Origin of the sequence: Arthrobacter sp. YAF16, assembly GCF_052113385.1 — a bacterium.
Classification (GTDB): domain Bacteria; phylum Actinomycetota; class Actinomycetes; order Actinomycetales; family Micrococcaceae; genus Arthrobacter.
In genome coordinates this window covers 56179-113849 of sequence record NZ_JBFRDC010000007.1, presented here as the reverse complement: position 1 = coordinate 113849, position 57671 = coordinate 56179, and the positions used below count along the sequence as shown (strand labels likewise).

General features: G+C 68.9%; 46 protein-coding genes, 3 tRNA genes, 1 pseudogene and 1 riboswitch (2 of these 51 only partly in view). Of the genes and pseudogenes, 29 read left to right on the top strand and 21 right to left on the bottom strand.

The genetic code is table 11. The features are described from left to right. A protein-coding gene (locus tag AB4Y91_RS13850; RefSeq protein ID WP_441419019.1) for an ExeM/NucH family extracellular endonuclease crosses the window boundary here: on the top strand, window positions 1-4077 show its 3' portion. 459 nt of this gene lie to the left of the window's left edge; 4077 of the gene's 4536 nt are visible here — the last part of the coding sequence; the start codon falls outside the window, past its left edge; the stop codon is at window positions 4075-4077. A gap of 245 nt (window positions 4078-4322) precedes the next feature. Here the strand turns inward: AB4Y91_RS13850 and AB4Y91_RS13845 are convergent, their stop codons facing one another. Beyond that, window positions 4323-6287 (bottom strand): FAD/NAD(P)-binding protein, encoded by a 1965-nt coding sequence (locus AB4Y91_RS13845; protein ID WP_441419018.1) that lies wholly within the window; start codon window positions 6285-6287, stop codon window positions 4323-4325. A 74-nt stretch (window positions 6288-6361) separates the two neighbouring features. Here AB4Y91_RS13845 and AB4Y91_RS13840 point away from each other — a divergent pair, with 74 nt between their 5' ends. The 3 genes from AB4Y91_RS13840 (at window position 6362) to AB4Y91_RS13830 (ending at window position 10603) form a co-directional block, all read left to right on the top strand. Beyond that, on the top strand, window positions 6362-8602 hold the full coding sequence (locus AB4Y91_RS13840) for a prolyl oligopeptidase family serine peptidase (protein ID WP_441419017.1): 2241 nt from the start codon (window positions 6362-6364) through the stop codon (window positions 8600-8602). A 141-nt stretch (window positions 8603-8743) separates the two neighbouring features. Then, a tRNA-Ser gene (locus tag AB4Y91_RS13835) sits at window positions 8744-8831 on the top strand. Window positions 8832-8950: 119 nt separating this feature from the next. After that, window positions 8951-10603, top strand: a complete 1653-nt coding sequence (locus AB4Y91_RS13830; RefSeq protein WP_441419016.1) for a phytoene desaturase family protein — start codon at window positions 8951-8953, stop codon at window positions 10601-10603. Between the two features lie 77 nt (window positions 10604-10680). Here the strand turns inward: AB4Y91_RS13830 and AB4Y91_RS13825 are convergent, their stop codons facing one another. Next, complete coding sequence (locus AB4Y91_RS13825; RefSeq protein WP_441419015.1) at window positions 10681-12870, bottom strand: RecQ family ATP-dependent DNA helicase; 2190 nt, start codon at window positions 12868-12870, stop codon at window positions 10681-10683. A 123-nt stretch (window positions 12871-12993) separates the two neighbouring features. Here AB4Y91_RS13825 and AB4Y91_RS13820 point away from each other — a divergent pair, with 123 nt between their 5' ends. The 4 genes from AB4Y91_RS13820 to AB4Y91_RS13805 all read left to right on the top strand — a co-directional run bounded on the left by AB4Y91_RS13820 (window position 12994) and on the right by AB4Y91_RS13805 (window position 16747). Next, window positions 12994-14412: a phosphomannomutase/phosphoglucomutase gene (locus tag AB4Y91_RS13820; protein ID WP_441419014.1), complete on the top strand. Its 1419-nt coding sequence runs from the start codon at window positions 12994-12996 to the stop codon at window positions 14410-14412. A gap of 5 nt (window positions 14413-14417) precedes the next feature. Next, window positions 14418-14927, top strand: coding sequence for a hypothetical protein (locus AB4Y91_RS13815; protein WP_441419013.1), 510 nt, complete (start codon window positions 14418-14420; stop codon window positions 14925-14927). Between the two features lie 14 nt (window positions 14928-14941). Next, window positions 14942-15391 carry an RrF2 family transcriptional regulator gene (locus AB4Y91_RS13810; protein WP_441419012.1) on the top strand — a complete coding sequence of 150 codons (450 nt, stop codon included), beginning with the start codon at window positions 14942-14944 and terminating at the stop codon, window positions 15389-15391. A 195-nt stretch (window positions 15392-15586) separates the two neighbouring features. Next, window positions 15587-16747 (top strand): globin domain-containing protein, encoded by a 1161-nt coding sequence (locus AB4Y91_RS13805; RefSeq protein ID WP_441419011.1) that lies wholly within the window; start codon window positions 15587-15589, stop codon window positions 16745-16747. Here the strand turns inward: AB4Y91_RS13805 and AB4Y91_RS13800 are convergent. Further along, window positions 16708-18147: an FAD-binding oxidoreductase gene (locus AB4Y91_RS13800; protein WP_441419010.1), complete on the bottom strand. Its 1440-nt coding sequence runs from the start codon at window positions 18145-18147 to the stop codon at window positions 16708-16710. The two genes, AB4Y91_RS13805 and AB4Y91_RS13800, sit on opposite strands and share 40 nt — an antisense overlap. A gap of 368 nt (window positions 18148-18515) precedes the next feature. Next, window positions 18516-20348, bottom strand: coding sequence for a phosphoenolpyruvate carboxykinase (GTP) (locus AB4Y91_RS13795; protein WP_441419009.1), 1833 nt, complete (start codon window positions 20346-20348; stop codon window positions 18516-18518). Between the two features lie 278 nt (window positions 20349-20626). On the opposite strand from AB4Y91_RS13795, the gene AB4Y91_RS13790 reads away from it, so the two are divergent. Continuing rightward, window positions 20627-20700: transfer RNA gene (locus AB4Y91_RS13790), tRNA-Arg, on the top strand. 152 nt (window positions 20701-20852) lie between these two features. Here AB4Y91_RS13790 and AB4Y91_RS13785 read toward each other — a convergent pair. Next, complete coding sequence (locus AB4Y91_RS13785) at window positions 20853-21659, bottom strand: FadR/GntR family transcriptional regulator (protein ID WP_441419008.1); 807 nt, start codon at window positions 21657-21659, stop codon at window positions 20853-20855. A gap of 100 nt (window positions 21660-21759) precedes the next feature. Here AB4Y91_RS13785 and AB4Y91_RS13780 point away from each other — a divergent pair, with 100 nt between their 5' ends. The 4 genes from AB4Y91_RS13780 to AB4Y91_RS13765 all read left to right on the top strand — a co-directional run bounded on the left by AB4Y91_RS13780 (window position 21760) and on the right by AB4Y91_RS13765 (window position 26706). Beyond that, entirely contained in the window at window positions 21760-23217 is a 1458-nt protein-coding gene (locus AB4Y91_RS13780; RefSeq protein WP_441419007.1) for a dihydrolipoyl dehydrogenase family protein, read from the top strand. Between the two features lie 131 nt (window positions 23218-23348). Next, the gene (locus AB4Y91_RS13775; RefSeq protein WP_441419006.1) at window positions 23349-24026 is read left to right on the top strand and encodes an ABC transporter ATP-binding protein; all 678 of its coding nucleotides are present in this window, start codon (window positions 23349-23351) and stop codon (window positions 24024-24026) included. Next, window positions 24023-26068: a YhgE/Pip family protein gene (locus AB4Y91_RS13770; RefSeq protein WP_441419005.1), complete on the top strand. Its 2046-nt coding sequence runs from the start codon at window positions 24023-24025 to the stop codon at window positions 26066-26068. The genes AB4Y91_RS13775 and AB4Y91_RS13770 overlap by 4 nt, the downstream gene beginning before the upstream one ends. Further along, a complete protein-coding gene (locus AB4Y91_RS13765; RefSeq protein ID WP_441419004.1) occupies window positions 26065-26706 on the top strand; it encodes a TetR/AcrR family transcriptional regulator in 642 nt (213 codons plus the stop codon). Before AB4Y91_RS13770 ends, AB4Y91_RS13765 begins: the two co-directional genes overlap by 4 nt. A 623-nt stretch (window positions 26707-27329) precedes the next feature. On the opposite strand, the pseudogene AB4Y91_RS13760 reads toward AB4Y91_RS13765, so the two are convergent. The 6 genes and pseudogenes from AB4Y91_RS13760 to AB4Y91_RS13735 all read right to left on the bottom strand — a co-directional run. Continuing rightward, window positions 27330-28301: pseudogene (locus AB4Y91_RS13760) on the bottom strand (EamA family transporter); the annotation flags it as partial. Window positions 28302-28331: 30 nt separating this feature from the next. Next, entirely contained in the window at window positions 28332-28874 is a 543-nt protein-coding gene (locus AB4Y91_RS13755) for a hypothetical protein (RefSeq protein WP_441419003.1), read from the bottom strand. 115 nt (window positions 28875-28989) lie between these two features. Further along, window positions 28990-29517: a SixA phosphatase family protein gene (locus tag AB4Y91_RS13750; RefSeq protein WP_441419002.1), complete on the bottom strand. Its 528-nt coding sequence runs from the start codon at window positions 29515-29517 to the stop codon at window positions 28990-28992. Window positions 29518-29574: 57 nt separating this feature from the next. Further along, a complete protein-coding gene (locus tag AB4Y91_RS13745) occupies window positions 29575-29778 on the bottom strand; it encodes a dodecin family protein (protein ID WP_146335814.1) in 204 nt (67 codons plus the stop codon). A 321-nt stretch (window positions 29779-30099) separates the two neighbouring features. Next, window positions 30100-30966, bottom strand: a complete 867-nt coding sequence (locus tag AB4Y91_RS13740; RefSeq protein WP_441419001.1) for a winged helix-turn-helix domain-containing protein — start codon at window positions 30964-30966, stop codon at window positions 30100-30102. Window positions 30967-31516: 550 nt separating this feature from the next. Then, window positions 31517-32380, bottom strand: a complete 864-nt coding sequence (locus AB4Y91_RS13735) for a hypothetical protein (protein WP_441419000.1) — start codon at window positions 32378-32380, stop codon at window positions 31517-31519. A 244-nt stretch (window positions 32381-32624) separates the two neighbouring features. On the opposite strand from AB4Y91_RS13735, the gene AB4Y91_RS13730 reads away from it, so the two are divergent. The 5 genes from AB4Y91_RS13730 (at window position 32625) to AB4Y91_RS13710 (ending at window position 39645) form a co-directional block, all read left to right on the top strand. Further along, window positions 32625-33365: a response regulator transcription factor gene (locus AB4Y91_RS13730; RefSeq protein ID WP_441418999.1), complete on the top strand. Its 741-nt coding sequence runs from the start codon at window positions 32625-32627 to the stop codon at window positions 33363-33365. Window positions 33366-33461: 96 nt separating this feature from the next. Continuing rightward, window positions 33462-34931: a HAMP domain-containing sensor histidine kinase gene (locus AB4Y91_RS13725; RefSeq protein WP_441419061.1), complete on the top strand. Its 1470-nt coding sequence runs from the start codon at window positions 33462-33464 to the stop codon at window positions 34929-34931. A 112-nt stretch (window positions 34932-35043) separates the two neighbouring features. After that, window positions 35044-36471, top strand: coding sequence for a glycosyltransferase (locus AB4Y91_RS13720; RefSeq protein WP_441418998.1), 1428 nt, complete (start codon window positions 35044-35046; stop codon window positions 36469-36471). Next, window positions 36472-38508, top strand: coding sequence for a glycosyltransferase family 39 protein (locus AB4Y91_RS13715; protein ID WP_441418997.1), 2037 nt, complete (start codon window positions 36472-36474; stop codon window positions 38506-38508). Between the two features lie 235 nt (window positions 38509-38743). Beyond that, a riboswitch (cyclic di-AMP (ydaO/yuaA leader) is annotated at window positions 38744-38924 on the top strand. After that, window positions 38923-39645, top strand: coding sequence for a hypothetical protein (locus tag AB4Y91_RS13710; protein ID WP_441418996.1), 723 nt, complete (start codon window positions 38923-38925; stop codon window positions 39643-39645). It overlaps the preceding riboswitch by 2 nt. 120 nt (window positions 39646-39765) lie before the next feature. Here AB4Y91_RS13710 and AB4Y91_RS13705 read toward each other — a convergent pair whose 3' ends face one another. The 3 genes from AB4Y91_RS13705 to AB4Y91_RS13695 form a co-directional block, all read right to left on the bottom strand. Then, complete coding sequence (locus tag AB4Y91_RS13705) at window positions 39766-40143, bottom strand: VOC family protein (protein ID WP_441418995.1); 378 nt, start codon at window positions 40141-40143, stop codon at window positions 39766-39768. 96 nt (window positions 40144-40239) lie between these two features. Then, window positions 40240-40875 (bottom strand): uracil phosphoribosyltransferase, encoded by a 636-nt coding sequence (gene upp / locus AB4Y91_RS13700; protein WP_441418994.1) that lies wholly within the window; start codon window positions 40873-40875, stop codon window positions 40240-40242. Window positions 40876-40899: 24 nt separating this feature from the next. Further along, window positions 40900-41715 (bottom strand): phosphatase PAP2 family protein, encoded by an 816-nt coding sequence (locus tag AB4Y91_RS13695; RefSeq protein ID WP_441419060.1) that lies wholly within the window; start codon window positions 41713-41715, stop codon window positions 40900-40902. Window positions 41716-41814: 99 nt separating this feature from the next. Between AB4Y91_RS13695 and AB4Y91_RS13690 the strand changes: the two genes are divergently transcribed. Next, window positions 41815-42318, top strand: coding sequence for a nucleoside deaminase (locus AB4Y91_RS13690; RefSeq protein ID WP_441418993.1), 504 nt, complete (start codon window positions 41815-41817; stop codon window positions 42316-42318). Window positions 42319-42359: 41 nt separating this feature from the next. Here the strand turns inward: AB4Y91_RS13690 and AB4Y91_RS13685 are convergent, their stop codons facing one another. The 4 genes from AB4Y91_RS13685 to AB4Y91_RS13670 form a co-directional block, all read right to left on the bottom strand. Continuing rightward, window positions 42360-43601 carry a DNA glycosylase AlkZ-like family protein gene (locus AB4Y91_RS13685; RefSeq protein WP_441418992.1) on the bottom strand — a complete coding sequence of 414 codons (1242 nt, stop codon included), beginning with the start codon at window positions 43599-43601 and terminating at the stop codon, window positions 42360-42362. 80 nt (window positions 43602-43681) lie between these two features. Further along, window positions 43682-44767 (bottom strand): glycosyltransferase, encoded by a 1086-nt coding sequence (locus AB4Y91_RS13680; protein ID WP_441418991.1) that lies wholly within the window; start codon window positions 44765-44767, stop codon window positions 43682-43684. Between the two features lie 7 nt (window positions 44768-44774). Next, on the bottom strand, window positions 44775-45173 hold the full coding sequence (locus AB4Y91_RS13675; protein ID WP_441418990.1) for a 6-pyruvoyl trahydropterin synthase family protein: 399 nt from the start codon (window positions 45171-45173) through the stop codon (window positions 44775-44777). Window positions 45174-45176: 3 nt separating this feature from the next. After that, a complete protein-coding gene (locus AB4Y91_RS13670; protein ID WP_441418989.1) occupies window positions 45177-46202 on the bottom strand; it encodes a zinc-dependent alcohol dehydrogenase in 1026 nt (341 codons plus the stop codon). Between the two features lie 137 nt (window positions 46203-46339). Here AB4Y91_RS13670 and AB4Y91_RS13665 point away from each other — a divergent pair. Beyond that, window positions 46340-46429, top strand: a tRNA-Ser gene (locus tag AB4Y91_RS13665). Between the two features lie 322 nt (window positions 46430-46751). After that, the gene (locus tag AB4Y91_RS13660; RefSeq protein WP_441418988.1) at window positions 46752-47501 is read left to right on the top strand and encodes a polysaccharide deacetylase family protein; all 750 of its coding nucleotides are present in this window, start codon (window positions 46752-46754) and stop codon (window positions 47499-47501) included. A 201-nt stretch (window positions 47502-47702) separates the two neighbouring features. Here AB4Y91_RS13660 and AB4Y91_RS13655 read toward each other — a convergent pair whose 3' ends face one another. After that, the gene (locus AB4Y91_RS13655; protein WP_441418987.1) at window positions 47703-47849 is read right to left on the bottom strand and encodes a lmo0937 family membrane protein; all 147 of its coding nucleotides are present in this window, start codon (window positions 47847-47849) and stop codon (window positions 47703-47705) included. A 434-nt stretch (window positions 47850-48283) separates the two neighbouring features. Here AB4Y91_RS13655 and AB4Y91_RS13650 point away from each other — a divergent pair, with 434 nt between their 5' ends. Further along, window positions 48284-48904, top strand: coding sequence for a hypothetical protein (locus AB4Y91_RS13650; protein WP_441418986.1), 621 nt, complete (start codon window positions 48284-48286; stop codon window positions 48902-48904). A gap of 57 nt (window positions 48905-48961) precedes the next feature. Here the strand turns inward: AB4Y91_RS13650 and AB4Y91_RS13645 are convergent, their stop codons facing one another. Continuing rightward, on the bottom strand, window positions 48962-49816 hold the full coding sequence (locus tag AB4Y91_RS13645) for a carbohydrate kinase family protein (RefSeq protein ID WP_441418985.1): 855 nt from the start codon (window positions 49814-49816) through the stop codon (window positions 48962-48964). 156 nt (window positions 49817-49972) lie between these two features. Here AB4Y91_RS13645 and AB4Y91_RS13640 point away from each other — a divergent pair, with 156 nt between their 5' ends. Continuing rightward, window positions 49973-50440, top strand: coding sequence for a universal stress protein (locus AB4Y91_RS13640; protein WP_441418984.1), 468 nt, complete (start codon window positions 49973-49975; stop codon window positions 50438-50440). A 19-nt stretch (window positions 50441-50459) separates the two neighbouring features. Here the strand turns inward: AB4Y91_RS13640 and AB4Y91_RS13635 are convergent, their stop codons facing one another. Beyond that, a complete protein-coding gene (locus AB4Y91_RS13635) occupies window positions 50460-50663 on the bottom strand; it encodes a hypothetical protein (RefSeq protein WP_069950597.1) in 204 nt (67 codons plus the stop codon). Between the two features lie 117 nt (window positions 50664-50780). Here AB4Y91_RS13635 and AB4Y91_RS13630 point away from each other — a divergent pair, with 117 nt between their 5' ends. The 6 genes from AB4Y91_RS13630 to AB4Y91_RS13605 form a co-directional block, all read left to right on the top strand. Further along, a complete protein-coding gene (locus AB4Y91_RS13630; protein ID WP_441418983.1) occupies window positions 50781-51599 on the top strand; it encodes a pyruvate, water dikinase regulatory protein in 819 nt (272 codons plus the stop codon). A 144-nt stretch (window positions 51600-51743) separates the two neighbouring features. After that, window positions 51744-54146 (top strand): phosphoenolpyruvate synthase, encoded by a 2403-nt coding sequence (gene ppsA, locus AB4Y91_RS13625; RefSeq protein WP_441418982.1) that lies wholly within the window; start codon window positions 51744-51746, stop codon window positions 54144-54146. 186 nt (window positions 54147-54332) lie between these two features. Next, window positions 54333-54983: a hypothetical protein gene (locus AB4Y91_RS13620; protein WP_441418981.1), complete on the top strand. Its 651-nt coding sequence runs from the start codon at window positions 54333-54335 to the stop codon at window positions 54981-54983. A 222-nt stretch (window positions 54984-55205) separates the two neighbouring features. Then, the gene (locus AB4Y91_RS13615; RefSeq protein WP_441419059.1) at window positions 55206-55883 is read left to right on the top strand and encodes a YcnI family copper-binding membrane protein; all 678 of its coding nucleotides are present in this window, start codon (window positions 55206-55208) and stop codon (window positions 55881-55883) included. A gap of 103 nt (window positions 55884-55986) precedes the next feature. Beyond that, the gene (locus AB4Y91_RS13610) at window positions 55987-56649 is read left to right on the top strand and encodes a DUF4232 domain-containing protein (protein WP_441418980.1); all 663 of its coding nucleotides are present in this window, start codon (window positions 55987-55989) and stop codon (window positions 56647-56649) included. A gap of 94 nt (window positions 56650-56743) precedes the next feature. After that, window positions 56744-57671, top strand: partial view of an Lhr family ATP-dependent helicase gene (locus tag AB4Y91_RS13605; protein ID WP_441418979.1) — the beginning only. 4133 nt of this gene lie beyond the right edge of the window; the window shows 928 of its 5061 coding nt (coding positions 1-928); it begins with the start codon at window positions 56744-56746; its stop codon lies beyond the right edge, outside the window.

Below are 57671 nucleotides of genomic sequence, written 5' to 3'. Positions count from 1 at the left end.
GCCACCGGCTCCGTCGTCGAACCCACGAACGTCGCCGACCTGCTCGGCTACGGCAGCTCCAACACCTTCGAAACCCAGGCGGCAACGGCGCCGTCGGGCAACACCGATGTCAAGAGCATGAACCGCAGCGGCGGTGCGGACAGCAACAACAACGCCGCTGACTTCACGCTTAACGGCGCCATCACGCCTAAGGCGGCCAACGGTGAAACCGCCCCGGTTGATCCGGGACCGGTCACTCCCCCGACGGCCAAGAGCATCGCGGAGATCCAGGGCACCGGCGCGGCCAGCCCGCTCGCCGGCACCTCCGTCACCACCCGCGGAAAGGTCACGGCGACCTTCCCGACAGGCGGCTTCGCAGGCTTCTACATCCAGACGCCCGGAACCGGCGGCGATCTGACCCCGGCCAACCACACGGCGTCGGACGCCATCTTCGTCTACGCGCCGTCCGCCGTCGCCGGAGTGCAGATCGGCGATTACGTCGAGGTCACCGGCGACGTTGCCGAGTACTACGGCATGACCCAGCTCAACGTCGCCGGCGCCGCCGGAGTCACTAAGCTGACGGACGCCGCCCCCGAGGTCAAGGCCACCGGCTTCGCCCTTCCGGCCGACGAGGCGTTCCGCGAATCCCTCGAGGCCATGCTGCTGACGCCGCAGGGGCCGGTCACTGTTGCGGACAACTACTCGCTGAACCAGTACGGCGAAATCGGCCTGGCCGGCGGCACCACCCCGCTGGAGCAGCCCACCGCCGTCGCCCCCTACGGCTCCGCCGAATACACCGCCACCGTCGCGGCCAACGCCGCCCGCGGCATCAAGCTCGACGACGGCGCCAGCACCAACTTCCTCAAGGACGCCACCAACAAGGCACTGACGCTGCCGTACCTGACCACCGCGGATCACGTCCGGGTGGGCGCGCCGGTGACGTTCAAGACCAACGTGGTGCTCAGCTACGCCAACAGCGCCTGGAAGTTCCAGCCGCTGACCCAGCTGACCGCCGCCAACGCGGACACGGTCCAGCCGGCCGGCTTCGGCGCCACCCGCGCCGAGGCCCCGACGGCGGTGGGCGGCAACCTCAAGCTTGCCTCGTTCAACGTGCTCAACTACTTCCCCACCACCGGCGACCAGGTCGCCGGCTGCAAGTTCTACACGGACCGGGCGGGCAACCCCATCACCGTCAGCGGCGGCTGCAACGTCCGCGGCGCCTCGAACGCCGAAAACCTCAAGCGCCAGCAGGACAAGATTGTTGCCGCCATCTCCAAGTCCGGCGCCGACGTCGTCACCCTGATGGAGGTCGAGAACTCGGCCCAGTTCGGCAAGAACCGGGACGACGCCCTGGCGAAGCTGGTCGACGCCCTGAACGTCGCAACCCCCGGCATCTGGGACTACGTCCGCACCCCCGCCAACGCACCCCCGCTGGCCGATGAGGACATGATCCGCACCGCCTTCATTTACAAGAAGGCCGCGGCGGAGCCGCTGGGCGAATCCATCATCCACAACGACACAGCTGCCTTCGCCAGTGCCCGCAAGCCGCTGGCCCAGGTCTTCAAGCCGGTCGGCGCGGCCGATGACAAGAAGTTCATCGCGATCGCCAACCACTTCAAGTCCAAGGGCTCGGCTGCAACGCCGGACGACACCGACAAGGGCCAGGGCGCCTCGAACCTCGCCCGCACCGCCCAGGCGCAGTCCCTGCTGGCCTTCTCCGACGAGCTGCAGAAGTCCAAGGGCACCAACAAGGTCTTCCTAATCGGCGACTTCAACTCCTACGCCAAGGAGGACCCGATCAACGTCCTCACGGCGGCCGGGTACGTCAACCAGGACGAAAAGGCCAAGAACGCCGACGGCAGCGCCAAGCACTCCTACCTCTTCGGCGGCCTGGTGGGCTCACTGGACCACATCCTCGCCTCGCCGGCGGCCAACGCCGTCGTCACCGGCGCGGACATCTGGAACATCAACTCGGTGGAGTCCGTGGCGCTGGAATACAGCCGCCACAACAACAACGTCACCGACTACTACGCTCCGAACCAGTTCCGCGCCAGCGACCACGATCCGGTCGTCGTCGGACTGGACCTGCCCACCACCCCGGCCAGCGTTGACCTGAACTTCCTGGGCATCAACGATTTCCACGGCCGCATCGATTCCAACACGGTGCTGTTCGCCGGAACGATCGAGAAGCTCCGGGCCGCCGCGGCCCCCGGCGCCACCGCGTTCCTCTCCGCCGGCGACAACATCGGCGCCTCGCTGTTCGCCTCGGCCGTCGCCAAGGACCAGCCGACCATCGATGTCCTTAACGCCCTGGACCTCCGCACCTCGGCCGTGGGCAACCACGAGTTCGACGGCGGCTGGGCCGACCTGCGCGACCGGGTCATCGCCGGCGGCGGCAACGCAAAGTTCCCGTACCTCGGCGCCAACGTCTACCAGAAGGGCACCACCGAGCCGGCGCTGCCCGAATACACCGTTCTGGACATGAACGGGATCAAGGTCGCCGTGATCGGCACCGTCACGCAGGAAGTGCCGTCCCTGGTCACCCCTGCCGGGATCGCGGACCTTGAGTTCGGCGATCCCGTCGATGCCATCAACCGGGTCGCCGCCAAGATCAAGGCGGGCAAGCTCGCCGACGTGATCATCGTGGAGAACCACGACGGCGCCGGTTCCGGCACTCCCGAGGGCGCCACCCTGGAGCAGGAGGTCGCCGCGGGCGGCCCCTTCGCCAAGATGGTCAAGGAAGTCACCCCGGATGTCGCCGCGATCTTCAACGGCCACACCCACAAGCAGTACGCCTGGGACGCACCCGTGCTGGATTCTGCCGGGCAGCCCACGGGCAAGACCCGTCCGATCGTCCAGACCGGCAACTACGGCGAGTTCATCGGACAGATCCAGCTCACCATCGACACCAAGACCATGTCCGTCACCGGCTACAAGGCGGCCAACGTCAAGCGCACCACGGACCCGGCGGCCGACCTGGTCGCCGCGTACCCGCGGGTGGCTGCGGTCAAGACCATCGTGGACAAGGCCGTCGCCGACGCCGCCGTGATCGGCAACCAGCCCGTCGGCACGGTCACCGCGGACATCACGACGGCGTTCGGCGGAACCCCCGCCGTGCGTGACGACCGCGCGAGCGAATCCACGCTGGGCAACCTCGTGGCGGACTCGCTCGTGGACGCGCTCAAGGCGCCGGAGCTCGGCGCCGCAGAAATCGGCGTCGTCAACCCGGGCGGCCTGCGCAACGAGCTCTACTACGCACCGGACGGCACCATCACCTACGCCGAGGCCAACGCGGTCCTGCCGTTCGTGAACAACCTTTGGACCACCACGCTCACGGGCGCGCAGTTCAAGACGTTGCTGGAGCAGCAGTGGCAGACCAACCCGGACGGCACGGTCCCCAGCCGCGCCTACCAGCAGCTGGGCCTGTCCAAGAACGTCAACTACACCTACGACGCAGCCCGCGCCGCGGGTGACCGGATCACCGCGATCCGGGTCAACGGTGCGCTGATCGATCCGGCGAAGTCCTACCGGATCGGCACGTTCAGCTTCCTGGCCACCGGCGGCGACAACTTCCGCATCTTCAAGTCCGGCACCGGCACCAAGGACTCAGGGCTGGTAGACCGCGACGCGTGGATCAAGTACCTGCAGACGCACACGCCCGTCTCGCCGGACTTCGCGCGCCGTTCCGTGGCCGTGGTGAACACCACCGCGGCCGAGGTCAAGAGCGGGGAGCCGATCACCCTGGCGGTCTCCAAGCTGGACCTCACCTCGCTCGGCAGCCCGGCCAACACCTCGCTGCGGGCCGAGTTCGCCGACGCCGCGGGCACCGTGACCGCGCTCGGGACGGTGCCGGTTTCCGCCGGCGCGGCCACCGTGAGCGTGCTGGTGCCGGCCGGCGCTGTTGCGGGCACGGGCACCCTGGTGCTCACCGCCGTCGAGTCCGGCACTGTGGTGAAGGCGGACGTGCTGGTCGCGGCCAGCGTGCCGGTCCCGCCGCAGTGCACCGCGCCGGTCAAGCCGAAGCGGCCCGCGGACCTCGTGGGTCAGGCCAACTACGGCACGGCAATGGCCGCGTACCGGAAATGCCTGAAGGGCTAGTTCCGTAGCCCAGCCTCAGTGAGCATGCCCCTCCCCCGGCCGGAGCGGTGGACATATTGTGCAAGTGTCCACTGCCCGGCCCGGGGAGGGGACATGCTCATTTTTCGTTGGCCCTGGGGTCGGCCACTCCACTAACCCGGGCGGGGCTGCTGTGGCGGATGAGGCACCATCCCTCGGACTGGATCCGGACCCGGACGAACGCTCCGAAACCCGCGGCATCCACCCCGGCGCCGAGAACCAGGGCGCTACCGGGCGAGGATGTCCCGGGCAATCTCGTCAGCGTCGCGCAGCGTGCGCTGTCCGCTGCGGTAGACCGGCCCCTGCTGCTGCCGCGCCTCCGCGGCGATGGCGGTGCCCCATTGCGCGGCGGAGAGCTGCAGGCCCAGCACGTAGATCCCCTCCGTGACCGATCCGTTCGCACCGACGGGCCGGTAGGGATGCGGGAGCACCTCCAGCCCGGAACTCTGCACGGGCGTGCCTTCCACGCTCATCATGAGGCGCGGGCGCACCAGGCCGTCCGCGAGCAACTGCTCCAGCAGCGGCGACGCGTTGATCGCCACCCGGTTGGCAGGGGCCAGCGCCTCAATCAGCGCCGCGGCCTGTACTGCCTCACCGCCGCCGCCGTCCCGCCCGGCCACCCATGGGGAGGCGGCCGTGAACGCCCTGGCCTTGCGGTCGACGCCGAACTTGGGGTCCGGTCCCACGAAGCTGACCACGCCGGCGCGGGCCAGGGCCGCAAGCTGCTCGGCACGGAGGGCCGGCGGGCCGCTCGCGAGCCCTTCCACGAAGGACTCAAACCAGCCGCGCAGGCCGGCGACCCAGGACTGTTCGGTGATGCCGCCGTCGGCCACGGCCGTCTTCAGCACTGCCCGGCCGTGATGCAGGGCGCCGATCGCCATCTTCACCGGATCGTCCTCACCGAGCGCGGAGCGCCTCGCGTCGTCGAGCAGATAGTCGACGACGGCGGCATCCAGTTCCGCCCGGGACGCGAAGCTGCGGCCCGCCAGCGGCGCGGCAAGTCCCAGCAGGTCCAGCCGGTAGGCAGGGCGGACGTGGGCGTCGATCACCGCGCCGGCGGCCTCTTCCCACTTCACGGTGGAGTGGGCATGCGGCTGCAGCGCCTCCTCCAGTCCGGCCAGGAAGCCGGCCGGGTCCGCGCCCACGGCGTCCGGGTGCGTGCGTGCCAGGGTGGAGTAGTAGGCCCACACGACATCCCGGTGCAGCAGCGGCCACAGGTCGTGGTCGAAAGCGGGCAGGATCCCGGCGGCGGCAAACTTGGCGAGCGCATCCTCGGTGCAGTACCTCAGCGACACCGCTGCAGGGTAGTAGCCGGCCAGGGTCGCCTTCGCCCGGTACGGGGTTCCGCGGCGCGAGGCGGCGATGATGGACGGTTCCCGGCCGGACGGCAGGTACGTCAGCCCCGCCCCGTCCGGTGCGGGCAGGAATTTGCCGCCGCGACCCTCGGTCAGCTGGCCCATCACGTCGAAGAAGTTCAGGCCCATGCCCCGCACCAGCACCGGCTGGACAGCGGGAATTCCGGACCAGTCAACGTCGGCCGGGGCGGCCGGCGGCAGGTACTTCAGCCCGAGTTCGTCCGCCGCTGCCTGGAGCTCACGCTGCTCCGGGTTGAGACGGGAGTCCAGGTGGCCGAGCGCCAGCACCACGGACCCGACGGTGAGCTCGGTACCGTCGGCGAGTGCGACGTCGAACCCCGCGTTCCCGGGGCCCGCGGCCGGCCGGACCGAGGTCGCGGTGGTCTGATGGAAATCCACGGTGACCCCGGCGGGCAGCTTCTCCAGCAGCTCCTCGAGCGTGGACCTCAGGTAGCGGCCGTACAGCGCACGGCTGGGGAAGTCGGCGGAACCCAGGCCGGACAACTCGGTGCGTTCATCGGCCGACAGTGCCGGGTCCGGATCCTTCCGCTGCAGTTCCCGCCACTGGTCAAAGGTGCCCCCGGCCAGCGGCGCCGCGAGGTCCGGATCCTCGGGGACCACCGTGGGATAGAAGGACTGGGTGTTCATCAGGTAGAGACGGGACTGTCCGGGCTGCCAGACGTGGCCGGGGCCCGCGGGATAAGGGTCGATCACGTCGATGTGCAGGCAGGCTTCAGGGGTGGTCGGGGCCCAGTTGGCGAGCAACCGTTCCAGCGCGCTGGTACCCCGGGGACCGGCGCCAATCAGTGCCGTCCGGATGCTCTGCGATTTACCCACGGCATCCAGCGTATCCGCATCCGCGCTGCCGCCTTGACTTGCCTGCCCGGCACCGGTGTTGCTTGGATGGGCCCATGACCACCACTTCAGCTGAGTACCCCACCGCGCCCGGCGAGCCCTCCGGCGCGCTTTCAGGGACCGCCCCCGAACCCGTCGATGAGAACATCTGGCTGGAGGAAATCTACGGCGAGGAACAACTGGCCTGGGTCCGGGAACAAAATGCCCGCACCGAGGAACTGCTGGAGGATGCCGAGTACGGCGAACTCGAAGACCGGATCCTGGAGGTGCTGGACTCCACCGACCGGATCGCCATGGTGGGCAAGCACGGCCAGTGGTACTACAACTTCTGGAAGGACCGCGACAATCCCAAGGGCCTGTGGCGGCGCACGGACTGGGAGAGCTACCGGGCGGGTTCCCCCGCGTGGGAGACGCTGCTCGATGTCGACGCCCTGGCCGCAGCCGAAGGCGAGGAATGGGTCTTCCACGGCGCCAGCTTCCTCCGCCCCGCGGCCGGGCAGCCGCACCGGCTGGCCCTGCTGGCGCTCTCCCCCGATGGCGGCGACGCGAACCGCTACCGGGAGTTCGACGTCGAGACCCGCAGCTTTGTCGACCCGGCCGAGGGCGGCTTTGACCTCCCGACCGCGAAGGGCAACGTTTCGTGGCTGGACGCGGACACCCTGCTGGTCGCCAGCACGGCCGCGGGACTGCCGACAACCACCTCTTCCTACGCCCGGACCGGAGTGGTCCTGCGCCGCGGCGAGTCACTGGCCTCGGCCGAGCGGCTGTTCGAAATCCCGGAAGACCACATGATGGCGCTCCTGGCACACGACTCCACCCCCGGCTTCGAGCGGACTTTCGCGGTGGACTGGATCAGCTTCTTCGAAAAGCGCACCTCGGTACTGCGCGACGGCGTCTGGGTCGAGCTGGACGTGCCCGAGGACGTGAACCTTAGCTCGCACCGGGAATGGCTGCTATTCCGTCCGCAGGGCGAGTGGACCCTGGACGGAACGAGCTACCCGGCCGGGTCCCTGCTGGCGGCGCGCTTCGATGACTTCCTGGCCGGCAGCCGGGAACTGTCCGTGCTGTTCACCCCGGATGCGCACACCTCCCTGCAGTCCTGGAGCTGGACCCGGGACTTCCTGCTGTTGAACCTGCTCCGCGACGTCTCCTCCGAGATCCGGGTGCTCGATCCGCAACGGCCCGGCGCGGACGTCGCCTGGGCCTCCAGCGTGCTCGATGCCTGCCCGCCGCTGCATGACGTCAACGCCTACGCCGTGGACGATGAAGACGGCAGCGGCGACGACGGCGACGGGAGTGGCGGGGCCGGGAACGACTTTTGGCTGGTCGCCACCGGATTTACGACGCCGAGCACGCTGACCCGCGGCACGCTCACGCGCGCCGGTGCGGACGGCGTCGTCAGCACGCACGAGGTGGTCCGGACTGCGCCGTCGTTCTTCGACGAGGACGCCTACGAGGTCCAGCAGCACTTCGCCGTGTCCAAGGACGGCACGCGTGTGCCCTACTTCCAGATCGCCGCGAAGGACCTGGTGCTGGACGGGCAGAACCCTACGCAGCTCTCCGGCTACGGCGGATTCGAGATTTCCCGCACCCCTGCCTACAGCGGCGCCGTCGGTCGGGCCTGGCTGGAGCGGCGCACGGAGGAATCAGCGGGCGCCGTGGGCGACGTGCCGCACAGCCGGGGCGGCGTTTACGTGGTGGCGAACATCCGCGGCGGCGGCGAGTACGGGCCGTCGTGGCACCGCGCCGCGCTGCAGGACAAGCGGCACCGCGCCTACGAGGACTTCGCCGCCGTGGCGCAGGACCTGATCGCGCGTGGCGTGACGTCCCGCCAGCGGCTGGGCTGCGTGGGCGGCTCCAATGGCGGCCTGCTGGTGGGGAACATGCTCACCCAGTACCCGGACCTGTTCGGCGCCGTCTCCTGCGGGGTGCCGCTGCTGGACATGCGCCGGTACAGCAAGCTCTCCGCGGGGTACTCCTGGATTGCCGAATACGGCGACCCCGATGTGCCCGAGCAGTGGGAGTTCATCCGGACCTTCTCGCCCTACCACCTGCTCCGCGACGGGGTGGAGTACCCGGAGACCTTCATCTGGACCGCCACCTCGGATGACCGTGTGGGTCCCGTGCAGGCCCGCAAGATGGCCGCCCGGATGCAGGCCATGGGCATCCCCAATGTCTGGTTCCACGAAGCGCTCGAGGGCGGCCACGCCGGCGCCTCGGACAACCGCCAGGCCGCAGCCCTGCAGAGCCGCAGCCAGCATTTCCTCTGGCGCGCCCTGGCGGGCCGGGCGGCCTAGGTGTAATTCCCACGGACGGGCAACGCGGGGTCACTTACGACCCATCCCGGGCGCTTGGACCGGCCGTAAGTGACCCCGCGTCGACCGTTTTGCACTGCATGGCCCCTTCTGCGTATCCTTGGTTGGCTAGTAATAGCAATTGGAGACGTGCCAGAGCGGCCGAATGGGCTTCACTGCTAATGAAGTGTGGGGCACAACTCCACCGGGGGTTCAAATCCCCCCGTCTCCGCGTTTGGCCCCGGTCCTGGACCGGGGCCTTTTGCGTTCCCGGGGCCCTTGGTCCCGCTCTGCGCCTCCACCCGGGCGAGCTTCGTCCGTGACGGGCCGGCCGGATGGCAGGATGGGCGCATGTCGACCAACCACGCGTTTGACGCGATCATCGTAGGCGGCGGCCACAACGGCCTGGCCGCGGCGGCGTACCTGGCCAAGGCCGGCCGGAAGGTCCTGCTGCTCGAAAGGCTCGACCAGCCCGGCGGCGCCGCGGTGTCCGCGCAGGCGTTCGACGGCGTCGGGGCACGGCTCTCGCGTTATTCCTACCTCGTGAGCCTGCTGCCGCAGCAGATCATCGACGACCTTGGTCTGAGGATCACGCTGGCGCGGCGGCGGTACTCCTCGTACACCCCGGACCCGGCCAATCCCGGACGGGCGCTCCTGATCGACAATGAGGACGCCGAGTCCACGGCCGCCTCGTTCGGTGCGATCGGGGCGTCCGACGACGAGTTCCGCGCCTTCAACGAGTTTTACGCCAGCTGCGGGAAGCTCACCCGGGCGCTCTGGCCCACCATGACGGCCCCGCTGCCCACCCGGTCGGCAGCGAAGTCACTCGCCCGCCGGGCCGGCGCCGCGGAGGCGTGGGAGGCCATGGTTGAGCAGCCGGTCGGGCACGCCATCGCCGAGGCACTCCGGCACGACCTGGTCCGCGGCGTGGTCCTGACCGACGCCCTGATCGGCACCTTTGCCCGCGCCGACGACGCCGACCTCCAGCAGAACATCTGTTTCCTGTACCACCTGATCGGCGGCGGGACCGGTGACTGGGATGTGCCCGTGGGCGGGATGGGCGCGGTGTCCGGGGAGCTGGAACGTGCGGCCAGGGACGCGGGCGCGACCATCCTCACCTCTGCGGAGGCCACCTCCGTCCGCCCGGGCGGCGTCGTCAGCTACCGGCACGACGGCGCACACCACACCGTCTCCGCCCCGTGGGTCCTGTCCAATGTGGCCCCCGTGGTCCTGGACCGCTTGCGCAACGCTGCGTCGGGCGGTCCGATTGCGGCCGCGCAGGGCGGGACTGCACCCGCCAAGCACGCCACGCAGAACCCGAACCATCTCCGCGAGGGCGCCCAGGTCAAGGTGAACCTGCTGCTCAAGCGGCTGCCCCGGCTGCTGGACGACGCCGTCAGTCCGGAAGCGGCTTTCGGCGGCACGTTCCACATCAACGAGACGTGGTCCCAGCTGGATGCGGCGTACGTCTCCGCCGCGGGAGGGGCTGTTCCGGATCCCCTGCCGTGCGAGATCTACTGCCATTCGTTGACCGATCCAAGCATCCTGTCCGCGGAGCTTCAGGCGGCCGGCGCGCATACCCTCACAGTGTTCGGCCTGCACGTCCCGGACCGGCTGGTGACCGCGCAGAACAACGACGCCCGGCGGGCGGAGTTGCAGGCCGCGGTGCTGCGTTCGCTTAACAGGGTCCTCGCCGAGCCGGTCGAGGAGCTGCTGCTGACAGGTCCGGACGGCCGGCCGTGCATCGAAACCAAGACCACCCTGGATATCGAACGCGCCGTCGGCATGCCGCGCGGCAACATCTTCCACGGCGGCCTCGACTGGCCATTCGTGGACGACGACGCACCCCTGGACACCCCGGCGCAGCGCTGGGGCGTCGCTACGGACGACCCGCAGCTCCTGCTTTGCGGTTCCGGGGCCCGCCGCGGCGGGGCCGTCAGCGCCATCGGCGGCCACAACGCCGCCATGGCCGTGCTGGAGTCCGGGCGGCCGCGCAGCAGCTGAGCGCGTGCAACGAAGCGCGCGCTGCTAAGCACGCGGCTAAAAGCGCTGCTAAAGGCGCTGCCCGGGATGGCCTCGGCTCAGCCGGCCTGTCCGAGCACGAGCGGCAGCACTGCCCCGGCGCCTGCGAGCCGCAGGGCACGTCCGGCCACGGTGACGGTCCAGCGGCTGTCCACCAGATCGTCCACCAGCATGACGCTCTGGCCCTGGATGCCGTCCAGCGCCGCGGCCAGCTCGGGCCCCACCACGACCCGGTCCCAAACCCCGGCGAGACGGTAGGCGCTGTTTCCGCCGCGGCCGCCCGTGGGGCCGCCGTGGGCAAGCTGCAGCTGGCCCAGGTACGGGATGCGGCCGATCTCGGAGATACCGCGGGCCAGCGACTCCACCAATTCGGGCTTGCCCCGGGACGGGACGCTGACGATCGCGGCCGGACGGCCAGCGCCGCTCCAGCCGGGGTTGCGCGCGTCGCCGCCGCCCCATTCGCGGAGGACCTGCACGCAGGCCCGCAGCATGCCGGGGTCCACGGCCCGGTCGGGGGCACCCGCGGCGAAGGTCTCGCGCAGCGCGCCGCCCCAGCCCAGATCTGTCAGCCGCGCCAGCACCCGTCCATTGGCCAGGCTTTCCTCCGGCTTGATCTTGCCCTTTACGTTCACGCCGAGGCGCTCCATACCGCCGGGCCACTGCAGCCGCGGTTCCAGCACCATGCCGGCCCGGTTCAGTGTCGCGCCCGCCGTTTCGGTGGCGTCGGCGGCAATGTCGGCGGGGAACCACCGGCCGGCGCAGTTGTCGCAGCGGCCGCAGGCGGTGGCGGTCTCGTCGTCGAGCACCGAGGTGATGTACTCCATCCGGCAGCCGGCGGTGTCCTGGTAGATCACCATGGAGTCCTGCTCGTCAACGCGTGCCTCCGCAATCCGGCGGTACCGCTCGGCATCGTAGGTCCACGGCTGGCCGGTGGAACGCCATCCGCCGCCCACGCGCTCGACGGCCCCGTCCACGGCCAGCACCTTCAGCAAGAGCTCCAGCGGCGTCCGGCGCAGGTCCACCCGGGCCTCAAGCCCCACGGTGGACACCGCGGTGCCGGCCTCGGCCAGCGCGGTCAGGACCGCGGAGGCCTTTTCTTCCGAGGGCATCGACGCGGTGGCGAAATACTGCCAGATGTCCCGGTCCTCGGAGCCGGGCAGGAGCAGCACGTCGGCGTTTGCCGCGCCGCGGCCGGCACGGCCGACCTGCTGGTAGTAGGCCACCGGGGACGACGGCGCCCCGAGGTGCACCACGAAGCCAAGGTCCGGCTTGTCGAAGCCCATGCCGAGGGCGGAGGTGGCCACCAGCGCCTTCACCTGATTGTCCTTGAGCAGCTGCTCGGCGCGTTCCCGGTCGGCGGGGTCGGTCCGGCCGGTGTAGGCGAGCACTTCGTGGCCGGCCTCGGCCAGGAGCCGGGCGGTGTCCTCCGCGCCCGACACGGTGAGGGTGTAGATGATGCCGCTGCCGGGAAGGTCCTTCAGGTGGGTAAGCAGCCAGCCCAGCCGCTCCCGGGAGTCGGGCAGCCGCAGCACGCCCAGCCGCAGGGACTCACGGCCCAGGGCGCCGCGGATGGTCAGCACGCCCTCACCGAGCTGTTCCTCGATGTCGTGCACCACCCGCGAGTTGGCGGTGGCGGTGGTGGCCAGGACCGGGACGCTGTCCGGCAGCTGGGTGATCAGGTCGGCGATCCGCCGGTAGTCCGGCCGGAAGTCGTGGCCCCAGTCCGAGATGCAGTGCGCCTCATCGATCACCAGCAGCCCGGTCCGGCGGACCAGCTCAGGCAGCTGGTTCTCCCGGAACGACGGGTTGGTGAGCCGCTCCGGGGACACGAGGAGCACGTCCACCTCGTCGGCCGCGAGCTGTTCGCGGACGGTGTCCCAGTCGAGCTGGTTTGCCGAGTTGATGGCCACGGCCCGGACCCCGGCCCGCGCGGCGGCGGCGACCTGGTCCCGCATCAACGCCAGCAGCGGGGACACGATCAGCGTCGGGCCCGCTCCGCGGCGGCGCAGCAGCAAGGACGCGACGAAGTACACGGCCGACTTGCCCCAGCCGGTGCGCTGCACGACAAGGGCGCGCCGGCCGCCGTCCACGAGGGCCTCGATAGCCTCGAACTGGCCGTCGTGGAACTCAGCATCCGGGTGCCCCACAAGTTCGCGCAGCACCGCCTGGGCCTGCTCACGCGTCCCGGTACCCCCGGCGGAGGGTGATTCGGGGGCGGAAAGGAGTGCAGCGTTCTGGTTATTGGCCATTGCTTCAGTATCCCAGTCCCCTCCGACAGCCACGAAGCCGGCGGAGTCGTATGTGGACAATCCGTATCCACATACGCGGCCGGCGCGGACGGTCCCCGGCGGCTTCCACGTAAGATGGGAGCCGTGACTAGCGACCAGACAAAGACTTTTGACCTCTCGGCTTCCTTCAAGGCCTACGACGTGCGCGGAATTGTGGGCGAATCCATCACCGCGGAAATCGTCGAAGCCGTCGGGGCTGCCTTTGTGGACGTCCTGGACCTGGCCGGACAGACAGTACTGGTCGGCGGCGACATGCGCCCCTCCTCCCCCGAGTTCAGCCGGGCCTTCGCCAACGGCGCGGCAACCCGCGGCGCCAACGTCCAGCTGCTCGACCTGATCTCCACGGACGAGCTGTACTACGCTTGCGGCGCCCTGAACGCTGCCGGCGCCACGTTCACCGCAAGCCACAACCCGGCCGAGTACAACGGCATCAAGATGGCCAAGGCCGGCGCCGTGCCGATCTCCTCCGAAACCGGTCTGAAGGAGATCCAGGCCCTGGCCGAGGAATACCTCAACGCCGGCACCATCCCCGCGAACGGCCCCCGCGGCCTGATCAGCGTGCGGGACGTCCTCAAGGACTACTCCGAGTACCTGCGCAGCCTCGTTGACCTCAGCGGATCCCGTCCGCTCAAGGTCGTGGTGGACGCCGGCAACGGCATGGCCGGCATGACGACCCCCGCCGTGCTGGGTGACACGCTGCTGCCCAAGCTGCCGCTCGAGATCATCCCGCTCTACTTCGAGCTCGACGGATCTTTCCCGAACCACCCGGCCAACCCGCTGGAGCCGGAAAACCTGCGCGACCTGCAGGCCGCCGTCGTCGAGCACGGCGCGGACATCGGCCTGGCGTTCGACGGCGACGCCGACCGCTGCTTCGTGATCGACGAAAAGGGCGAGCCGGTCTCGCCGTCGGCCGTCACCGGCATGGTGGCGCGCCGCGAGATCGCCCGCGCCAAGGCCAACGGCGAGGAAACGCCGACGATTATCCACAACCTGCTGACCTCGCGGGCGGTGCCCGAACTGGTGGTCAACGACGGCGGCCGCGCGTTCCGCACCCGGGTGGGACACTCCTTCATCAAGGCCGTGATGGCGGCCGAAGGTGCGATCTTCGGGGGCGAGCACTCCGCCCACTTCTACTTCCGCGATTTCTGGAATGCGGACACCGGCATGCTGGCCGCCATGCACGTCCTGGCTGCCCTCGGCGAGCAGGACGGTCCGCTGTCGGAGCTCGGCCGCGAATACGAGCCCTACAAGTCCTCCGGCGAGATCAACTCGGAAATCGAGGACAAGGCCGCCGCCGTGGAGCGTGTCCGCGTGGACTTCTACGACGAAGACGTTGAGGTGGACTACCTCGACGGCAGCACTTTCATCGCCGCCGACGGAAGCTACTGGTTCAACCTGCGCCCGTCCAATACCGAGCCGTTCCTCCGCCTGAACGTCGAGGCCACGGACCAGGAAACCATGGAACGCGTCCGCGACCGGGTCCTGGCCCTGGTCCGGGGCTGATCGCCATGACCGATTCACCGGAGACCCAGGGGGCCGTCCTGCAGCCGGCGGATCCGGCTGAGGACTCCTGGCGCGGCTCGGTGCCGGATGCCATCGCCACCGACCTGGAGAACCTGCTCGGCACCGGAGTGGGGGCGGCCCAGGAGCAGCTCGAGCGCAACGGCGGCTTCCTGCCCTTCGCCCTGGTGGTGGAGAACGACGGCGAAGTCCGCCTGGTGGCTGTCACCCCGGCAGACGCAGCCGGGGACAGCGACGCCGATTTCGACGCCGACGCCATGATCAACGACCTCACCGAGCTGCTCCGGCAGCACCGGGACGAGTTCCGCGCCGCCGCGATCGTCTGTGACATCACCCTGCTGGAAGAGGACTCGGACGCGATCCACGTGGCCGCCGAGCACCAGGACGGCTCCGTCTTCGCAGCGGTACTGCCCTACGGCGCGAACCCGGCGACGCACGAGCTGGAGTTTGGCGAGCTTTCCGCCGACACCAACGAACCCGCCGTCTGGGTGGACTAGACCAAGCCGGTGCCATGAAGATCAACGCCTTCGCGGACGTGAGCCTGCGCGCGATGATGGTGCTCGCGGCCGCAGCCGACGGCGAACTGCTCACCACCCAGAGCATCGCGGACGCCGTCGGCACGCCCTACAACCACGTCAGCAAGGCAATGGCAAAGCTGCGCGAACTCGGCCTGATCGACGTCGAACGCGGCCGCAATGGCGGGTCCCGGCTCAGCGGCGCCGGCCGGGCCGCCACCGTCGGGCAGCTGCTGCGCGCACTGGACACCCGGACCGACCCGGCGGACTGCGTGGCTGCCGCGGGCGCCTGCCCGCTCATCAACGAGTGCCGGCTGCGCAGCGCCCTGGGCCGCGCGCGTGAGGCGTTCTACCGTGAGCTTGATGACATTGTCGTCGCTTCGCTGCCGACCTCCCGGCAAATGAATCCAGTCTTCCAGGCCATCGGCCTGCGCCCGGGCCTGTAGCCAGCCTCTAACCAGGCGCGGCCCCGGCATCCGAGGCCGCGATCCCCCTCCGGAGTCCGCCCCGCCCGGGCGTCACCCGATTTGCAACCGTTTTCTACGCCGTGTAGAACTGAGGCATAAATACTCGTATTTCAAATGCAGGTATTTCAGAAACGGTCCGGTTGAAGACCCCGGGCCACTATCTCAGGAGTCAGCATGCTCTCGGACAAGTCCTTCCCCGTCATCGAGGCCACCCTGCCGCTGGTCGGTTCCCGGATCGGCGATATCACCCCCAAGTTCTACGCCCGGCTCTTCGGCGCCCACCCCGAGCTGCTGGACGGGCTGTTCAGCCGCTCCAACCAGCGCTCCGGCAACCAGCAGCAGGCCCTGGCCGGGAGCATCGCCGCTTTCGCCAGCCACCTCGTCAGCAACCCGGGCACCCTGCCGGAGACCGTGCTGTCGCGCATCGCGCACCGCCACGCCTCGCTCGGCATCACCGAGCCGCAGTACCAGGTGGTCTACGAGCACCTCTTCGCCGCCATCGCCGAAGACCTGGCCGAGGTCATCACCCCGGAAATCGCCGAGGCCTGGACCGAGGTCTACTGGCTTATGGCCGACGCGCTGATCAAGCTCGAGAAGGGCCTCTACGCCGGCCAGGCCAACGGCAAGATGTGGTCCCCGTGGAAGGTCGCCGCGAAGACCCCCGCCGGCACCGGCTCCATGACGTTCACCCTGGAACCGGCCAACGACACCCCCATCACCCCGGCCCTCCCCGGCCAGTACGTCAGCGTCAAGGTCACCCTGCCGGAGGGCTTGCGCCAGGTCCGCCAGTACTCGCTCTCCGGCGACGCCGGCACCAGCCGTAGCTTCACCACCAAGCTCGACGACGGCGGCGAGGTCTCCCCCGTGCTGCACCACCACGTCGAGGTCGGGGACATCCTCGAGATCTCCAACCCCTACGGCGAAATCACCCTCAAGGAGAGCGAGGGCCCCGTGGTCCTGGCGTCGGCCGGCATCGGCTGCACGCCTTCGGCTTCGATCCTGCGCTCCCTTGCCGAGGCCGGTTCGGACCGACAGGTGCTGGTCCTGCACGCGGAAAGCACCCTGGACAGCTGGGCGCTGCGCTCCCAGATGACGGACGACGTCGAGCGCCTGGAAGCGGCCGAGTTGCAGCTCTGGCTCGAGCGGCCGGAGGCGGGGGCGAAGGAAGGCTTCATGTCGCTGCGCGACGTGGACCTGCCGGCCAACGCCTCGCTGTACCTGTGCGGTCCGCTGCCGTTCATGAAGAACATCCGCAACGAGGCCATCAATGCGGGCATCCCCGCCACCAAGATCCACTACGAGGTCTTCGGGCCGGACATCTGGCTCGCCAACTGACTCCCTAGCAATCGATGAAAGAACGACGGCACACCGGTGATCGCGTGGCCGAACCGCAGGAGATTGCCGGGGTCGTAGCTGGACTTCACGGCCCTCATCCGTTCATAGACGGCGGGCGACCATGCCCTGGAACGGTCAGCCTCATCGCCGGGTTCGCCGTGGAAGTTGACCAGGGTAAAACCCGTCGAGTGCGGAGCCATCGCGGCCAGGACCGTGCGGATGGCTGCCGAGACGGCCTCGGCGACCGGGGGCATCTTGAACCCGAGCAGGAAGAGCAGGAATGCCGCGTCCCGCCCCGACACGGCGTTCGGCAGCGCCCCGGCACGGGCCAAGGCGCCACCCAGCGGCCGGATTTCGACCAGGAGGAGCGGACAGTCCGAGCCTTCGCCGGTGTGGTTCAGCAACTCCGCCAGGGTACTGTCGCCGAGATCCTTCAGCAGCGCTCCGCCGGCTGTGAAAGGGAGCGGATCCGCCGGATCCATGTGGATCTGGTCAACGTCCAGGTAGCTCATGGGGCCGGCCGTATCCATCAACGGGCTCGAAACGGCGCGCATCGGGGCCAGCAGCGCATCGCCGGCCTCGCGGTTCCCCAGAAAGGCGAAGCGGAGGTGCACCACAAACTGGCCCCGCAGCGGCGCGGGGACGAACTCCATGTCGGGCAGCCGCAGCAGCGAAATCGAGGGCGAGGCGTCCTCCGGCAGCGTAGGCAACCACTCCCGGAACGCCGCCAGGATGAGGCCGGCATCGGCACCCGGATAGATGATGCCGCCGCCGTAGAACTCGCCCAGCGGAAAGAGGCTGAATTCGAGTTCGGTCACGATCCCGAAGTTGCCCTTGCCGCCGAGCATCATCGCGAACAGCTCGGCTTCGGCCTCGGCGTCAATCCGGCGCAACGCACCGTCCGCGGTGACCACTTCCATGCTCCGGACATGATCAGCGGCAAAGCCGTGGGCGCGGCCCAGCACTGGAAGCCCGCCGCCGACGGTGTATCCCACGACGCCGACGTCGGTACTCGAGCCGTGCAGTCCCACCAGCCCGAGCGGAACGCTCGCTTCCAGGACGCTGCGCCACTTCACTCCTGCCCCCACCCTCGCGGTGCGCTCCACCGGGTCGATGTGCAGCTCCTGCAACCGCCTGGTGTTAATCAGCAGGCCGCCCTCGACCACTGAGTCGGCGCCGTGCCCGGTGGACTGGACCGCCACCGGCAGCCGGCGTTCCGCCGCCCATTTGACCCCGGCCGCGACGTCCTGGGCGGTGCTGGCGCCCAGGACGACGTCGGGCCGGTGGACGGTAGCGGCGTTGAACGCGAACGTCTCGGCCGCGAATTCTGGGCTGTCCGGCAAAGCGACCGTTCCGCTGACAGCTTCGGACAGGGCCTGGATATCCTCGGTGACAAGCATGAGTGCTCCTGGGGTTTCGCCTGCCGGGGCAGGCGGAGGGCACGCCGCCGCGCGCCCGGGATGTTCCCCGCATCCCTGGCAGTCAGCGTCAGGCCCGGCTGATGAATGCGACGAGCCTACGGCCGCTCCCGACTACAGGCTAGGGGCCTTGGTCCCGGCAGCCACCGGGGCCCCGCCATGACTCATCGGCTGCTCCGCAACGGCCGTTCTGAGGCCTCAAAAGGGCATCCGCGGTGGGGCCACGCCGGGAGGGTTCCCCAGCCGAACTTGTGGGGCTAGGGAACCGGTGGGGACAATCGATGAGGGAACGACGGCGGCCCCGCACCTTATCCAAGGTGCGGGGCCGCCGTCGTTGGATCAGCCGCCTGCTAGTGCGCGGACATCCGTTCCTTGAGCGAGTCGAGCTCGGCGCGCAGCGCGTCCGGCAGCGAGTCGCCAAACTTTGCGTACCACTCCTCGATGGAGGCCAGCTCGGCGTCCCATTCCTCGCGGTCCACGCGGACGGCGTCCTCGACGTGGGCGTGGGTCAGGTCCAGGCCGGTGAGGTCCAGCGAATGGCCGGTCGGAACGAAGCCGATGGGAGTCTCCACCGCGTCGGCCTTACCCTCGATGCGCTCAATGGCCCACTTGAGGACACGGGCATTGTCGCCGAAGCCGGGCCACGCGAAACCGCCGTCAGCCGTGCGGCGGAACCAGTTCACCAGGAAAATGTGCGGCAGCCGCTCCGGGTTGGCCTTGCCGGAGACGCTGATCCAGTGCTTCAGGTAGTCGCCGGCGTCGTAGCCGATGAACGGCAGCATGGCCATCGGGTCACGGCGAAGCACACCGACCTGTCCGGCCGCGGCGGCCGTGGTCTCCGAGGAGAGCGTCGAGCCCATGAAGATGCCGTTGGTCCAGCTGCGGGCCTGGGTCACCAGCGGCACCGTGGTCTTGCGCCGGCCGCCGAAGAGGATCGCGGAGAGCTCCACACCCTCCGGGCTGTAGTACTCCTCGGCCAGCATGTCGACCTGCGAAATCGGGGTGCAGAAGCGGGAGTTCGGGTGCGCGGCAGGCTGGTCCGACGCCGGGGTCCAGTCGTTGCCCTGCCAGTCGGTCAGGTGCGCGGGGACCTCGTCGGTCATGCCTTCCCACCACACGCCGCCGTCGTCCGTGAGGGCAACGTTCGTGAAGATGCTGTGGCCCTTGGCGATGGCACGCATGGCGTTGGGGTTGGTGCCCCAGCCGGTGCCCGGGGCGACGCCGAACAGGCCGGCCTCGGGGTTGGTGGCGCGCAGTTCGCCTTCCTTGCCGATCCGCATCCAGGTGATGTCGTCGCCGAGGGTTTCGACGTCCCAGCCCTCGATCGTGGGGTCGAGCAGGGCGAGGTTGGTCTTGCCGCAGGCGGAGGGGAACGCCGCGGAAATGTAGTAGTTCTTCTTCTCCGGCGAAGTCAGCTTGAGGATGAGCATGTGCTCGGCCAGCCAGCCCTCGTCGCGGGCCATGACCGAGGCGATGCGCAGGGCGTAGCACTTCTTGCCGAGCAGGGCGTTGCCGCCGTAACCGGAGCCGAAGGACCAGATGGAACGCTCCTCCGGGAAGTGCACGATCCACTTGTCCGGGTTGCACGGCCAGGCGACGTCAGCCTGCCCCGGGGCCAGGGGGGCGCCCAGGGAGTGCAGGGCCGGGACGAAGAAGGCGTTGGTGGCGGTGATCTTGTTCAGCACGTCGGTGCCGATCGTGGCCATGATGCGCATGGAGGCGACAACGTAGGCGCTGTCCGTGATCTCCACGCCGAACTTCGGGTCCTCGGCGTCGAGGTGGCCCATGACGAAGGGGATGACGTACATGGTGCGGCCGCGCATGGAGCCGCTGAACAGGCCGCGCAGCTTCTCCTTCATCTCCGCCGGAGCCATCCAGTTGTTGGTGAAGCCCGCATCGCGTTCGTTCTCGGAGCAGATGAAGGTCTGCTCCTCGACGCGGGCGACGTCGGCGGGGTCTGAGAATGCCGCGAAGGAATTCGGGAACAGCTTCTCATTCAGCCGGGTCAGGGTTCCGGCCGCCACGAGCTCGTCCGTGAGCCGGGTGTTCTCTTCTTCCGAGCCATCAACCCAGTGGATCCGGTCCGGCTGGGTCAGTTCAGCAACCTCTTCAACCCATGCCAGCAGTCCAGCATGTGTGGTGGGTGCTTTCTCAAGCAGCGGCAGTCGCGCCAGATCGCCCATTACGGTTCCCTTCCTCGGGTTCAGTGGTGTGTCCTAAATGCTAGGTCTCGCGGGTGATTCAGTTTCAGGCCCAAATACGGGTTGACGATGGAGCCGAGATCCAAAATCCCCGGAAAATCAAGGTTTAATATCTCCGAGCGCTGGTCTTTTTGTGATCAAGGTCACGTAGACCGGTCTAGTCGGGCAGATTACATGGCTCTCGATTTGGAACTCTGGGCCCCTCTCGCGTAAAGTAATTCGAGGTTCGGGGAGCGAGAAGTTCCCGAAGAGCCGAGAATGCGCCCATAGCTCAGCTGGATAGAGCGTCTGTCTACGGAACAGAAGGTCAGGGGTTCGAATCCCTTTGGGCGCACAGATAGAAAAGATCCGCACCGGTCCGCCGGTGCGGATCTTTTGCTTTCCCGGCTTGTTTCAGAAATCCGCGGCGGTTCCGGACAGAGGCAGGTCCGATCCGGGCCGCACCGGTCTCAAACGGTAGCGGAAAACGGGCCACGGCCCGGCGACTTACTCCCCCACGGCAGCCGCGATACGCCGGCGTATCCCGTCAAAGTGGCTGCCCAGCCGTTCCGCGGCGAGGACGGCGTCGCCCGCCGCCACAGCCTCGTAGATGACCCGGTGCAGCGCAGCCCCCGCGGCAGTGCCGACGTCGGCGGTGCCAACGTCGGCGGTGTCGGCTCCGGCAGGTTCGACCTCGCCGGCGGCCGGCCGGGCGTCGCCGCCCAGTTCCAGCTGGATCCGGCGGTAGACCGCCTGGAACGCGTCCACCAGGCCCAGCAGCAGCTCATTGCCCAGCGGCTCGAACAGTTTGCGATGGAAATCGGCGTCGGCTTCGACAAAGTGTTCCCCGGACCCGGCCAGCTCTTCCATCCGCAGCACCGCCGCCTCGAGTCCCGCCAGGTGGTCCGCCGTCATGCGCGCCATGGACACGCCGATCAGCCCCGACTCCAGCAGCCGCCGCGCCTCGATCAGCTCGAGCGCCTCCCGCCCCCGGTGCCGCAGCGACATCCGCCCCCGGAAGCTGAGCCCGCCAACCAGAGCCTCGAAGTTGCTCGCGGCCACGAACATGCCGAAGCCGTGCCGGATCTCAATCACGCCCAGGGCCTGGAGCACCTTCAGCGTCTCCCGCAGCGTGTTCCGGCCGATCCCCAGCAGCGCCGCGAGTTCGTTTTCGGTGGGCAGCGGGTCGCCGGGTTCCAGCTCCCGCTCAAGGATCAGCTCGATGATGTCGGCCTGCAGGGCGCGCAGCCGGGCCTGCGCGCCCAACCGGCGCGGCGGCCCGGCGTCGCCCGCGTCCGAATTGGCTGCGCACACGGCTGGACTCCTCCCCAAAGGTGATCCTCAGGGTAGCGGACGTCCCACCTCCTGCCCAGTGTCCCGTCAAAGCCCCTCCCGGCGGGGTTAGGCTGTTGCCATGACGGCACACTTTGAGCGTGAATTCGATGTCATCGTGATCGGGGCAGGCGCGGTGGGCGAGAACGTGGCCGAGCGCGTGGTCCGGGGCGGATTGACGGCCGTCCTGGTGGAGGCGGAGCTGGTGGGCGGCGAGTGTTCGTACTGGGCCTGCATGCCATCGAAGGCGTTGCTCCGGCCCGGCACCGCACTCCATGGCGCCCAGACCGTGCCGGGCGCCGGGGAGGCGGTCACCAGGGTGCTCGACGCCGCGGCCGTGCTGAAGCGGCGGGACTACTTCACCTCCAATTGGCAGGACGACAGCCAGGTCAAATGGGTCGAGGACACCGGGATCGAGTTGCTCCGCGGCCACGGCTGGATCACCGGGGCCCGCCGGGCGGAGGTGGCCGGCGTGGACGGCAACAGCTACAAGCTCGTGGCGCGCCACGCCATCGTGCTGGCCACCGGGTCGCGCCCCACCATCCCGCCCATCGAAGGCCTCGAGGAAGTCGACTTCTGGACCACCCGGGAGGCCACCTCCGCGCACGAGATCCCGGCGCGGCTCGGTGTGCTCGGCGGCGGCGTGGCCGGCACGGAGCTCGCCCAGGCCTTCGCCCGGCTCGGGTCGACCGTGACGGTCGTGGCCCGCGGCGGGCTGCTGGGAGCTTTTCCGGCCCCGGCGGCCGAGCTGGTCCAGGCGGGGCTGCGCGCCGACGGCGTCGAACTCCACCTCCGCACCGGCACCCAAGGCGTCCATGAGAACGACGACGGCTCCCTGACCCTGACGCTCGAGGGCGGCGGCAGCGTCACGGTGGACAAGCTCCTGGTCGCCACCGGCAGGCACCCCGCTGTGGAGGGCATCGGGTTGGAGAGCGTGGGCCTGTCCGCCGACGACGGGAAGGCCCCGCGGCTCGAGACGGACGCGAGCGGGCTCGTCCGGGGAGCCGACGGCAACGACAGTAGGCCGTGGCTCTACGCCGTCGGCGACGCCGCAGGCAAGGTCCTGCTCACCCACCAGGGCAAATACGAGGCGCGGGCCACCGGCGACGCGATTGCCGCCCGCGCCAAGGGCACGCTCACCGGCGAGCCGGCCCCGTGGAGCCGCTACGCCCACACCGCGGACGAGCACGCCGTCCCCAATGTGGTCTTCACCGACCCCGAGCTGGCAAATGTCGGGCGCAGCCTGGAACAGGCCGAGAGGGACGGCTACCGGGCCACCTCCGTGCAGCTCCCCATCCAGGTGGCCGGCTCCTCGCTGCATTCCGAACATTACAAGGGCTGGGCCCAGCTGGTGGTCGATGAGGACCGCAAAGTGCTGCTGGGCGCCACCTTCGCCGGGCCGGATGTTGCCGAGCTGTTGCACGCGGCGACCATCGCCGTCGTCGGCGAAGTCCCGCTGGACCGGCTCTGGCACGCCGTCCCGTCCTATCCCACGATCAGCGAGGTGTGGCTGCGGCTTCTCGAGGAGTACGGCCTCTAAGCGCGAACAGACACTTGGGGCCCCGGAACCGTCGGTTCCGGGGCCCCAAGTGTCTGTTCGCCCACATCTATTTGAACTGACCGGTCAGTTTAGTTAGCCTTGGAGTAGATCATTTCTGCGAAAGGCTTTCCTTGCTCTGCGTTCAACAGCTTCACGTGAAGGGCCGGCGGGACTACCTGCTCCCGCCCACCTCGCTGCAGGCGGCCCGGGGTGAACTCCTGCTCGTCACCGGCCAACGCCAGGACCAGCGCACCGCCCTGGCCCTGACCCTGAGCGGCCGGATGAAGCCCTCGGCCGGAAGCCTCGAGTGGGACGGCGGCGGCCGGATCAAGCAGCTGCGGCAGGCGAGCGCCGTCGTCGACGCCCCCGGGGTGAACGAGCCGGAGCAGCACCTGAGCGTGCGCGACCTGGTCACCGAGGACCTCGCCCTGATCCCCCGCCGCTACCGCGGCGCGCTGCTCAGCACGCCGTGGCTTAAGGTCAACCGCTTCGAGGACATCGCCGGGCGCTGGGCCGAGGAGCTGCCCGCCGACCGCCGTCTCGAGCTGCTGACGGCGCTGGCCCTGGCCAATCCGCACACCGACCTGCTGGTGGTCGATTCCCCGGACCGCCACAGCGGCGATCCGGCCGACTGGCTGCCGCGGCTTCAGGAGCTGGCGTACGACGGCGGCCGTCCCCTCGCCGTCGTCGCCGCCATCGGGAGCCTCCCGCCGGGCTGGACCGGTCCAGTCGCGGAGATCGGCAACGCCGTCCCCGCGCCGGAAACGGCGGATGTCCACCACGACCGCGAAACCGAGGATGCCCGATGACCGTGCTGCGGCTGGCCCGTTCCGAACTCAAGCGCATGACCGGCGGCCTGCTGCCGAAGCTGACCATCCTGGCGCTGACCCTGGTGCCGCTGCTCTACGGGGCGGTGTACCTCTACGCGAACTGGGATCCCTACGGCAAGCTGAACCAGATCGACGCCGCCCTGGTGGTCGAGGACAGCGGCGCCAGCTCCGCCGACGGCACCCGGCTGGAGGCCGGCCGGAAGGTCGCCGACAGCCTCGTCGAGGGCCACGTCTTCAACTGGCAGACCGTCTCCAGCGCGGAGGCAGCGGACCAGGGCGTGAGCAGCGGCCAGTACGCGTTCGCGCTCAAGATCCCCCGGGACTTCTCCGCGAACCTGGTCTCGCCGGGCAGCTTCGACGCCGCCAACCAGGCCATGCTGAACGTCACCACCAACGACGCCAACAACTACCTGCTCGGCACGATCGTGGACAAGCTCACCACCGCCGTCCACTCGACCGTGGCGAAAGAAGTGGGCCAGGAGACCGCCAACCAGCTCCTCACCGGCTTCGGGACCATCCACTCCCAGATGCTCAAGGCCGCCGACGGCGCGCGGGACCTCGCCGGCGGGGTGTCCTCGCTCCACGACGGCTCGGCCAGCCTGCACCAGGGCACCTCCTCCCTCAGGAACGGGACCGGCGAACTGGTGGCCGGGCAGCGCAAACTCCTCGACGGGGCCAACACCCTGAACGCCGGGGCCGGGCAGCTTGCCGGCGGCCTGCGCGAGCTCAACGACAAGACGTCCACGCTGCCCGCGGATACGCAGCGGCTGGCCGACGGCGCCGCCCAGGTGGCCGCCGGAAACGCCGCACTGAACACGAAGCTGCAGGGCATGGCGGGCCAGCTCGCGTCCGCGGAACAGGCCTCGGCGCAGGCCCAGCGCGGCCGGGTCGTGGCCTCCGATGGCCGCCTGGTCGCCGCCGGCGTCATTACCCAGGCCCAGGCCGATGCCATCCTGGCCGACTACGACGCCAACACCGCGCCGGCGCCTTCCGGAGCGGCGGCCGCTTTCCAGGGCGCGGCGGCCCAGGTGCAGCAGCTGGCGGACGGTTCCGCCGCAGTCAGCGCGGGTGCCGCGCAGCTGGCGGGCGCGGCCCCGGCCCTGAGCGACGCCGTCGGGAAGGCCTCCGCCGGGGCGGATCAGCTCGTCGGCGGCACCGCGGAACTCGCCGCCGGGCAGCAAAACGCCCTGGCCGGCGCGGAAAAACTCGCCCAGGGCGCCCAGCAGCTCGACGACGGCGCAGCACGGCTCGAGAGCGGTTCGGCGAAGGCGTCCGACGGCGCCGGGACCCTCGCAACCGAATTGGCCAAGGGCGCGGGCAAGGTACCCAACCCGAACGACGCAAAGAAGGACAGCCTCGCCAAGGTCATGGCGGACCCCGTGGCCGTCAGCAACGTCTCGCAGGCCAAGGCGGGTTCCTATGGGGCCGGACTGGCTCCGTTCTTCCTGACCCTGGCCCTGTGGATCGGTGTCTTCATGTTGATCCAGGCGATGCGGCCGGTCACCCAGCGCGCCCTGGCGTCCAACGCTCCGACGTGGAAGATCGCCGTCGGGGGCTGGCTGCCGTTCCTGGCGGTTGCCGCGGTCCAGGCCAGCCTGCTGACCCTCGTGGTGGATGTGGGGCTGGGCCTCGATCCCGCCCATCCCGTGCTGATGTGGGTCCTGATGCTGGCAGCTGCCATGGCCTTCAGTGCGATCATCCAGGGTGTGGTGGCGCTGCTCGGCTCGCCCGGCAAGCTGGTGGTGCTGATCCTGCTGGTCCTGCAGCTGGTCTCCTCCGGCGGCACCTTCCCCTGGCAGACCACACCGGAGCCGCTGCACGTGGTGCACCAGCTGCTGCCAATGGGCTATGTGGTCAATGGCATGCGGCACCTGATCTACGGAGCCGATCTGGCCAGCATCCTGCCCACCATGCTGGGCCTGGTTGGCTACACTTTGCTGGGACTGGCCATGTCCGCCGTCGCCGTCCGGAAACACAAGTTCTGGACCCTCAAGACCCTGAAGCCGGAGATCGCCCTATGAGCACCAAGCCCCGCGTGGACGTGGCGACCGCCGCCGACGCAGGGAAGAAGCTGCGGCCCGGACGCACCAACGCCACCAAGCAGAAGCTGTTCGAGGCGTCGATGGAGCTGATCGGCGAGCGCGGCGCCGCCAGCGTGACGGTCGACGAGATCGCCGCGGCCGCGGGCGTCTCCAAGGGCACGGTGTACTACAACTTCGGCAGCAAGTCGGATCTGATCGCCCAACTGCTGCGGCACGGCGTGGACATCCTGATGGCACGGCTGCTGAGCGTCAAGGACGGGTCGGCGGATCCGCTGGAGGCGATGGACGAGATGATCGGCCAGGCGATGGACTTCATGGCCGAATACCCCTCCTTCGCCCGGCTGTGGGTCAGCGAGAACTGGCGGACGCCCAGCGAGTGGCAGGACACCTTCACCGAGCTCCGCGGCCGGCTGCTCGGGGTGATTGGCGCCGCGATCGAGGCCGTGGCCGCCAAGTACCCGGTGGATCCCGCGCTGTCCCGCGGCAGCCTGGAGACGGCCATCTTCGGGGCATGCTTTGTCGTGGGGCTGGACCGGCAGACCTACAACCCCGAACGCACCCGGGCGCAAAGTGTCGCCGCAATCATGGCGATCATGCGTGGCTACGTTGCGAAGTAGTCGCACTCGGGGATGATTAGTCACATGCACCACATGGGTAACAGCGGCAAGACTGCCATCGGAGCATCCCTTGCCGCTCTGGCCTTGCTGGCCCTCACCGGCGTCACCCTGCACGAAACGGTGGGACTCTGGTTCCTCACCGCCTCCGCCGTCGCCTATGTGGCGTCCGTGGCCGAGGTGCTGGTCCGACGGCGGTACAAGACACTGCTGGCAAGCGGCGTCGGCAGCATCCTGTTCATCGCGTTTGGCATCGCCTTCCTGCGCCAGTGGGGGCTGGCCTTCAACCCGGATCCGAACGCCTTGTCCACCAACGTTGATACCGAGCATCCGGACCTGTACTTCTACCTCTCGGCAGCCGCCGGAGCGCTCACGCTGGTCCTGTTGCTCGCCGGCACCGTCCTGCCCGGCCGCCGACCCGCACCCCGCGCCCCTTACGCGCCCCGGCGCCCGGCTTCGGCGTCCAGTGGGGCGGCGCCCCGCAGACCCGCTGCCCGCCCTGCCGCCCGGGCGTCGATGCCACGGTCCGCGACGCCGCGCGCTTCCGCGGCACGGCCCGCAACTCCGCGCTCCGCCGCTCCGCGGGCTTCGGCGCCACGTTCCGCCGTGCCGGCCGGCAAGCGGCCGGCGTCACCGGCGGCGTCGTCGGGGTCCAAGCCGGCTGCCAAGGCGCCGGCGAAACCGGCGGTCAAGGCCCCGGCCCGCCCCGCCGCCAAAGCCCCCACCCGGCGCTGACCACCCCGCAGCACGGCGATCGCCACGCCGGCCAGGAGCAGCAGTCCGCCGGCAACTTCCGCCGCCGAGGGCACCTCGGCCAGCACCAGCCAGGCCGTTGTCATGCCGACCACCGGGACCAGCAGGGTGAAGGGAACGACGGCGGAGGACGGGTAGAGCCCCAGCAGGCGGTTCCAGATGCCATACCCTACGAGGGAACCGAACACGGCAGTGTAGAGCGCGCTGAGCATCGTCACCGGCTGCAGCTGCACCAGGGCATCCGACACCGCCGCCGGCCCGTCCACCAGCAGCGAGAGTCCGGTTAGCGGCAACGGCACCACCGCGCCGGACCACACCACCAGCCCGAGCCCGGAGGCGGCCTTCGCCTTCCGCGCCACGATATTGCCCCCGGCCCAGGACAGGGCCGCGGCCAGCACGATCAGCAGGGGCAGCAGCGGGGCCACGAGGCTGCGGCCTACGGCCACCACGGCGAGCCCGGCAATCCCCAGCACGACGCCGGCGAGTTGCCTCCGGGTTGGCCGTTCGGCCAGGATTCCCGCCGCCAGCAGGACCGTCAGCAGGACCTGGGCCTGAAGCACGAGCGAGGCCAGGCCCGCGGGCATGCCGAGGGCCATGGCCAGGTAGAGCAGGCCGAACTGGCCTGCGCTCATCAGCAGCCCGACGCCGATGATGGCGTTCCAGCTGACGTCCGGCTTGCGGATGAAGAAGATGCAGGGAAACACCACGAGGGCGAAGCGCATGGCCACGAACAGCAGCGGCGGCATCTGCGCGCCGTCGGGGTGCAGGCCAAGGTCAATGGCAACGAAGTTGACGCCCCACAAGACGGCGACGAGCAGGGCAAGCCCGGAATGTCGAGGGGTCATCGCACCCGCGGCCGTCGCCGTTGCCGCGCCTCAGAGATTGCGCGGCCGTTCACCGTGCGGGTCCTCGGTGTCGCGGCGCTCCGCCACCGTTTCCTCGCGGAACCCTGCGGCGTCGCCGGTTCCTGCCGTGCGATCGCGGTCGCCCCGGTCCCGGCGCAGTTCCTCGTGCGGGTGAAGTTCCTCGTGCGGTTGGGCAGCGTGGGTGCGTGTCTCCTGGGACTGGGCATCGCCGCGTTCGGTCGTCACTACATCCGGGTCGACGTCGTCGGCCCGGCGGAGCTGTTCCTCGGCACCGGCACGGACGGTCTCTGCCTCCTGCTGTGTGCCGCGGGCCTGCATGCGGAGGCGCTCGGCTTCGACTTCGGCGGCCTTTGCGTCGGCTTCCGCCCGCGCCGCTTTGGCCTCATGGTCCCTCGCAGCCAGCTGGTCGGCCTCCGCTTTTTCGCGCATCTCGGCGGCCCGGTTCCGGTCAGCCTCCGTCTTGCGCTTGCGGCTGAGATACATTGCCACGGCGATGATCGCGAGCACCACTACGATGCCGACGATGATCCCTACGAGCTGTCCTGAATCCACGTTGATCCACCTTTTCCCTCGGTCGCTAAGAAAACACCGGCAGTAAAAGCAATAACAGCATCAGTAAACAACACAATGAGAGTGCTGACCATCGGCTGGCCGGCGCACTGGCCTGCTACTTCGCGCGGGGCACCTTGAAGTGGGTCAGCCGTGCGTCCTGGCCGTCCAGCTCTGCCCAGGACTTCTCAGTCTCGAAGACCGTCAGGCCGCTGGTGGGATAGCGCGTGGCCGCGTCCATGTAGGCGTCATGGTTGGAGTCCCGGGAGGCCAGATGCATGGCCAGGTCCTGCACACCGGGCATGTGCGAGATCACCATGAGCGTCGTGACGGTGTCCGGGACATGGTTAATAACCGCCAACATGCGCAGGGCCGAGGCGCCGTAAAGGCCGTCCTCAAGTTTCGGCGTCGGGGCCTTGTCCCCCAGTTCGCTGCACACCCAGGTGCAGGTCTGCCGCGTCCGCAGGGCGCTGGAGCAGAGGATGAAGTCGGGGACCACACCGTGTTTAAGGAGCCACTTCCCGGCCAGCGGCGCTTCCCGGTGCCCGCGCTCTTCGAGCGGCCGCTCGTGGTCGGCGATGCCGCCCGGCCAGTCCGCCTTGGCGTGCCGCATGAGCACCAGACGTTTGATGTGATGCGCGCTCATGGCTCAATCCTAGTGCGGCCGGCTTGGCCACGAGCGCGCTCCACAGCGGGCGACCTGTCAGTCGTCCAGGACGAAGGTCACTTCCAGCACCACATGCCAGGCCACGACGGCGCCGTCGCTGATTTCAACTTTCTGCTCCTTGACCCATGCCCCGGTGACATTCCGCAAGGTCTTGTTGGCCCGGTCGACGCCTTCCTTGATGGCGGCGTCAAACGAGGTTTTGGAGTTGGAACTCAGGGTAGTAATACGTGCAACGGACATGTTTCCTCCCAATAGTCGGATCGACGGGACCGAGACTACGCCGAAGCCCCCAAACGCAACAGAGTCCAAACCCCGCGGAGGCACATACTCCGTCGATCCGTGCTCCGGAATGTCAGTTCGTGTTGCGAGGGCGCTGCAGCGCAGCGGCGCATCCCGACAGCGCGGACGGCGGCGTTTTGCGTAGTGCCGCATCGCCGACCGAGGAACGAGGGAGGTGTCTAAGGCACGGCAAAATGCCGTCGGACGCGCGTGACTATCGTGCCGCGAAAGCGGAAGCGCCCGCCCCAAAGGAGGGGCGGGCGCTTTGCGTGAAGCTAAGAGCTAGATGGAGTATTCCGGAGCGGCCCAGACTACGACTTCGGGGTGCTCGTAGAACCGGTAGCCCTGGCCGCGCACCGTCCGCACGGTATTGGCCAGGCGGCCAAGCTTGGAGCGCAGCCGGCGGATGTGCACGTCGATGGTCCGCTCGTTGGGGACCTCTTCGGCATTGCGCCACAGGCCCTCAAGGAGTTCGTCGCGGCCCACGGTGCGGGTGCCGTTCTCCACGAGGTAGTTGAGCAGCTCGAATTCCTTGAACGTGAGGTTCAGCGATTCGCCGTCGAGCGCCACTTCGCGGCGGGCGAGGTCGATCAGCACGCCGGACGGGCGCGGGTCCTGGGGCTGCTGCAGCCGGGCGTTCTCGGCGCGCTGGCGGGCACCGGCGGTGGGATCGCCGAAGGTGGACCGGACGACGTCGAGCGCGGAACCCGGCGCGGACGCCGGGGCGACGGCGACGGCGGCATAGCTTTCGGCGCCGGCCACAAGCGACTGGGCGTAGGCGCGGATCTCCTGGGCCAGCTTGGCAATCGAGGTGCCGGCAGCGGCTGCAGTCTCCTCGTCAATACCCATGTAGAGCACGAAGCCGCGGGCCACGTTGTCGTTGGGCACGGGGCGGACCGGGCTGCCGTTGCCGGAGGCGATCACCGGGGTCGGTGCGGTGGCCGGGGCCGGCTCGGCGGCGGGGACGGCGCGGAGCTGGCCGTAGGAGCTGGGGTTGTAGCCCTGCGCGGCATAGCCGGGGGCGGGGAAGCTGTTGCCGGATCCGGCGGGGAAGCTCGGACGGCCGCCGAAGCCCTGGCGGAGGCCGTTCTGGCCGGCCTTGTTGGCGTTACGGACGGAGATGTGGACGTATCCGGATGCAACTGACATGGAATGCTTACCTCAATGTGAATGGCCGTCATCGCGGCTCGAATGCTAATTTCCCCGCAATGAGAACTGGGGAGGGGCGCCCGACGCTGGGCTGGGGGCGAATGCCTAGAAACGTTCTGGGGTGTAGAAGTTAGGCGTGCATTCGACAACAGGGCATCTCAGTACCAGCTGGTGCGCTGATCCAGGAAGCTGCGGCTGCAGGTGCTGTTGAGTTCTTGTTCACAATTGAAGTGTGCAACGTAACAATAAGAACTAGCAAGTAACAATGGACTCCAAAGTCCGCATCGTGAGACGAAAATGGCGATTGTAGTGTAAATCACAATTTTGATAAGCAGGCGAATCAATATGTGTTTTGCCGACCGAACGGCTCTTTGGCGCTCCTTGCCGAAGATTCTTCGCCATCCTGGCCCTCAGGCCGGAAAACGTTCACTGTAGGCATCAATGGCGGAATCCATTCGGAAGAGTTCCGCCGCCGCCAGTAGTCCACGGAGTGGGCACGCTGCCGGGCCGCGTGGCCCGGCAGTGTGCCCGGTGCGGAAGTTTGCGGAAGTCAGTTGGTCTGGCCGGTGGCGGTGGCCGCCACAATCTGGACCGACGAGGCCGTGTAACCGGATCCGTCCTTCGCGGCGACGACCCGCACGGTCCCGCCGGCGACAATGTCCGCAACGCTCATCTGGGAGCCTGTTCCGCCGGCCTGCTGGCGCCGCTGTTCCATGTTGCTCACCACCAGGTTGCTGCCGAGGGCATAGCTGCGGGCGAACCCGTCACTGCTCTTGACCGTGACGGAGGACGCGCTGACCTGGCTCACTGTTCCCAGCTGCTCGGCCATGGCGGTGTACTCGCTTCCGTTCAGCACGACGTATTCGGCGTGCACAGCTGCGGACAGCCCGCCGGCCAGGCCGCCCATGCCCGCTGCGAAGTCGTCGTGACCGCCCTGCCCGGACATTCCGCCTCCCGCGAACCCTCCTTGCGGGGCGTCCGGCATCCCCGGGACGGAGCCTTGGCTGGCGCTGCCGGGCCCGCCGGCTGCCCCGACCCCGGTCCCGCTGGCCTCCGCCGAACTTGAGCTGAGGGCATACACGCCGACGCCGGCGCCGGCTGCCAGCACAACAGCCGCGCCCGCGACGGCGAGTCCCCGCTTGAGGGTCCACGGCTTCCCCGCCGAGGTCTGCCGGGCTGCGGCCGACGGCGCACCCCAGCCCGGGGCGGCCGGCGCACCCCAGCCGGGGGCCCGACCGTCAGCGGGCTGTCCGGCTTCCGCCGGCGAGGCCGCCGGCGAGGCCGCCGGCTGCTCGGCGGCAGGCTGCGCGGCGGCATAGGGCGTGGTGACGGGCGCGGGAGCCGCCGGGGTGGGGGCGTCGGAGCCGGGTTCGGGGATCGGGCGGGAACCGGATTCGGGCTGCTGACCGCTCATGGTGTTTCTCCTGTCGGGGTGCGGATTTGTGTCCACCCCAGCGTGGTAAGCGGTCCTGTGCCGGGGCTGTGCGGGCCAACAGCCGCGCCTGTGACCTTTCAGCGGGACCGGGCGTCCGTTCGGCAGCCGTACCGTACCAGGCCTCCCGCTCCCGGGGCGACTTCCAGCTCGGTAGTCTGAGATTCACAGGTGCCGCACAGGGTCCCCAAAGCCGCGCCTCAACGGCAGACCGGAGAGTCGTCCCATGGCCACTTCGCACTCCACGACCAATAACCTGCCCCAGCTCACGCATCCCGACGGCTCGCCCATCCGCGCGCTGGTGGTGGACGATGAGCCCAGCCTGTCGGAGCTCATGAGCATGGGGCTCCGGATGGCTGGCTGGTCCGTGGCTGTGGCGGCGGATGGCCCCGGAGCGGTCAAGCTTGCCAAGGATTTCCGCCCCGACGTGCTCGTGCTGGACGTGATGCTCCCCGGGTTCGACGGCGTCGAACTGCTCAGCCGGATCCGCGCGTTCGCGCCGGAAGTTCCCGCGCTGTTCCTCACGGCCAAAGACGCCGTCCAGGACCGCATTACCGGGCTGGCGGCCGGCGGCGATGACTACGTCACGAAGCCCTTCAGTATGGAAGAGGTGCTGCTCCGGCTCCACCGACTGGTCCAGCGCTCCGGGGTGGCCGCCATGGACACCGCCGAACTCGTGGTGGGTGACCTGGTGCTCAACGTCGACACCCGGGACGTTACCCGGGCCGGTGAGGATATCCATCTGACCGCCACCCAGTTCGAGCTGCTGCGCTACCTCATGGAAAACCCCAAACGGGTCATCAGCAAGGCCCAGATCCTGGACCGGGTCTGGGACTACGATTTCGGCGGCCAGGCGAACATCGTGGAACTCTACATTTCCTACCTCCGCAAGAAGATCGACGCCAACCGCGCACCGATGATCCACACGGTGCGCGGCGCCGGCTACGTGCTGAAACCGGCGGACTGATCCGTGCCCGCTCTTTCCGGCGTGACACCCGTACCCGGGCGCGACTGGCGCAACCCGGCCACGTGGCATTTGCGTACCCGGCTGGTCCTCGTCGCCATGGCGCTGCTCGTGGCCATCTGCGGCGCCGTGGGAGTCTTCAGCTACGCCTCCATGGACGCTTTCCTCACCCGGCAGCTCGACACCCAGCTGGAGCAGGCATCCCACCGGTCGAGCGAGTTCGGCAGGCCCTCCCCGGACGATGCGGGAAGGCGCCCCGACCCGCTCGAAGCCCGGGGTCAGGGCATCGGGACGCTCAACGCCCGGCTGCTGGCCGGCACGGTGGCCAGCGCAGGCTTCCTGGCCGGGGACGCCACCAGAAAGAGCCTGTCCTCCGATGACAACGCCGTCCTCCTGGCCCTGACCCCGAACGGCGTGCCCGTGGACCGGACGCTCTCGGCCGGCGACTACCGACTGACGGCTGTGCGCGCAACCTATGGCGACGTGATCGTCACCGGCCTCCCACTGGACGAAAAGCAGAACACGCTGGCCTCGCTCGTCTGGACCCTGGGGGTGGTATCGGCGGGCGGCCTCGTGCTGATCGGCCTCGCCGGCACCGCTCTCATCCGGCGGACCATGAAGCCGCTGGAACAGCTCTCCGAGGTGGCCACCAAGGTCTCGCGTTTGCCGCTGGACGCCGGCGAGGTGGCCCTGGGCGTGCGGGTCCCGGCGTCGGCTGCCCATCCGGGAACCGAGGTGGGCAGCGTGGGCTACGCGCTGAACCAGATGCTGGACAACGTCTCCAACGCCCTCGAGGCACGGCAGGAGAGCGAGATGAGGGTGCGGCAGTTTGTCGCCGATGCCTCGCACGAGCTCCGCACCCCGCTCACCGCGATCCGCGGCTACACGGAGCTGATGCGGATGACCGAGCATTTCACGCCCGACGGCGAGAAGTCACTAGCCCGCGTCCAAAGCCAGTCCGAGCGGATGACCACCCTGGTGGAGGACCTGCTGCTGCTGGCACGGCTGGACGAGGGGCAGCCGCTCAAGGTCACCGACGTCGACCTCACCCAGCTGGCCGTCGAAACGGTGAGCGACGAGAAAGTCATGGCACCCGACCGCCTCTGGCAGCTGGAGCTCCCGGACGAACCCGTGGTGGTGCGCGGGGACGCGACCCAGCTTCACCAGGTCCTCGCCAACCTCCTGTCCAATGCCCGCAAACACACGGCCCCCGGGACGAAGGTGGTCACGGGCGTCATGCGTTCGGCTGACGGCAGCGCCGTGGTCACCGTGACGGACAACGGCAGCGGCATCGCCCCCGAATTCCTCGGCCGGGTCTTCGCCCGGTTCGCCAGGGCCGACGCCGCGCGCACCAATCCGGCCGCCGGTTCCGAGGCCCGTCCGGTGCGAAGCCGTGAGGGCACGTCGGCGGTCGCGACAGCGGCCGCCGCCTCCGAGGGCACCAGCGGCCTGGGCTTGTCGATTGTGCAGTCGATCGTGGAGGCGCACGGCGGGACCGTCGAGGTCACGTCCCGGCCGGGCCGGACAGAGTTCGCCGTTCGGCTGCCCGCGGCGCCTCCGCTGGCGTAGCGGGCGGCTGCGCACGTCCGGACGGCGGCACGGCGGCGCCGGTCCACACTTCCACAGCCCCCGCACAGCCTGACCCTAAAGCCCTCATATGGGCCGCCGGGAAAGTTGAGCCATGACGTTCACAGACCAGGCCCCAGGAACACTGCCCCACTCCACGGCGACGCCGGCCGGCCCGGCCGCGCCGCCCGGCCCGGGCCCGTTGGCCCCGGCGGTCACCGGCCCCGGGAGCCTGCGTTCAGCCATCGACACCCGCACCACCACACCGGTGCTGGATGTCACCATTCCGGTGTTCAACGAGGAACGGGACCTCGAAGCGTGCCTGCGCCGGCTGCACGCCTACCTTGTCGGCTGCTTCCCGCATTCCTTTCGGATCACGGTGGCGGATAACGCCAGCACCGACGGAACACTCCAGACGGCGGAACGCGTCGCCCGTGAGCTCCGGGAGGTCAACGTCGTCCACATGGCCGAAAAAGGCCGCGGGAATGCGCTGCGCAAGGTGTGGCTTGCCTCGCCGTCGCCGCTCCTGGCGTACATGGACGTGGACCTGTCCACCGACCTGGCGGCGCTCGGCCCCGTGCTGGCCCCGCTCATTTCGGGGCACTCGGACCTCGCGATCGGGACCCGGCTGACCCACAACTCGCGTGTGGTCCGCGGACCCAAACGGGAATTCATCTCGCGCAGCTACAACTTGCTGCTGCAGTCGTGCCTGGGCGCCCACTTCAGCGACGCCCAGTGCGGCTTCAAGGCCATCCGGGCGGACGTGGCCCGGCAGCTGCTCCCGCACACGCTGGACAACGCCTGGTTCTTCGACACAGAGCTGCTGGTACTCGCCGAGAGGTGCGGCCTGCGCGTCCACGAAGTCCCGGTCGATTGGACCGACGACCCGGACTCCAGCGTGGACATCGTCCAGACGGCCATCGCGGACCTGCGCGGCATGGCCCGGCTGAGCCGGGACCTGCTCTCGGGCCGGATCCCGGTTCCCGAACTCCGCTCCGCCCTGGCCCGCGGACCGCTGCCGGCTTCGTCCCGGGCCCAGGAACAAAGCCCCGGCGGAAGCCTCTTCGGCCAGCTCGTGCGCTTCGGCAGCATCGGGGTGGCTTCGACCCTCGCGTACTTGCTGATCTTCGTGCTCTGCCGGGGAATCATGGACCCGCAGCTGGCCAACTTCCTCGCCTTGCTCACTACCGCGGTGGCCAACACCGCGGCGAACCGGCGCTTCACCTTCGGCATCCAGGGCAGCAGCCAGGCGGCCTGCCACCATTTCGAGGGGCTGCTGGTCTTCGGGATCGGGCTGGCCCTGACCTCCGGTGCGCTCGCCTTCGTCCACGGCACGTCCGGCGGAACCCCTGACCGCTGGCTGGAACTGGTCACAGTGACCGCCGCCAACCTGGCCGCCACCGCCATCAAATTCCTGCTGTTCCGGCACGTGGTCTTCCGCCGTCGGGGCGCCCCCATTCCTCCGGCCCCCGGCGCCGTTCCCTATGCTCCGGCGTCTGCCGCCAACGACTCAGCCCTCCCCCACACAGAAACGGCCAAGTAAATGACCGCAACCCTCGACCCCGCCACCGGCGGCCCGGCCGGCAGCACGCCCGCATCGGCGCCCGCACACTCGACGACGGCGACCCGCCCGGCAGCTCCTCGACCGGCCGCCGCGCAGGACCGCCGGGCACGCCTGCTGTTCGGACCACAGCGGCGGTGGGTGCGGCCCTCGGCGGCCCTGCTGCTGGTCTTCACCGCAGTGATGTACCTGTGGAACCTGGAAGCCACCGGCTACGCCAACTCCTTCTACGCCGCAGCGATCCAGGCCGGCACCAAGGACTGGACCGCGCTGCTGTTCGGCTCCCTCGACGCGGGCAACGCCATCACGGTGGACAAGCCACCGGCCGCGCTCTGGATCCCGGCCCTCGCCGGGCGGATCTTCGGTTTCTCGGCACTGAGCATGCTCATTCCCCAGGCGCTGATGGGGGTGGCCGCCGTCGGACTTCTGTACCTGACCGTCAAACGCGTGTCCGGTCCCGCGGCGGGCCTGCTGGCCGGCGGCGCCCTGGCGCTGACCCCAGTGGCAGCCCTGATGTTCCGCTTCAACAACCCCGACGCCATGCTCACCCTGTGCTTGGTGCTGGCCGCCTACCTCACCACCCGCGCCATCGAAAAGGCCGGCTGGAAATGGCTCGCCGTAGCCGGCGCGGTAATCGGCCTGGCATTCCTGACCAAGATGCTGCAGGGCTTCCTGATTGTGCCCGGACTGGCCCTGGCCTACCTGTGGGCGGCACCCACCACCCTCGGCCGCCGGCTCCTGCACCTCCTCGCCGCCGCGGCGGGGATCGCCGTCGTGGCCGGCAGCTACCTGGCGCTGTTCCAGCTCACTCCCGCCTCGGCCCGGCCGTACATGGCGGGGTCGGAGACCAACAGCTTCCTGGAACTCACCTTCGGCTACAACGGCCTGGGCCGGATCACCGGGTCCGGCGGCGGGATGCCCGGCGGGATGCCCGGCGGAAATGCCGGCGGCCCGGGCGGAAACGGCAACGTGGGCTTCGGCGGCGCGGCCGGGATCACCCGGATGTTCGGAACCAGTTTCGGCGGTGAAGTGTCCTGGCTGTTGCCGGCGGCCCTGGTTCTGCTGGTGGCAGGTTTGTGGTTCACCCGGCGCGAGGCCCGGACCTCCGCCACCCGTGCCGCGCTCCTGCTCTGGGGCGGCTGGCTGCTGATCACGGCAGGCATCTTCAGCTTCATGAGCGGCACCGTGCATCCGTACTATGCCGTGGCACTGGCCCCCGCCGTCGCGGCCCTGGTGGGCATCGGCTCGGCGGAACTGTGGCGCGGCCGGACCCACTGGCCCGCTCGGATGGTCCTGGCCGTGACGGTGTTGGCTGCCTCGGTCTGGTCCGCCGTGCTCCTGGGCCGCGACCCGGCATGGCTGCCCGGGCTCCGGGTGATCGCCGTCGTCCTGGGCGTGCTGGCCGCCGCGGCGCTGCTGCTCCGGGTGGACAGCCTGGCGGCGCTCCCGGCCCGGCTCCGCAAAGCCGCTGCGGCCGGCGTCGTGGTCCTTTCACTGCTGGCCGGCGGGCTCGGGACCACCGCCTGGACGCTGGCGACGGCGGCCCAGGCGCATTCGGGGTCAATCCCCACCTCCGGGCCCACCGCGTCCGCGATGGGCGGCGGCTTCGGGGCGGCGGGCAGGCCGGACGGCGGGATCCTCGGTTCCAGCGGGGCGGCCGCCGGCGGGCCCGGCGGACCCGGCGCGGATACGGCGTCGGCCGAGCTGACAGCGTTGCTGAAGTCCTCCGGCGCCAAATGGTCCGGGATTGTCTCCGGCGCCACCCAGGCCGCCAGCCTGGAACTCGCCACCGGCACCAATGTGATCGCGCTGGGCGGCTGGAACGGCGGCGACCCGTACCCCACGCTCGAGCAGTTCCAAGCGATGGTGGACCGCGGCGAGATCGGCTACTTCATCTCCGGCGGCCTGGGCGGCCTGGGCGGGGGCCGCGGCGGCAACTCCGAGGTCGCCAGCTGGGTCGCGGCCAACTACCAGGCCCAGACCGTGGGGAACGCCACCGTGTACACGCTGGCGAAGTAGGCTCCTCTCCCCCGCTTGCCTCCGTCTCCGCCGCGCCGTTTCGACGGTTCCGTGCCCGCTCGATGCTTACCGGCGTCGAGCGGGCACGGAACCGTCGAAACGGGCACCCACGCGGCGGCCGTGAAGGCAAGACGCCGCTCCGCAGCAGGGGCCAGCCGTTACCTAAATGTGACATCTGATTGAAAGTCCGGTACCGTTTTAGGGTGCGGCCATCGATCTGGCCGCGTGTCCGGGCTGACGCCAAACTCTGCCGCTACCCGGATTCCCATGGACCAGGCAGAGACGGGGAACCCAGAGTTCCCGGGCATTCTGCATCCATGCACCCTTGGGGTTAAGCCGCCACGTCGAGATTCCGTGCGGCCGGATTTCGCATCCGAACCCGACAGCTAACTCCGTAGGCGTTGAGAGGCGAACATGACTGAAATCAAGGCACCCACGCGCCCAGAAGGCGCTAAACGCACGTCCGACGCCGAGCGCGCGCGCCACCGCGCCGAGCCGGCGAAGCACACTTCGAGCCCGTCCAGGCCCCGTGCCCGGACCAACGGCAAGCGCGCCGCCGTCGTAGCCACCGCTTTCGCCGTCCTGCTGGGGGCAGGGGCCGCGGGCCAGGCCTCCGGCACTGCAGCGCATACGGCCGAAGCGTCGAAAAACACGGCCGCGTCCCTGCAGACCCTGGACTTCGAACGCGTCGGCAGCAACACGCCCACCTCGCCCGCCCCGATGAGCGTGGAGGCCCAGGCCTCCAAAATCAAGCCCGCTAAGGCCCCGGCGGCCAAGGCGCCGGCTCCGGCTGCCAAGGCGCCTGCTCCCGCGAAGCCGGTCGCCATTGACGACCCCGCCGGTGCGCAGGCCTACGCCGCCTCTCAGCTGCCCGCCCACGGCTGGGCCCCGAGCGAGATGCAATGCCTGATGAAGTTGTGGACCAGGGAGTCCGACTGGAAGACCACGGCTACCAACGCCAGCAGCGGCGCTTACGGCGTGGTCCAATCGCTGCCCGCCGAAAAGATGGCCAGCGCCGGCGCCGATTACCGGACCAACTACCGGACCCAGATCAACTGGGGACTGCAGTACGTGCAGGACCGCTACGGTTCACCGTGCGGCGCCCTGAACTTCCACTACGCGAACAACTGGTACTAAGCGCGGCCGAGGCTGCATGCCATGAGTGAGGCCCCGGATCCTTGGATCCGGGGCCTCACGTGCGCCTGCCGCCGCGCCGCCTGCGGAATACGGGCCGCGCTACGGAACCGCGCCGCCGCGCTAGCCGTTCGGACGGTTGGGAATGTACTGCACCCCCCATTTGTTGCCGTCGGGATCGGCGAAGTAGACGAAATGCCCCCAGTCCTGGACATCGATGTCGCTGACGTCCACACCGTTGTCCTTGAGTTGCTGGTGCGCCGCCTGGATGTCGCTGACGACCAGCTGCAGGCCGGGGGCGGTGCCGGGCGGGGCGTCGTTGAGGCCCTCGCCAATCGCGATCGAGCACCCGGAACCCGGCGGGGTCAGCTGGACGAAACGGATGCCTGGCGTGGGCCGTTCGTCGTAGTCGGCGTTGAAGCCGACCTTGTTCACATAGAAGTCCTTGGCCCGGTCCACATCCGACACGGGGACAAACACGAGTTCAAGTTTCCAGTCCATGGGCACAGGCTAGTCCCGGACGCCTTACGCCGGAACCCTTGACCGCGGGGACGTTTCAACCGCCCTACCCGCGAGGGCAGCAGTGCATGCCGGCGGCTAGACCGCGATGCCGTACAGGCGGTCTCCGGCGTCGCCCAGCCCGGGCACAATGTACGACTTTTCGTTGAGCTTCTCGTCGATGGAGGCCAGCACGATGGTCACGTTGGCGTCCGAGAGCTCTTCTTCCAGCTTGGCCAGGCCCTCCGGGGCGGCCAGCAGGCAGATGCAGGTGACGTCCGACGCGCCGCGCTTGAAGAGGAACTTGATCGCCTCGCGCAGGGTGCCGCCGGTGGCGAGCATCGGGTCCAGGACGAAGATCTGCCGGTCTGTCAGGTTCTCCGGGAGGCGCTCGGCGTAGGTGATGATGTCCAGGGTCTCTTCGTCCCGGGCCATGCCCAGGAAGCCGACCTCGGCGGTGGGCACCAGCTTGGTCATGCCCTCCAGCATGCCGAGACCGGCGCGCAGGATCGGAACCACCAGCGGGGTGGGCTTGGTGAAAGCCGTGCCGACGGTGGTGCTGACCGGCGTCTCGATGGTCACCGGCTCGGTGCGGACGTCCCGGGTTGCCTCATAGGCCAGGAGCGTGACGAGCTCCTCGGTGAGCTGGCGGAAGACCGGGGACGGGGTGTTCTTGTCCCGCAGAACGGTTAGTTTATGGGCGACCAGCGGGTGGTCGACAACGAGAGTGCGCATGGGTCAAAACTACCACCCGGACCTTCAGGACCGTCCCGCGGGGTCCGGGGTATCGGCGTCGGCGGTCCGCTCCGCGGTGCTGCCCTTGCGGCCGCGGGCGGGGGCGCCGTCGCGCAGGTGCGCATCGTTGTCGAACGTCGGCGCGGGGCCGGTGTGTTCCCGGTGCCGCAGCACATGGAACAGCCTGTGGGCCAGGATCACGATCCCCACCCAGCCCAGCCCCAGGGCCCAGCCGAAGATCACATCGGTCATCCAGTGATGGCCCAGGAAGACGCGGCTCATGCCCATCGCAAGGATGAAGATCGCACCCGCGGTGATCAAACCGACGCGGGCTATGGTGCGTCTGACCTGCAGGCAGGCGAGGTAGACCACGAGCCCGATTACCACGGTGGTGTTCAGCGTGTGGCCGCTGGGGAACGACGGCGAGGTCTCGTAAGGCGGCACCGCGTCCGCGAAGTCGGGGCGGGCCCGGCCGATCAGTTTCTTGCCCACCGTTGTGGCGGTGATCGACACCGCGGCGGCTCCGCCGATCAGGATGAGCGGCCGCCAGGTCCGCGAGACCCAGATCAGCCATGCCGTCAGGATGCTGGCCAGGATCGGCATGCCGATTCCACCGCCAATATTGGTGAACCCGGTGACGAACGCGTCCAGGCCGGGACTGCGCAGCTGTTGCATGAACCCCAGCGTGGGCTTGTCGAGGCTTGCCAGGCCGGCGTCGTCCACGACGTTGTCGTAGACTTCCGCGCTCGTCAGCGCCAGGGCGACGACGACGACGCCGCCGATCAGCATGGTGATCCAGAGTGCGGCATAGGGCACCACCCACTTTCCCCAGCGCCGCATCAGCCAGCTCTCAGTCTTGGTGCTCAATGCCCTCTCCCGACTTCCCGGTGCACCCGCTCAAGTGCACAGCTTGCTTAGGGTCGAAACTATCATTGAGCCATGACCACCCCCGAGCCACGCCATGCGGAATGGATGGGCCTGGCCCTTGCCGAGGCGCGCCGGGCGCTGGCCACCGAGGACGTGCCGATCGGCGCCGTCGTGATCGGACCGGACGGCTCGGTGCTCGGCGCCGGGCGCAACGAGCGGGAGGCACTCGGGGACCCGACGGCGCACGCCGAGATGGTGGCGATCCGGGAGGCCGCGGCCCGGCTGCGCGAGCGGCGGGCGCTGGAGGGCGCAGCCGACGACGGCTGGCGGCTGGAAGACTGCACCCTGGTGGTGACGTTGGAGCCGTGCGCCATGTGCGCCGGCGCCGTGGTGCTGGCGCGGATTCCGCGGGTGGTCTTCGGCGCGTGGGACGAGAAAGCCGGGGCCGCCGGGTCCGTGTTCGACATTCTCCGCGAGCGCCGGTTGAACCATTGGGTGGAGGTGTACGCCGGGGTCCGGGAGCAGGAGTGCGGCGGGTTGCTGCGGGAATTCTTCGCCGGCCACCGCGGCGCCTGACGCTGCCTTTCGGGCGCCGGCCCCCTCAACGCGGCGGTGAGCTACCGCTCGGCGGTGGCCGTCGTGGACGCCCGCAGCGCGTCGATCCGCTTCTGCCGGGAGGCGGGCGAGTCCAGGCTGAAGGCGCGGAAATCGCCCAGGTCCTCCTTGATCCAGGCCTCCACCTCGGCGATCCGCCGGGTCACGGCCGGCGTGGGCGTGCCGAACACCCAGGCGGCGATCTTCTCCCGGCCCGGGTCGTACTGCCACAAACCGATGATCCGGCCGCGGTCGAAGATGGGATGGTCCGGCAGGTCGGCCTGCAGCGCAAGCGAACCTAGCGCCTTCTTGTCCTGGTCCTCCGCGGCCAGCAGCTCCCCCGCGTTCCGGCGCAGCAGCACCAGCGAATCAGTTCCGGCGAGCAGCTGGATCTGTTCCTCGGCCGGTTCATCGAAGGAGGCGAGGCGGTCGACGTCGTCGGGCAGCATCCAGAGCGGGTCTCCGCCGGCGGCGGTGGGAACCTCGACGGCGTCGACGGCGGCGAGCGCCGCCTTGCTCTGCGCGACCGTAAAGCCGGTGAACCACTGCGACTGTTTGAAGGTGGCTCCTCCGGTCCAGCCGAGGTAGCGCCGGAGCAGCTCGGCGCGGACTTCATCGTCACTGAGCGTGCTCGGCGGCAGCCCCCAGGGCTCGTAGGCGTAGCGCTGCTGGTCCAGCCGGCCATTGGCGGGGACCCGGCGGATCCGCCCGTCCGCTTGCAGGATGCCCAGCGCCGTGGGCAGCGTGGTGGTGACGCCCTTTTTCTTGCCCTCCTCGCCGAGGTTGCGGACCGAATCGCCGAGTTCATCCTTGAGCTGCCGCGGGTCCAGCGGCACCCCGGCCTCAGCAAGGGCGTGCAGCACTTGCTCCTCAAGCAGGGCAATTTCGCCGCGGTCCACGCCGAGCCGGCCGACGACCTTGAGGCCGGCCTCGGCGGCGTCCCGTCCCAGCCGCAGCGCCCAGGCGAAGTCGTCCCCGCCCAGCACGTAGGTGCAGCCGCGCGCCGTCGGGAGTTCCAGGATCCGGTGCGCCAGGACGTCCCGGTCCACTTGAGAGCGCCGGATGCCGGCCCGGGCGAAGAGCGTGAGGTACGGGTTGGCCCCGCCAACGGACCGTGCCCAGCCGGCCCGGGCGAACACCTGTTCCGCAGTGCACCCCGCCAGCGAGCCGTCCAGGCCTTGCCGGTGCCACGACCAGGCGCGGAGCCGCTCGGGCGTGAGGCTTTCCGCGGGCGGCAGTTGCACGGTCATGGGCTCGGTAGTCATGGGGTCATTCTCCACCCGCTTGGCCCAACTAGCTCGCAATAGTTGTCGTTATGGGCCCTCAAAACGACAACTAGTGCGAGTTAGTTGGGTGGGCCGGCCGGGGCGAGGACGGCCAGCACGGCCCGCGCCGTGGCGTCCCAGCAGGGAAGCTGCTCCCGTGCGGCCCGGGCGGCGGCCCGCCATTCGGCGCGGAGGGCCGGTTCGGTGAGCCAGCGGCGCAGCAGCGCTGCCAGCGGTGCCGGATCTTCGCCGAGTGCGACGGCGGCGCCCGGCAGAGCCGGCGCTGCGGCTACGGGGGCACCCCCTGCTCCAGCTCCGGGAGTGCCGGCCGCGAGCGCCTCCACGGCGCCGGTTCCCTCCCGGACGATCACCGGCACGCCGCGGGCCAGGGATTCGGTGACCACCAGCCCATAGGTCTCGGCCCGGGAAATGAGCAGGCTGAGGTCAGCGGCCTCCCATTCGGCGGCCAGGTCGGCTCCGCGCAGCTCGCCGGGTAGCCGGACGCGGTCCGTCAGGCCGAGGCGCTCCGATTCCTGCCGGAGCAGGGCGGCGTAGGCGGGATCCGCGGTGTCCGAACCGGCAAGGGATGCTGTCCAGGCCAGGTCCATGAGCTCCGAGAGGGCGCGCAGCAGCAGCAGCTGGTCCTTGTTGGGCAGCAGCGCGGCCAGTGCGAGGAGGTGGGGCGGCTCGGAACCGGCCGCGGACGGTGCCGGCTCGGTGCCGGGAAGCGCGACGCTGATTCGAGCCAAGCCGCCCAGGCCGTGCCGTTCCTGCAGGGCCGCCGCGGCGGAGGTGCTGGTGCAGATAACGCCGGCCGCGGCCTGCAGCGCGCGGTGTTCCAGTTCCGGATGCGTCCCCAGCGGCATGTGCAGCAGGATCCAGGCCGGCGCCCCGGCAGCCGCCGCGGCTTCGAGCTCGTCCGGCGCCCCGCAGGCCACCAGACCGTCCACGAGCTTGAGATGGCCGGCGTCGGACTCGGCAAGCAGGCGGCCGAACCGCTGCCGGTCCGCTGGGCTGCCGACCGGCCAGTCGCCGTCGACCTCGCAGGACAACGCCGCGACCCCGAGGTCTGCGAGGGCGCGGAGCAGCGCGGCGTTGTAGGCGTTGCCGCCGGAGTTGTGGCGCACGTTGCCGGGCACCAGGAGGCGGAGGCCGGGGGCATCCACAGGGCTGCTAGCCGGCGTCGAACTCGAGCGAGTAGCTGGCCCAGGCGTCGGGAGTTTCGCGCAGGGTGACCTCGATGCCGGCAAGGGCCTTCCCGTCCTGGCCGCCGCGGATCTGGCCTGCCACGGCGTCGGCGATGTACTGGGCCAAGGCTTCGGTGGTGCTGAGTTTGCCGGTAAAGTCCGGGTGCTCGTCGAGGTTCTTGTAGTTCAGGCCCGCCAGGACGGCGTCCAGCACGTCGCCGGCCTCGCCGATGTCCAGCACGATCGCATCGTCGTTCAGCGTCCGACGGCGGAAGGTCACCTCTGTGACAAAGGTGGCCCCGTGCAGGCCCTGGGCCGGGCCGAAGGCCGGGCGCGGCAGGCTGTGGGCGATCATGAAATTGCGACGTACGGTCAGGCTGAACACGGATTACCTCGTGGTTTCTGTTGCGGGGGCGGGGTATTCGATGACGTGGCAGAGCGCGTCCAGGCTGCCGTCGGAGACGCGCTGGACGACGTCGGGCAGCTCGCTGAAGTCGGACGTGCCGGTGAGGAAGGTGTCGAAGACTGGGTCAGCCAGCAGCGAGACGGCGAGCTGGAGCCGGTCGGCGTTAGTGCGCCGGTGGCGGCGGGCGCGGGCCACCACGCCCACCTGGCTGGCGCGGATGGAGAGCCGCCGGGCGTGGAAGTCCTCCCCCAGCGGCAGGGTGACCAGGCGGTCCGCGTACCAGGACATCTCGATGATCTCGCCCTCGTCGCCCACCAGCTGCAGGGCGCGTTGCAGTCCGGCCTGCGAGGCGGAGCAGTGGATCACGATGTCGCAGTCCGGCAGTGCGTCGTCGGGGTGGCAGAAGTCGACGCCGAGGGTGTCGGCGAAGGCGCGTTTAGCGGGGTCGACGTCGATCAACTGCAGCCGGCCGAGCGGGAAGGACCCGAGGAGCTTGGCGACCATGCCGCCGACCAGTCCGGCGCCGATCACGGCCACGCGGTCGCCGAGGCGGGGACCGGCCTCCCAGAGGGCGTTGACCGCGGTTTCCACGGTGCCGGTGAGGACGGCGCGGCGGGCGGGAACGTCGTCCGGGACCTGGGTGAGCGACTCGACCGGGACGATGTAGCGGTCTTGGTGCGGGTAGAGGCAGAAGACCGTCTTGCCCTGCCACTCGGCCGGGCCCTCCTCGACGACGCCGACGGAAAGGTAGCCGAACTTCACCGGCGACGGGAAGCTGCCTACCTGATGCGGTGCGGCCATTTCCTCAGCGATGCATTCCGGCACGCGGGCGTTGTGCACCACCATCTCGGTGCCCTTACTGATGCCGGAGTAGAGCGAGCGCACGAGCGCTTCGCCGGGTCCGGGTGCCCGCAATTGCTCGCGCCGGAGTTCGCCCTGCTCCGGGCCGACGGTCCAATATGCGGTTGCGGTGGTTGTTGCCTGGTTGACCTTGTTCGAGTTGCTCATCTTGCTTACGAATCTAGTGCCGAGGGGGGACAGGGGGAAGCTTCGGGGCTGCGGGCGGGGCGCGGCGGGGCGCGGCGGGGCGCTTTTCGGCGGCCGTTTTGGGGTTGGGCGCCTTGCTCCGGTACCCTAGTCAGGTTGGTGACGTGTCCGAGCGGCCGAAGGTGCAACACTCGAAATGTTGTTTGGTGTAAAAGCCAACGTGGGTTCAAATCCCACCGTCACCGCCAGGTAGCGAGGCCCCTGCTTCCCTTTGCTTACAAGGGAAGCAGGGGCCTTTTGCTTTCCCGCGACTGGCTCATTGGCAAAGAATTGGCAAAACTTGATTCCGCAGGCCCGGGCCGCACGCCGACTTTGCGCTTCAGCTCCGCCTCAAAAGCCGATCACCGGGCCGCCGTCCCTTCGGCGCTGCCCGGGCCTCAGTTCCTGGGAAAGGACCCTTGACCCTATTGCGGCGTCGGTGACGGGGGGACACTCAAATCCGGGAATGCTCCGGTCTCTGCCTCGTGCTCATCGCAGTTCATTCCCAGTTGCGGAAAAGGGGACTGCCCAATGAAGGTTTGGCGACCGATCGTCGTAGCCCTACTGGTCATTGTCGGCTTCAGCGCTCCGGCGCCGAGCTGGGCCGCGGCACAACCAGATGTGATCCAGAAAGTCACCAACCCCATGCCGCCGGCACCATTTGCATCCCGGATGTCATCTGCCGAGCGTTCCGAGATCCTGCATCTGTACTATCACGGGCCAAGAGTGCGACTTACCTTCGACGACTGCGCCACCCAGGTTCGTCTCACCGGACTCCTGAACTGGCTGCGTCACTATAACGTCCAGGCCATATTCTTCTTCACCGGCCAATGCATGCTCGCCCACCCGACCTATCGCACGCAGATATCCAGGGCCGGTCAACTGCTGGGCAATCACAGCTTTGACCACCGCGACTACTCACGCATGACCGCCAACCAGATCTATACCGAGGTCCACCGGTACGGCAGCGTCATACCCACCACGTCGCCCAAGCTCTGTCGGCCACCTTATGGTGCCGGCGCGTTCAGCCTCAGGGTTTACAACGCCCTGGCCCGCGCAGGATGCCGCCCCGCCTATTGGACCGTTGACACGCGCGATTGGGACGGCTCATCAGCCGGCACCATCATCCGCCGCGTGCAATTCGGCGACCGCACCACCCCGCGGGTTCGCGCGGGCGGCGTCATCCTGATGCACGGAACCGGACCCCATACGCTCCAGGCCCTGACCGGCGTTCGCAACGCCCTCATCTACTGGAGACTCGCCACGTTCCATATCCACTAGATGGCCGCCCGGCAGGCTCTCAATATTGCCTGCGACTTTCCGGCGACGCCTGCGGCCGAGCAGCGCCAACACCAGGATCAGCCGCGGCGTACTCGCTCGGTGTGGCAGGTGCGTGGACCTGCCCACGGCTGACGTAGACGTGAGGCCTGTTAAGTTTCCGGGCAGCAAGACGCCCCGGGCAGGATTGCTCGGGATCCGCCTCTACGTGCGCGACCTACCGCGGATGAAGTGGAAGATCAGGACCACGACGGCGATCACCAGAAGCAGGTGAATGAACCCGCCGCCAATGTTCCCGATCAAGCCCAGAAGCCAGAGAACAGCAATAATGATGGCTATCCAAAGCAACATGAGAATCTCCCTTGAATTGATTGCGGATGAAATGCTGATTCTGCGCTCATCTTCGTACCTCCCGCGGCCCAAGGCAAGGGATAACCTCACCCCCGCAATAGGGCCTTTCCTCGCACCGCGACTCCGCCGCAAAGTTCACCGTAGACGCCGGCCTAGACCATCCAGAAACGATCATTTGGGGGTGCCGCTCATGACACGAATCGTGCGGTTCGACCACGTTGGCGTCACCGTTCCGGACCTCGACAACGTGACTGACGGAGGCACCAGCGCCGAGTTGTCCAGCCTCGTCCGGCCAGACCCCCGTCCCGGGGGCCGCCCCCTGCCATGGCAAACGACTGGAAGATCCTGCCACGTAGGCTTAGGAGTCACGAACACCTCTCGCCTCCCCCGCACAGATCCACCGTTGCCCCTGCTCCCGAATGAAGGAAGCCCTTGTGAAGAAGCTCCTCCCGCTTTCCGTGATGCTGGGCGCTGCCTGCCTGTCCGTCTCGGGATGTTCGACCGCCGCCCCTGCTCCGAGCCCGACCGCCCCGGCCGCAAGCGCCACCTCATCCGCCGCAGCCGCGGCTCCGTCCACGGGCTGGGAACTGAACCCCAAGGGCGGAGCCGAACGGATCAAAGCGGCAGGCCTGGCGGTCCTCAACGAGGAGGGCGCAGCCGAGCACTTCCACGCCCATCTGGACGTTTTCGTGGACGGCAAGCCTGTTCCTGTCCCGGCGGACATCGGCTTCAGCTTCACCGCGGCCGGCCAACCCAACGGCATCTCGGCGCTGCACACACATGACGAGACCGGCATCATCCACATTGAGGCGCCGGTCGCCGGGGCTACCTACACGCTTGGCCAGCTCTTGACCGAATGGGGTGTCCTGGACGGCACCGGCAAGCCCGGGACTGCGCATGCACCCATCTCGGATTGGTCCGTCGCTGTGAACGGCGCCAAGCAGGCGGGGCCGGCCCAAGCTGTCGTCCTGAAAGCCCACGATGAAGTCGTCCTGTTCCACGGGACGGCCCCGGAGCCGATGCCCACAACGTTTAAGTTCCCGACCGGCCTCTAAGCCGGTCCCGCTGGCAGGCATCTGGCCGCTGCCAACCCGGGATCGGGCGCCGGCGGATCAGCCCCCGAGGACGGGGTGCAGATGCTCACTCTCAATGGCGACGCGGGCCTGGACGGCCGCCGCCTTGAGGGACTCAGTCACGGACGCGCCCTGCAGGCTCGCGCCCAGGAACCCGGCCATGAACGCATCGCCGGCACCGTTGGTGTCCACCACATCCGCGGGAACAGCAGCGACCTCATGCCGCGTCCCGTCCGCTTCCAGCGCTACCGCACCCTCTGCCCCGCGGGTGCACACAGCCAGACGGGGGCCCCGGGCGAGGCAGGAGCGCATCAGCTCCCAGGGATCGTCGGTCCGGTCGTCGTTCATGAAGACGGTGTCGGCCGCCCGCAGGAACGGCTGATGGAACGCGGACGATCCGTCGAAGTCATGAAGGTCCACCCACAACGGTGTTTGCCGGACCTCGTCGCGTTCGAGCAACAACAAGCCAAGTTCGCTCAGGTCAATCACGGCAACATCTGCTGCAGCCACTACTGCCGCGGCAGCGTCAAGGTCGTCGTCCGCCGGCGGCGAGGGCACCGAAACGTAGAGCGATACCCGGCCGCCGCCGTCGGTCATGAGGTTGACGTGACGCTCGGTGCGGTCCGACGTAATCGCTTCGATGGTGACGCCGGCTGTGGCGAGGGCGTCGCGCACCCGGCCGCCGGCGTCATCCGCGCCCAAGGGCGAACACAAGCGCACCTGGACGCCAAGTTCCGCCAGGTGCAAGGCCTTGCCCGCCGAGGTGCCTCCCACCGTGTGCCAGGCGCGGCGGGCGAACTGCATGTGCGGAACAGGGTCCGGGAGGTGGTCGAGGAGGATGAGGTGGTTCCACGAGGCGGGGCCACAGACAGCGACCAGCGGAGAAGCGGGCATGTCCTCAGCCTATCCGGCCGGCCTCCACTGTCACCCGGGACCGGGACCGCGTGCGGGATCCCTGCCCAATGGCACTCCCGGCCCGGGTGCGGCGCTGTCAGGATGAGGAATCACTGCACCGCCCGGCATCGGGCCTGGCATTCGGAAGGAAGGCATATGGCCGGAAACGAGAGCTACAGAATCGTGGTTGGCGTGGACGGTTCCGAGCAGTCCCGGGCGGCAATGGACTGGGCTGTCGAGGAAGCCAAGGCTCGCGGCGGTGAAGTGCTGGCCCTCACGGCCTGGCACTTCCCTTACGTCACCGACGCCCTCGGCCAGGCCTGGGACTACGAGGTGTTCCAGACCGACGCCCAGTCAATTCTCGATGAGGAACTTGCCCGGGTCCGGGGCCAGGGCGTTCAGATCAACGGACGCATTGTGCAGGGCAGCGCCGCCGCGGTGCTCGTGGACGCTTCGCGGGACGCCGACGTCGTTGCCGTTGGCTCACGCGGCCACGGCGGATTCACGGGGCTGTTGCTTGGTTCCGTGTCCACCCAGGCGGTCCACCATGCCCACTGCCCCGTTCTGGTCTTCCGCGAGTCCACAGCGGACCAGCCCGACCCAGGGGCGGACAACGCGCACTAGGTCACGCCAGCCGCTGCTCCTAGCCCGCGGGGCTGACAACGTCCTCCAGCACCGACCGGTCGAAGAAGCGGATCTCGCCGGTTTCCGGAAAGAACACGGGAACCACAGAAGTACTCGGGTCCTTCGAGGTCTCGTAGATTTCGGGCGCGCCCCCGTGCCTGCGCGCAATGGTGCCGACCAGGTCCGTACCGCGGACCCTGACGGTCCGGTATTTGTAGCTCATGCGGCCTCCTTTGGGGATGTGGGTCACAGCCTACTCCCCGCAGTCCGGCCGGCACCCCGGCGGCGGGCGCATGCGTCATGGAAGACCGCGCGGCCCCCGCTGGTGCACAATGCGTTCATGACCAATGACGCTCCCCGCCCGGTCTACTTCCTTTCGGACAGTACGGGCATCACCGCGGAAACGCTCGGCAACACCCTGCTGACGCAGTTCCCCGCAAACGAATATGACCGCATCACGGTCCCCTTCATCACCACCGTCGACCAGGCGCGCGCCGTCGTCAGGGTCATCGACAACCTCGCGGCCACGGGCCAGCAGCCGATCGTCTTCTCCACCGCCGTCGGCAGCGACATCCGGCAGACGCTGGGCACCTGCAAGGGGATCATCGTGGATCTGATCGGGACCCACGTCGGGCAGTTGGAGCAGGCCTTGGGGACGCAAGCCAGCGGGGAACCAGGCCGGGCCCACGGCCTGGGCAACGCAGCCCGCTACCAGTCCCGGATGGCCGCCGTCGAATACGCCATGGAGCACGACGACGGGCAGAGCCTGCGCGCGCTTGAGAAGGCGCAGGTCATCCTGGTGGCCCCGTCCCGCTGCGGTAAGACGCCCACCACCATGTACCTGGCGCTGCAGCACGGCATCTTCGCCGCGAACTTCCCGCTGGTGGACGAGGACTTTGAACGCGAGGGACTCCCCAAGCCGCTGCGGCCGTTCGTTTCCAAGTGTTTCGGCCTCACCACCAATCCCCTGCGCCTGAGCCAGGTCCGCACCGAACGCCGCCGCGGCTCGCCCTACGCGTCACTGCGGCAGTGCGGCTTCGAACTGCGCAGCGCCGAACGGCTGTACGTGTCCCACGGGATCCCGTACCTCAATTCGGCCAGCGTGTCCGTGGAGGAAATGGCGGCCACCATCCTCCAGAAGATGAACCTCAAGCACTGAGGCCACGCTTCACAACTGTTGCGTGGACCACATCGTGTGGAATCACCGGCGCCGACCTGTCACTGTGGACAGGACTTGCGCCCATCAAACGGCGGCCGCCCACGCAGGCGGCATTAAGGCATCATCTGCAAAGGAGCAGCAACCATGACGACGGACATCCTGTGGTTCTCAGAACTCGGACTCAAGGACCTGGACAGGGTAGGCGGCAAGAACGCCTCCCTCGGCGAGATGGTGCAGAACCTCACCTCTGCCGGCGTCCAGGTTCCTGACGGCTTCGCCACGACAGCGGACGCCTACCGCAGCTTCCTGGCCGACTCCGGCCTGGACCAGAAGATTGCCGATCGGCTGGTGGGCCTGGATACCGACGACGTGACGGCCCTGGCCGCAGCGGGCCAGGAGATCCGCACCCTGATGCGCGAGACGCCCTTCCTGCCGCACTTCGAAGCGCAGATCCGCGATTCCTACCAGAAACTGGTGGACAAGCACGGCGGCTCCGAGGACCTCTCGTGGGCTGTCCGCTCCAGCGCGACGGCCGAGGACCTTCCTGACGCCTCCTTCGCCGGGCAGCAGGAAACCTTCCTGAACGTTCGCGGCATCGAGAACATCCTGGCCGCCATCAAGGACGTTTTCGCATCCCTCTACAACGACCGGGCCATCGCCTACCGCGTGCACCACAAGTTCGAGCACGCCGAGGTGGCACTCTCCGCAGGCGTCCAGCGCATGGTCCGCTCCGACGTCGGCGCATCCGGCGTCATGTTCACCATGGACACCGAATCCGGCTTCAAGGACGCCGTCTTCGTCACCTCCTCCTACGGCCTCGGCGAGGCCGTAGTCCAGGGCGCCGTCAACCCGGACGAGTTCTACGTCTACAAGCCCGCCCTGGCGGCAGGCCGCCCGGCCATCCTCAAGCGCGGACTCGGCGAAAAAGCGCTCCAGATGACGTACACCAGCAACCGCGAAATCGGCCACACCATCGACTTCGTCCCGGTCGAGGCGTCCCTGCGGAACCGCTTCAGCCTGACCGACGACGACGTCGAGCAGCTCGCCCGGCACGCCGTCGCCATCGAAAACCATTACGGACGCCCGATGGACATCGAATGGGGCAAGGACGGGCTCGACGGCGGCCTGTACATCCTGCAGGCGCGCCCGGAAACCGTGCAGTCCCGCAGGGCCTCCGGCAGCCTGAGCCGCTTCCGCCTGAACGACTCCGGCCGGGTCCTGGTGGAGGGCCGCGCCATCGGCCAGCGGATCGGCGCCGGCAGCGTCCGGATCCTCACCGCGATCGACCAGATGGCCGCGTTCAAAACCGGCGACGTCCTGGTCGCGGACATGACCGACCCGGACTGGGAACCGATCATGAAGCGCGCCTCCGCGATCGTGACCAACCGTGGCGGACGCACCTGCCACGCGGCCATCATCGCCCGCGAGCTGGGGATTCCCGCCGTCGTCGGCACCGGGGACGCCACCGACGTCCTCTCCGACGGCCTCGATGTGACGGTCTCATGCGCCGACGGCGAGACCGGCCTGATCTACGAAGGGATCCTGGACTTCAGCGTCGAGGAAACCGAAATCACCCAGCTGCCCGAGGCGCCGGTGAAGGTCATGATGAACGTCGGCACCCCCGAGCAGGCCTTTACGTTCGCCCAGCTCCCCAACCACGGCGTGGGCTTGGCCCGGCTGGAATTCATCATCAACCGGCAGATCGGCATCCACCCGAAGGCGCTGCTGAACATGGACGATCAGCCCGCGGACGTGCTCGCCGAGATCCGGGAACGCATTGCCGCCTATGACAGTCCGCGCGATTACTACATCAAGCGCCTGGCCGAGGGCGTGGCAACCATCGCCGCTGCCTTCGCGCCGGAGCCGGTGATTGTGCGGATGTCCGACTTCAAGTCCAACGAGTACGCCAACCTGCTCGGCGGGCCCGCTTACGAGCCGCACGAAGAGAACCCGATGATCGGCTTCCGTGGCGCTTCGCGGTACCTGGAACCATCATTCCGGGACTGCTTCGACCTGGAGTGCGAGGCCCTGTCCTTCGTGCGGAACGAGATGGGCCTGACCAACGTCAAGCTGATGATCCCGTTCGTGCGCACCCTGGACGAAGCCAGCGGCGTCATCGACCTGCTCGCGGAAAACGGGCTGCGCCGCGGCGAAAACGGCCTCGAGGTGATCATGATGTGCGAGCTTCCGTCCAACGCGCTGCTCGCGGACGAGTTCCTGGACTACTTCGACGGCTTCTCCATCGGCTCCAATGACATGACGCAGCTGACGCTGGGCCTGGACCGGGATTCCTCGATCGTCGCCGGCAGCTTCGACGAGCGCAACCCTGCCGTCAAGAAGCTCCTGAGCATGGCCATCAAGGCGTGCAAGGCGCGCGGCAAATACGTGGGCATCTGCGGGCAGGGCCCGAGCGACCACCCGGACTTCGCCGAATGGCTGGTCGAGGAAGGCATCGACTCCGTGTCGCTGAACCCCGACACCGTGGTGGAAACCCGGATCCGGCTCGCCGGGGCCGCAGAAGCGTCGGCAGCCGCCGTCGGCAACTGAGTCCCGCCGCACCCGCCGGAAGTCATGACAACGACACCCCGGTCCCCGGACCGGGGTGTCCGCTTCGTAGCAGACAGTCCTTTTTCGTAGCCCTGTAGAAATCGCCGCTAGAATCAAGGGACAACCCGCTGCCGACAGGACGCCCGCGGGAGCAACCATGACCGCCGCCGGTGAAGGGAGTGTTCCATGCGCACCGCCGCCAGAGCACCCTTCCACGCGTTGCGCTCGGCCATCGTCGCCACGACGATCGTGACGCTCGCCGCCGCAGCGCACGTTGTCGCCGGAGGCCAGCTTCCCGCCCCCGCCATCCTGTTCGCCTTCCTGGCCCTCACCGGACTGGTTTCCACCACGGCCACCAGGCTGAAGCTCAACCTGCCCGCGATGACCGGCCTGCTCGGCGCGGGGCAGGTGGTGCTGCACGAGGCTTTCGCCGCGTTCAGCACGCCGGCCGGCTGGACAGGGTCAGGGCCCTTATCCGGCACCGTAACCGGCGGAATTGCCGCGCCGGCGCACCACGCCGGCCTGGGCACGATTCCGGTCCCGGCGGACCACCTCCGGCTCCACGAGCTGGACTCCGCCTTGGCCCTGTCCATGCTCGCCGGCCACGCCCTGGCAACCGTTGCCTGCGCTCTGCTCCTGGCCAAGGGCGAGGATGCGCTCTGGTCCCTCGCGGCGTGGCTCCGCCCGCTCGTCCAGCTCCCGGTGGCGGTATTGCCGCATCCGGCCCTCACGCGCGTGCTGCCGCGCCGGTCCGTCGGCGCTGTCCCGCTGCCGTGGCGCAACCTCCGGCGCGATTGCCGCCGCGGGCCGCCCGCCGTCGTCGTCTTTTCCTCCTAACTTTCCTTCCGGCTGCGGCCGTTCCTGCCCCGCAAAGTCTCCGTGCCCCGGCACGGCGGGCAGCTGCCCCGCGCCTCCCCCGTTTCCGCGCGCCGCATTGAGTGCCGCACTGAGTGCCGCGCGCACGCCTGAAAGGCACCTGCTTTGACCACCACTCAGCGACACACCGCCCTCCGCCGCACCCTCTCCGGCACCGCAACCGCCGGAGCCACCGCCGCCCTGATGCTCGCCGGCATCAGCGGCGCCTCGGCCCACGTCGGCGTCTCCCCGGACAAGACCACGGCTAACTCCTATGCCCTGCTGACCTTCGCCATCCCGCACGGCTGCGCGGAATCCGCCACCACCAAGGTGGCCATCACCCTGCCGCCGGAGCTCGACGACGCCCAGCCCACCGTGAACCCCAACTGGACGGCGGCCAAGGTCACCGAAAAGCTGGCGGCGCCGAAGAAGCTGGCCGACGGCTCCTCGATCACCAAGCGCACCAGCCAGATCGTCTACACCGCCAAGGCGCCGCTGAGCCCGGAGCTCCGCGACGCGCTGGTGCTGTCGGTGAAGCTGCCGGATGCTGCCGGAAAGACCCTCTATTTCCCGACCCTGCAGAGCTGCGAAGTCGGCCGGGTGGACTGGTCGCAGGTCCCGGCACCGGGCCAGGACGCCCATGCGCTGAAATCCCCGGCGCCGTCGCTGACGGTGACGGCGCCGGCAGCCGCCACGGAGGCGGACGGGCATGGCGCACACGGCGCCGAGCCGGCGGGGTCCTCCCCCGCGGCCCGCGCGTCCGCGACAAACGACGACGGCGGCCAGGCCAGAAGCTGGGCGGGCCTCGTCGCCGGCGTCGGTGGCCTGGTCCTGGGCGGCATCGCCCTGCTCCGCAGCCGCAAGCCAGCACCCGCGAAGTAACGCACCCCCGGTTGATGCCCGGAAATCACAATCCGGGCATCAATCCGGGCCCTTCGTCGTGGCGTCGTTGACTAAGGCAACCGTGGAACATCAAAGTTGTGCCATGAGGCCTCAGCAGATGAAGAACAAACTGGTAATTACTTCCGTGACGGCGGCCGCCGCGGTTGCGCTGCTGCTCAGCGGCTGCGGCCAAAGCCAGCCCCAAAGCCAGTCCCAGGGCGCCACGACCGCCACGTCGCCGTCGGCCTCCGCCAGCGAGACGGCTTCCGCCAGCCCTGCCACGACGGCGTCCGGCGGAACTGCTACGGCATCGACCGCAACTGCCACCACATCCACCGCGACCGGTCCTGCCCTCTGCAAGGCCGCCAACCTCAAGGGGTCCCTCGACGCCCGGGGCGGGGGCGCGGCCGGAAGCGTCTATATGCAGCTGATCCTGAAGAACTCCGGCGCTGAGCCGTGCCTGTTGAAGGGCTTCGCCGGAGTATCGCTCACCGCCGGCGCCAGCGGCGCCCCCATCGGTGCCGCGGCGACACGCGACGACTCGGCGCCCGTTGCCGACGTGCTGCTCGCCCCGGGCAAGTCCGGAAAAGCCACCCTGCGCTACACGCAGGCCGGCAACTACCCCAGCTGCACCCACACCCCGGCTGCGGGCTTCCGGGTGTACCCGCCGGAAGACACGGCGTCGCTGTTCATCGCCGCACCCAAGGACGCCTGCCGCGAGTCGGCGATCAAGCTCCTGACCGTCTCGGCCTTCACCGCGATGTAGCGTCCGCCCCAGGGCACCGCCGGACCCCACCAACGGACCCCACCGCCAAATCGCGCAGCAAAATAGTGTCGGTGCCTTAAGGCATGATGGAGGAATGAAGGGGCAGGAGCTCGCCGGCGGCACACTTGCGGCCGAGGCCATGGACCGGTTCAGCCGGCCGACCCGGGAGTGGTTCCTGGGCGCTTTCTCCGCGCCCACGCCGGCGCAGAACGGCGCCTGGAATGCCATTTCCTCAGGAGCGCACGCCCTGGTGGTGGCGCCGACCGGCTCCGGCAAGACCCTTGCGGCGTTCCTCTGGGCACTGGACCGGCTGCTGGTCTCCGCACCGCCGGCCCCCGAGGAACTTCCCGGACTGCCCGGGCTGGATGCCGCGGCCGCCAAGGGGCGGCGGAAGGCTCCGAAGCGGAAGACCCGTGTGCTGTATATTTCCCCGCTCAAGGCGCTGGGCGTCGACGTCGAACGCAACCTGCGCGCGCCGCTGATCGGCATTACCCAGACCGCCAAGCGCCTCGGCCTGCCCGCGCCGCTGATCACGGTGGGGGTCCGCTCCGGGGACACGACGGCGGCGGACCGACGCTCGCTGCTCAGCCACCCGCCGGACATCCTGATCACCACCCCCGAGTCCCTCTTCCTGATGCTCACCTCCAAGGCGCGCGAGACCCTTGACGAGGTGGACACCATCATCGTGGATGAGGTCCACGCCGTGGCCGGCACCAAGCGCGGCGCGCACCTGGCCGTCTCGCTGGAACGCCTCGACGCGCTGCTGCCCAAACCGGCCCAGCGGATCGGGCTCTCCGCGACGGTGGAACCGAAGGAACTCGTGGCGCAGTTCCTGGCGGGCTCCGCACCGGTCGAGATCGTCGCGCCGCCGTCCAAGAAGACCTGGGACCTGACCGTCTCCGTCCCGGTCGAGGACATGTCCGATCTCCAGGGCGCCGCCGGGGCCTTCGACTCGGGGCCGGCGTCCGGGCTGCAGCCGCACGCGTCGATCTGGCCGCACGTCGAGGAGAAGATCGTGGACC

Bases quoted from the DNA above. Each gene is read 5' to 3' on its own strand.
- AB4Y91_RS13815 (WP_441419013.1), top strand. From the start codon at position 14,418: ATGACCGATTCACCGGAGACCCAGGGGGCCGTCCTGCAGCCGGCGGAT.
- AB4Y91_RS13660 (WP_441418988.1), top strand. From the start codon at position 46,752: ATGAAGGTTTGGCGACCGATCGTCGTAGCCCTACTGGTCATTGTCGGC.
- AB4Y91_RS13825 (WP_441419015.1), bottom strand. From the start codon at position 12,870: ATGGCCAATAACCAGAACGCTGCACTCCTTTCCGCCCCCGAATCACCC.
- ppsA (WP_441418982.1), top strand. From the start codon at position 51,744: ATGACGACGGACATCCTGTGGTTCTCAGAACTCGGACTCAAGGACCTG.
- AB4Y91_RS13735 (WP_441419000.1), bottom strand. From the start codon at position 32,380: ATGAGCGGTCAGCAGCCCGAATCCGGTTCCCGCCCGATCCCCGAACCC.
- AB4Y91_RS13620 (WP_441418981.1), top strand. From the start codon at position 54,333: ATGCGCACCGCCGCCAGAGCACCCTTCCACGCGTTGCGCTCGGCCATC.
- AB4Y91_RS13765 (WP_441419004.1), top strand. From the start codon at position 26,065: ATGAGCACCAAGCCCCGCGTGGACGTGGCGACCGCCGCCGACGCAGGG.
- AB4Y91_RS13640 (WP_441418984.1), top strand. From the start codon at position 49,973: ATGGCCGGAAACGAGAGCTACAGAATCGTGGTTGGCGTGGACGGTTCC.
- AB4Y91_RS13685 (WP_441418992.1), bottom strand. From the start codon at position 43,601: ATGACTACCGAGCCCATGACCGTGCAACTGCCGCCCGCGGAAAGCCTC.
- AB4Y91_RS13610 (WP_441418980.1), top strand. From the start codon at position 55,987: ATGAGGCCTCAGCAGATGAAGAACAAACTGGTAATTACTTCCGTGACG.
- AB4Y91_RS13810 (WP_441419012.1), top strand. From the start codon at position 14,942: ATGAAGATCAACGCCTTCGCGGACGTGAGCCTGCGCGCGATGATGGTG.
- AB4Y91_RS13740 (WP_441419001.1), bottom strand. From the start codon at position 30,966: ATGTCAGTTGCATCCGGATACGTCCACATCTCCGTCCGTAACGCCAAC.
- AB4Y91_RS13770 (WP_441419005.1), top strand. From the start codon at position 24,023: ATGACCGTGCTGCGGCTGGCCCGTTCCGAACTCAAGCGCATGACCGGC.
- AB4Y91_RS13805 (WP_441419011.1), top strand. From the start codon at position 15,587: ATGCTCTCGGACAAGTCCTTCCCCGTCATCGAGGCCACCCTGCCGCTG.
- AB4Y91_RS13750 (WP_441419002.1), bottom strand. From the start codon at position 29,517: ATGAGCGCGCATCACATCAAACGTCTGGTGCTCATGCGGCACGCCAAG.
- AB4Y91_RS13615 (WP_441419059.1), top strand. From the start codon at position 55,206: ATGCTCGCCGGCATCAGCGGCGCCTCGGCCCACGTCGGCGTCTCCCCG.
- AB4Y91_RS13670 (WP_441418989.1), bottom strand. From the start codon at position 46,202: ATGAGCAACTCGAACAAGGTCAACCAGGCAACAACCACCGCAACCGCA.
- AB4Y91_RS13720 (WP_441418998.1), top strand. From the start codon at position 35,044: ATGACGTTCACAGACCAGGCCCCAGGAACACTGCCCCACTCCACGGCG.
- AB4Y91_RS13830 (WP_441419016.1), top strand. From the start codon at position 8,951: ATGTCGACCAACCACGCGTTTGACGCGATCATCGTAGGCGGCGGCCAC.
- AB4Y91_RS13645 (WP_441418985.1), bottom strand. From the start codon at position 49,816: ATGCCCGCTTCTCCGCTGGTCGCTGTCTGTGGCCCCGCCTCGTGGAAC.
- AB4Y91_RS13695 (WP_441419060.1), bottom strand. From the start codon at position 41,715: ATGCGGCGCTGGGGAAAGTGGGTGGTGCCCTATGCCGCACTCTGGATC.
- AB4Y91_RS13780 (WP_441419007.1), top strand. From the start codon at position 21,760: ATGACGGCACACTTTGAGCGTGAATTCGATGTCATCGTGATCGGGGCA.
- AB4Y91_RS13635 (WP_069950597.1), bottom strand. From the start codon at position 50,663: ATGAGCTACAAATACCGGACCGTCAGGGTCCGCGGTACGGACCTGGTC.
- AB4Y91_RS13705 (WP_441418995.1), bottom strand. From the start codon at position 40,143: ATGGACTGGAAACTTGAACTCGTGTTTGTCCCCGTGTCGGATGTGGAC.
- AB4Y91_RS13710 (WP_441418996.1), top strand. From the start codon at position 38,923: ATGACTGAAATCAAGGCACCCACGCGCCCAGAAGGCGCTAAACGCACG.
- AB4Y91_RS13690 (WP_441418993.1), top strand. From the start codon at position 41,815: ATGACCACCCCCGAGCCACGCCATGCGGAATGGATGGGCCTGGCCCTT.
- upp (WP_441418994.1), bottom strand. From the start codon at position 40,875: ATGCGCACTCTCGTTGTCGACCACCCGCTGGTCGCCCATAAACTAACC.
- AB4Y91_RS13840 (WP_441419017.1), top strand. From the start codon at position 6,362: ATGACCACCACTTCAGCTGAGTACCCCACCGCGCCCGGCGAGCCCTCC.
- AB4Y91_RS13630 (WP_441418983.1), top strand. From the start codon at position 50,781: ATGACCAATGACGCTCCCCGCCCGGTCTACTTCCTTTCGGACAGTACG.
- AB4Y91_RS13730 (WP_441418999.1), top strand. From the start codon at position 32,625: ATGGCCACTTCGCACTCCACGACCAATAACCTGCCCCAGCTCACGCAT.
- AB4Y91_RS13725 (WP_441419061.1), top strand. From the start codon at position 33,462: ATGGCGCTGCTCGTGGCCATCTGCGGCGCCGTGGGAGTCTTCAGCTAC.
- AB4Y91_RS13800 (WP_441419010.1), bottom strand. From the start codon at position 18,147: ATGCTTGTCACCGAGGATATCCAGGCCCTGTCCGAAGCTGTCAGCGGA.
- AB4Y91_RS13715 (WP_441418997.1), top strand. From the start codon at position 36,472: ATGACCGCAACCCTCGACCCCGCCACCGGCGGCCCGGCCGGCAGCACG.
- AB4Y91_RS13745 (WP_146335814.1), bottom strand. From the start codon at position 29,778: ATGTCCGTTGCACGTATTACTACCCTGAGTTCCAACTCCAAAACCTCG.
- AB4Y91_RS13655 (WP_441418987.1), bottom strand. From the start codon at position 47,849: ATGTTGCTTTGGATAGCCATCATTATTGCTGTTCTCTGGCTTCTGGGC.
- AB4Y91_RS13795 (WP_441419009.1), bottom strand. From the start codon at position 20,348: ATGGGCGATCTGGCGCGACTGCCGCTGCTTGAGAAAGCACCCACCACA.